57 protein-coding genes (1 of these 57 cut by a window edge) are annotated in these 56,491 nt (G+C 60.3%); 21 read left to right on the top strand and 36 right to left on the bottom strand.

The window, feature by feature from the left end; genetic code table 11:
- A protein-coding gene (locus B7Y89_RS12295) for a hypothetical protein (RefSeq protein ID WP_292938800.1) crosses the window boundary here: on the bottom strand, positions 1–113 show its 5' portion. Its footprint begins 82 nt before the window's first position; only the first 113 of its 195 coding nucleotides appear in the window; the start codon lies at positions 111–113; its stop codon lies beyond the left edge, outside the window.
- Between B7Y89_RS12295 and B7Y89_RS12290 the strand changes: the two genes are divergently transcribed.
- A complete protein-coding gene (locus B7Y89_RS12290) occupies positions 40–1,488 on the top strand; it encodes a lipopolysaccharide biosynthesis protein (RefSeq protein WP_292938799.1) in 1,449 nt (482 codons plus the stop codon). The genes B7Y89_RS12295 and B7Y89_RS12290 overlap by 74 nt on opposite strands.
- Here the strand turns inward: B7Y89_RS12290 and B7Y89_RS12285 are convergent.
- Positions 1,485–2,372 carry a glycosyltransferase family 2 protein gene (locus tag B7Y89_RS12285; RefSeq protein WP_292938794.1) on the bottom strand — a complete coding sequence of 296 codons (888 nt, stop codon included), beginning with the start codon at positions 2,370–2,372 and terminating at the stop codon, positions 1,485–1,487. The two genes, B7Y89_RS12290 and B7Y89_RS12285, sit on opposite strands and share 4 nt — an antisense overlap.
- The gene (locus B7Y89_RS12280) at positions 2,369–2,986 is read right to left on the bottom strand and encodes a class I SAM-dependent methyltransferase (protein WP_292938793.1); all 618 of its coding nucleotides are present in this window, start codon (positions 2,984–2,986) and stop codon (positions 2,369–2,371) included. The genes B7Y89_RS12285 and B7Y89_RS12280 overlap by 4 nt, the downstream gene beginning before the upstream one ends.
- A 114-nt stretch (positions 2,987–3,100) precedes the next feature.
- On the opposite strand from B7Y89_RS12280, the gene B7Y89_RS12275 reads away from it, so the two are divergent.
- Together B7Y89_RS12275 and B7Y89_RS12270 are read left to right on the top strand one after the other, a co-directional pair.
- Positions 3,101–4,021, top strand: a complete 921-nt coding sequence (locus B7Y89_RS12275) for a retropepsin-like aspartic protease (RefSeq protein WP_292938792.1) — start codon at positions 3,101–3,103, stop codon at positions 4,019–4,021.
- Positions 4,022–4,075: 54 nt separating this feature from the next.
- Positions 4,076–5,905 (top strand): ABC transporter ATP-binding protein/permease, encoded by a 1,830-nt coding sequence (locus tag B7Y89_RS12270; protein WP_292938791.1) that lies wholly within the window; start codon positions 4,076–4,078, stop codon positions 5,903–5,905.
- Positions 5,906–6,256: 351 nt separating this feature from the next.
- Here the strand turns inward: B7Y89_RS12270 and B7Y89_RS12265 are convergent, their stop codons facing one another.
- The 6 genes from B7Y89_RS12265 to B7Y89_RS12240 all read right to left on the bottom strand — a co-directional run bounded on the left by B7Y89_RS12265 (position 6,257) and on the right by B7Y89_RS12240 (position 9,710).
- Positions 6,257–6,556, bottom strand: a complete 300-nt coding sequence (locus B7Y89_RS12265; RefSeq protein WP_292938790.1) for a GIY-YIG nuclease family protein — start codon at positions 6,554–6,556, stop codon at positions 6,257–6,259.
- A 64-nt stretch (positions 6,557–6,620) separates the two neighbouring features.
- Entirely contained in the window at positions 6,621–6,824 is a 204-nt protein-coding gene (locus tag B7Y89_RS12260; RefSeq protein WP_054109338.1) for a DUF1737 domain-containing protein, read from the bottom strand.
- A gap of 9 nt (positions 6,825–6,833) precedes the next feature.
- The gene (locus B7Y89_RS12255) at positions 6,834–7,238 is read right to left on the bottom strand and encodes a GFA family protein (RefSeq protein WP_292938789.1); all 405 of its coding nucleotides are present in this window, start codon (positions 7,236–7,238) and stop codon (positions 6,834–6,836) included.
- A gap of 55 nt (positions 7,239–7,293) precedes the next feature.
- Positions 7,294–8,595, bottom strand: coding sequence for an ATP-dependent protease ATPase subunit HslU (gene hslU / locus B7Y89_RS12250; protein ID WP_292938788.1), 1,302 nt, complete (start codon positions 8,593–8,595; stop codon positions 7,294–7,296).
- On the bottom strand, positions 8,595–9,170 hold the full coding sequence (gene hslV / locus B7Y89_RS12245; protein ID WP_292938787.1) for an ATP-dependent protease subunit HslV: 576 nt from the start codon (positions 9,168–9,170) through the stop codon (positions 8,595–8,597). Before hslV ends, hslU begins: the two co-directional genes overlap by 1 nt.
- A gap of 48 nt (positions 9,171–9,218) precedes the next feature.
- A complete protein-coding gene (locus B7Y89_RS12240) occupies positions 9,219–9,710 on the bottom strand; it encodes an outer membrane protein assembly factor BamE (RefSeq protein ID WP_292938786.1) in 492 nt (163 codons plus the stop codon).
- A 207-nt stretch (positions 9,711–9,917) separates the two neighbouring features.
- Here B7Y89_RS12240 and B7Y89_RS12235 point away from each other — a divergent pair, with 207 nt between their 5' ends.
- The 3 genes from B7Y89_RS12235 to B7Y89_RS12225 are packed head-to-tail and all read left to right on the top strand — an operon-like array spanning position 9,918 to position 12,392.
- Complete coding sequence (locus tag B7Y89_RS12235; RefSeq protein ID WP_292938785.1) at positions 9,918–10,436, top strand: ubiquinol-cytochrome C chaperone family protein; 519 nt, start codon at positions 9,918–9,920, stop codon at positions 10,434–10,436.
- A complete protein-coding gene (locus B7Y89_RS12230; protein ID WP_292938784.1) occupies positions 10,433–10,948 on the top strand; it encodes a DUF177 domain-containing protein in 516 nt (171 codons plus the stop codon). The genes B7Y89_RS12235 and B7Y89_RS12230 overlap by 4 nt, the downstream gene beginning before the upstream one ends.
- 4 nt (positions 10,949–10,952) lie before the next feature.
- Complete coding sequence (locus tag B7Y89_RS12225; RefSeq protein WP_292938783.1) at positions 10,953–12,392, top strand: MATE family efflux transporter; 1,440 nt, start codon at positions 10,953–10,955, stop codon at positions 12,390–12,392.
- Between the two features lie 8 nt (positions 12,393–12,400).
- On the opposite strand, the gene B7Y89_RS12220 is transcribed toward B7Y89_RS12225, so the two are convergent.
- The 5 genes from B7Y89_RS12220 to B7Y89_RS12200 form a co-directional block, all read right to left on the bottom strand.
- Entirely contained in the window at positions 12,401–14,029 is a 1,629-nt protein-coding gene (locus B7Y89_RS12220; RefSeq protein ID WP_292938798.1) for a DUF87 domain-containing protein, read from the bottom strand.
- A gap of 173 nt (positions 14,030–14,202) precedes the next feature.
- Positions 14,203–14,955 (bottom strand): TIGR02186 family protein, encoded by a 753-nt coding sequence (locus B7Y89_RS12215; protein ID WP_292938782.1) that lies wholly within the window; start codon positions 14,953–14,955, stop codon positions 14,203–14,205.
- Positions 14,952–15,866 carry a sulfite exporter TauE/SafE family protein gene (locus tag B7Y89_RS12210; protein ID WP_292938781.1) on the bottom strand — a complete coding sequence of 305 codons (915 nt, stop codon included), beginning with the start codon at positions 15,864–15,866 and terminating at the stop codon, positions 14,952–14,954. Before B7Y89_RS12210 ends, B7Y89_RS12215 begins: the two co-directional genes overlap by 4 nt.
- A gap of 76 nt (positions 15,867–15,942) precedes the next feature.
- On the bottom strand, positions 15,943–16,764 hold the full coding sequence (locus tag B7Y89_RS12205; protein WP_292938780.1) for a hypothetical protein: 822 nt from the start codon (positions 16,762–16,764) through the stop codon (positions 15,943–15,945).
- 242 nt (positions 16,765–17,006) lie between these two features.
- Complete coding sequence (locus tag B7Y89_RS12200; protein WP_292938779.1) at positions 17,007–18,464, bottom strand: glycosyl transferase family protein; 1,458 nt, start codon at positions 18,462–18,464, stop codon at positions 17,007–17,009.
- A gap of 45 nt (positions 18,465–18,509) precedes the next feature.
- Here B7Y89_RS12200 and nhaA point away from each other — a divergent pair, with 45 nt between their 5' ends.
- Together nhaA and B7Y89_RS12190 are read left to right on the top strand one after the other, a co-directional pair.
- Positions 18,510–19,682 carry a Na+/H+ antiporter NhaA gene (gene nhaA, locus B7Y89_RS12195; protein WP_292938778.1) on the top strand — a complete coding sequence of 391 codons (1,173 nt, stop codon included), beginning with the start codon at positions 18,510–18,512 and terminating at the stop codon, positions 19,680–19,682.
- A gap of 99 nt (positions 19,683–19,781) precedes the next feature.
- Positions 19,782–20,237, top strand: a complete 456-nt coding sequence (locus B7Y89_RS12190; RefSeq protein WP_292938777.1) for a DNA starvation/stationary phase protection protein — start codon at positions 19,782–19,784, stop codon at positions 20,235–20,237.
- Positions 20,238–20,240: 3 nt separating this feature from the next.
- Here the strand turns inward: B7Y89_RS12190 and gspN are convergent, their stop codons facing one another.
- The 8 genes from gspN to B7Y89_RS12150 are packed head-to-tail and all read right to left on the bottom strand — an operon-like array spanning position 20,241 to position 28,858.
- Positions 20,241–20,972, bottom strand: a complete 732-nt coding sequence (gene gspN, locus B7Y89_RS12185; RefSeq protein WP_292938776.1) for a type II secretion system protein N — start codon at positions 20,970–20,972, stop codon at positions 20,241–20,243.
- Positions 20,969–21,445, bottom strand: a complete 477-nt coding sequence (gspM, locus tag B7Y89_RS12180; protein WP_292938775.1) for a type II secretion system protein GspM — start codon at positions 21,443–21,445, stop codon at positions 20,969–20,971. Before gspM ends, gspN begins: the two co-directional genes overlap by 4 nt.
- On the bottom strand, positions 21,445–22,566 hold the full coding sequence (gspL, locus tag B7Y89_RS12175; protein ID WP_292938774.1) for a type II secretion system protein GspL: 1,122 nt from the start codon (positions 22,564–22,566) through the stop codon (positions 21,445–21,447). Before gspL ends, gspM begins: the two co-directional genes overlap by 1 nt.
- A 10-nt stretch (positions 22,567–22,576) precedes the next feature.
- The gene (gene gspG, locus B7Y89_RS12170) at positions 22,577–23,044 is read right to left on the bottom strand and encodes a type II secretion system major pseudopilin GspG (RefSeq protein ID WP_292938773.1); all 468 of its coding nucleotides are present in this window, start codon (positions 23,042–23,044) and stop codon (positions 22,577–22,579) included.
- Between the two features lies 1 nt (position 23,045).
- Positions 23,046–24,275 (bottom strand): type II secretion system inner membrane protein GspF, encoded by a 1,230-nt coding sequence (gene gspF, locus B7Y89_RS12165; RefSeq protein ID WP_292938772.1) that lies wholly within the window; start codon positions 24,273–24,275, stop codon positions 23,046–23,048.
- Positions 24,275–25,768, bottom strand: coding sequence for a type II secretion system ATPase GspE (gene gspE, locus B7Y89_RS12160; protein WP_292938797.1), 1,494 nt, complete (start codon positions 25,766–25,768; stop codon positions 24,275–24,277). The genes gspF and gspE overlap by 1 nt, the downstream gene beginning before the upstream one ends.
- A 58-nt stretch (positions 25,769–25,826) precedes the next feature.
- Positions 25,827–28,043: a type II secretion system secretin GspD gene (gspD, locus tag B7Y89_RS12155; RefSeq protein ID WP_292938771.1), complete on the bottom strand. Its 2,217-nt coding sequence runs from the start codon at positions 28,041–28,043 to the stop codon at positions 25,827–25,829.
- Between the two features lie 26 nt (positions 28,044–28,069).
- Positions 28,070–28,858 carry a type II secretion system protein N gene (locus B7Y89_RS12150; RefSeq protein ID WP_292938770.1) on the bottom strand — a complete coding sequence of 263 codons (789 nt, stop codon included), beginning with the start codon at positions 28,856–28,858 and terminating at the stop codon, positions 28,070–28,072.
- Positions 28,859–29,044: 186 nt separating this feature from the next.
- On the opposite strand from B7Y89_RS12150, the gene B7Y89_RS12145 reads away from it, so the two are divergent.
- The gene (locus B7Y89_RS12145) at positions 29,045–29,584 is read left to right on the top strand and encodes an NUDIX domain-containing protein (protein WP_292938769.1); all 540 of its coding nucleotides are present in this window, start codon (positions 29,045–29,047) and stop codon (positions 29,582–29,584) included.
- On the opposite strand, the gene dinB is transcribed toward B7Y89_RS12145, so the two are convergent.
- On the bottom strand, positions 29,563–30,711 hold the full coding sequence (gene dinB / locus B7Y89_RS12140; RefSeq protein ID WP_292938768.1) for a DNA polymerase IV: 1,149 nt from the start codon (positions 30,709–30,711) through the stop codon (positions 29,563–29,565). The genes B7Y89_RS12145 and dinB overlap by 22 nt on opposite strands.
- 74 nt (positions 30,712–30,785) lie before the next feature.
- Between dinB and B7Y89_RS12135 the strand changes: the two genes are divergently transcribed.
- A complete protein-coding gene (locus B7Y89_RS12135; protein ID WP_292938767.1) occupies positions 30,786–32,054 on the top strand; it encodes a multidrug effflux MFS transporter in 1,269 nt (422 codons plus the stop codon).
- 9 nt (positions 32,055–32,063) lie between these two features.
- On the opposite strand, the gene B7Y89_RS12130 is transcribed toward B7Y89_RS12135, so the two are convergent.
- The 3 genes from B7Y89_RS12130 to apaG all read right to left on the bottom strand — a co-directional run bounded on the left by B7Y89_RS12130 (position 32,064) and on the right by apaG (position 35,370).
- Positions 32,064–34,061, bottom strand: a complete 1,998-nt coding sequence (locus B7Y89_RS12130; protein ID WP_292938766.1) for an EAL domain-containing protein — start codon at positions 34,059–34,061, stop codon at positions 32,064–32,066.
- 86 nt (positions 34,062–34,147) lie between these two features.
- Positions 34,148–34,945, bottom strand: a complete 798-nt coding sequence (locus B7Y89_RS12125) for a LysR family transcriptional regulator (RefSeq protein ID WP_292938765.1) — start codon at positions 34,943–34,945, stop codon at positions 34,148–34,150.
- A 26-nt stretch (positions 34,946–34,971) separates the two neighbouring features.
- On the bottom strand, positions 34,972–35,370 hold the full coding sequence (apaG, locus tag B7Y89_RS12120; protein ID WP_292938764.1) for a Co2+/Mg2+ efflux protein ApaG: 399 nt from the start codon (positions 35,368–35,370) through the stop codon (positions 34,972–34,974).
- Positions 35,371–35,473: 103 nt separating this feature from the next.
- Here apaG and B7Y89_RS12115 point away from each other — a divergent pair, with 103 nt between their 5' ends.
- The 3 genes from B7Y89_RS12115 to B7Y89_RS12105 are packed head-to-tail and all read left to right on the top strand — an operon-like array spanning position 35,474 to position 38,291.
- A complete protein-coding gene (locus B7Y89_RS12115) occupies positions 35,474–36,085 on the top strand; it encodes a recombination protein O N-terminal domain-containing protein (protein ID WP_292938763.1) in 612 nt (203 codons plus the stop codon).
- A gap of 10 nt (positions 36,086–36,095) precedes the next feature.
- A complete protein-coding gene (gene leuB / locus B7Y89_RS12110) occupies positions 36,096–37,154 on the top strand; it encodes a 3-isopropylmalate dehydrogenase (protein ID WP_292938762.1) in 1,059 nt (352 codons plus the stop codon).
- A gap of 12 nt (positions 37,155–37,166) precedes the next feature.
- Positions 37,167–38,291, top strand: a complete 1,125-nt coding sequence (locus tag B7Y89_RS12105; RefSeq protein WP_292938761.1) for a glycosyltransferase family 2 protein — start codon at positions 37,167–37,169, stop codon at positions 38,289–38,291.
- A gap of 1 nt (position 38,292) precedes the next feature.
- Here B7Y89_RS12105 and B7Y89_RS12100 read toward each other — a convergent pair whose 3' ends face one another.
- Positions 38,293–39,627, bottom strand: coding sequence for a phospholipid carrier-dependent glycosyltransferase (locus tag B7Y89_RS12100; protein WP_292938760.1), 1,335 nt, complete (start codon positions 39,625–39,627; stop codon positions 38,293–38,295).
- A gap of 83 nt (positions 39,628–39,710) precedes the next feature.
- Between B7Y89_RS12100 and B7Y89_RS12095 the strand changes: the two genes are divergently transcribed.
- On the top strand, positions 39,711–40,919 hold the full coding sequence (locus B7Y89_RS12095; RefSeq protein ID WP_292938759.1) for an aminotransferase class I/II-fold pyridoxal phosphate-dependent enzyme: 1,209 nt from the start codon (positions 39,711–39,713) through the stop codon (positions 40,917–40,919).
- Here the strand turns inward: B7Y89_RS12095 and B7Y89_RS12090 are convergent.
- From B7Y89_RS12090 to B7Y89_RS12075, 4 genes are all read right to left on the bottom strand, one after another.
- Positions 40,892–41,182: a hypothetical protein gene (locus tag B7Y89_RS12090; RefSeq protein WP_292938758.1), complete on the bottom strand. Its 291-nt coding sequence runs from the start codon at positions 41,180–41,182 to the stop codon at positions 40,892–40,894. The genes B7Y89_RS12095 and B7Y89_RS12090 overlap by 28 nt on opposite strands.
- Positions 41,183–41,262: 80 nt before the next feature.
- The gene (locus B7Y89_RS12085) at positions 41,263–41,514 is read right to left on the bottom strand and encodes an accessory factor UbiK family protein (protein WP_292938757.1); all 252 of its coding nucleotides are present in this window, start codon (positions 41,512–41,514) and stop codon (positions 41,263–41,265) included.
- Between the two features lie 64 nt (positions 41,515–41,578).
- On the bottom strand, positions 41,579–42,133 hold the full coding sequence (locus B7Y89_RS12080; protein ID WP_292938756.1) for a TspO/MBR family protein: 555 nt from the start codon (positions 42,131–42,133) through the stop codon (positions 41,579–41,581).
- Between the two features lie 121 nt (positions 42,134–42,254).
- Positions 42,255–43,037, bottom strand: coding sequence for a TlyA family RNA methyltransferase (locus tag B7Y89_RS12075; RefSeq protein ID WP_292938796.1), 783 nt, complete (start codon positions 43,035–43,037; stop codon positions 42,255–42,257).
- On the opposite strand from B7Y89_RS12075, the gene B7Y89_RS12070 reads away from it, so the two are divergent.
- From B7Y89_RS12070 to B7Y89_RS12060, 3 genes are all read left to right on the top strand, one after another.
- Positions 43,036–43,593 (top strand): hypothetical protein, encoded by a 558-nt coding sequence (locus tag B7Y89_RS12070; protein WP_292938755.1) that lies wholly within the window; start codon positions 43,036–43,038, stop codon positions 43,591–43,593. The two genes, B7Y89_RS12075 and B7Y89_RS12070, sit on opposite strands and share 2 nt — an antisense overlap.
- A 409-nt stretch (positions 43,594–44,002) precedes the next feature.
- Positions 44,003–45,103 carry a branched-chain amino acid aminotransferase gene (locus B7Y89_RS12065; RefSeq protein WP_292938754.1) on the top strand — a complete coding sequence of 367 codons (1,101 nt, stop codon included), beginning with the start codon at positions 44,003–44,005 and terminating at the stop codon, positions 45,101–45,103.
- 84 nt (positions 45,104–45,187) lie between these two features.
- On the top strand, positions 45,188–46,096 hold the full coding sequence (locus tag B7Y89_RS12060; RefSeq protein WP_292938753.1) for an SDR family NAD(P)-dependent oxidoreductase: 909 nt from the start codon (positions 45,188–45,190) through the stop codon (positions 46,094–46,096).
- 22 nt (positions 46,097–46,118) lie between these two features.
- On the opposite strand, the gene B7Y89_RS12055 is transcribed toward B7Y89_RS12060, so the two are convergent.
- From B7Y89_RS12055 to argH, 5 genes are all read right to left on the bottom strand, one after another.
- The gene (locus B7Y89_RS12055) at positions 46,119–46,382 is read right to left on the bottom strand and encodes a GIY-YIG nuclease family protein (RefSeq protein ID WP_292938752.1); all 264 of its coding nucleotides are present in this window, start codon (positions 46,380–46,382) and stop codon (positions 46,119–46,121) included.
- A 306-nt stretch (positions 46,383–46,688) separates the two neighbouring features.
- Complete coding sequence (locus B7Y89_RS12050) at positions 46,689–47,462, bottom strand: NAD(P)-dependent oxidoreductase (RefSeq protein WP_292938751.1); 774 nt, start codon at positions 47,460–47,462, stop codon at positions 46,689–46,691.
- 1 nt (position 47,463) lies between these two features.
- Positions 47,464–48,723, bottom strand: coding sequence for a diaminopimelate decarboxylase (lysA, locus tag B7Y89_RS12045; protein ID WP_292938750.1), 1,260 nt, complete (start codon positions 48,721–48,723; stop codon positions 47,464–47,466).
- A 9-nt stretch (positions 48,724–48,732) separates the two neighbouring features.
- Entirely contained in the window at positions 48,733–48,984 is a 252-nt protein-coding gene (locus B7Y89_RS12040; RefSeq protein ID WP_292938749.1) for a hypothetical protein, read from the bottom strand.
- A complete protein-coding gene (gene argH, locus B7Y89_RS12035) occupies positions 48,981–50,363 on the bottom strand; it encodes an argininosuccinate lyase (protein WP_292938795.1) in 1,383 nt (460 codons plus the stop codon). The genes B7Y89_RS12040 and argH overlap by 4 nt, the downstream gene beginning before the upstream one ends.
- A 16-nt stretch (positions 50,364–50,379) precedes the next feature.
- On the opposite strand from argH, the gene B7Y89_RS12030 reads away from it, so the two are divergent.
- The 4 genes from B7Y89_RS12030 (at position 50,380) to B7Y89_RS12015 (ending at position 55,507) form a co-directional block, all read left to right on the top strand.
- Entirely contained in the window at positions 50,380–50,970 is a 591-nt protein-coding gene (locus B7Y89_RS12030) for a TlpA disulfide reductase family protein (protein ID WP_292938748.1), read from the top strand.
- Positions 50,971–51,095: 125 nt separating this feature from the next.
- Entirely contained in the window at positions 51,096–52,235 is a 1,140-nt protein-coding gene (locus B7Y89_RS12025) for a phosphoserine transaminase (RefSeq protein WP_292938747.1), read from the top strand.
- A gap of 144 nt (positions 52,236–52,379) precedes the next feature.
- A complete protein-coding gene (gene serA / locus B7Y89_RS12020; protein WP_292938746.1) occupies positions 52,380–53,966 on the top strand; it encodes a phosphoglycerate dehydrogenase in 1,587 nt (528 codons plus the stop codon).
- Positions 53,967–54,373: 407 nt separating this feature from the next.
- Positions 54,374–55,507, top strand: a complete 1,134-nt coding sequence (locus B7Y89_RS12015) for an ATP phosphoribosyltransferase regulatory subunit (protein ID WP_292938745.1) — start codon at positions 54,374–54,376, stop codon at positions 55,505–55,507.
- The last annotated feature ends 984 nt before the right edge of the window (positions 55,508–56,491 follow it).

Below are 56,491 nucleotides of genomic sequence, written 5' to 3'. Positions count from 1 at the left end.
AGTAGCGTGGCACCCGCGCCATCATCGCTCGCAAGCGATGTGCGCCGTGCGATCATCTGGCGATCCGGAAGCCAGATTGCCGCGCAAGTCATCACTTGGTCCTCAACGCTCATTGTGATGCGGCTGTTGCTGCCAGCGGACTACGGCCTGTTTGCGATGTCGCTTGTGATGCTGAGCTTCCTCAACTTCCTCAATGGCTATGGCTTTGCCAGCGCACTGGTGCAGGAGCGCGACCTTAACCCTCACCGGATCAGGCAGGCATTCGGGTTGCTGCTGGTGGCCAATGTCGTGATCGCTGCCACCCAGTGGATCGCGGCGCCTTATGTCGCTGCATATTATGGGCAGCCCGTCGTTGCCGATATGCTGCGGGTGCAGACCCTCATTTACCTTTCAACACCGTTCATTGCGATTCCCGAAGTGCTGATGGGGCGCAGCCTTGATTTCCGAAGCCAAGCGGTGGTCAATCTGGTTTCGGCGCTCACCGGGTCTGTGCTATCCCTTGTGCTGGCTTTGGCGGACTTCGGCGTGTGGACGCTTGTCTATGCACCTATCGTGATGTTCTGGGTCCGCGCTATCGGCCTGAGCTGGATGGCACGTGTGCTCGTCTGGCCCAGCTTCGATTTTCGTGGCTGCGGCGGGATCTTCCGCTTCGGCTTGGCTATATTGCTCACCCAGCTGTTTTGGCTGGTGCAAACCCAGACCGATATTTTCGTGATCGGCCGCCAGTTCAGCCCTCACGAGGTTGGCGTTTATTCGCAGGCCGTTTTTCTGGCGACGATCTTCTACGCGCGCTTTGTACCGCCGCTTAATGAAGTCGCGTTTCCGGCCTATGCACGCATGCAGGATGACTTGCCCGGACTGCGCCGCGCGTTCCTGCGCTCAGCCCGGTTGATCCTGCTGATCGCGGCTCCGCTCTATGTCGGAATGGCAGTTTCGGCAAAACCTCTGGTCGCAACGCTGTTCGGCCCGACATGGGCAGAATTGCCGCCCTTGGTTGAAGTCATGGCACTGGCCATGCCGTTCATGACGATTCAAATCCTGTTTGCTCCGGCGCTGAACGCGATGGGCAAGCCAAGCATTCCTGTGCGGGTGGGCATTGCCGGTGCGATCATCTTCGGGATCGCCTTCTTCCTTGCCCCGCGCTTTGGTCTGATAGGAATCGCAGCGGCTTGGTGTGTCGCCTCGCCGCTCTTGCTGTTCGTCACCTTGCAGCTTTCAAAACCCTATCTGGGGATTGGCCTGACCGAGATGCTCCTGGCACTTCGGTTTCCGGTGGAGTGCAGCTTGCTCATGGGTCTGGTTGTCTGGGCGACGAACCACTGGCTTGCCGCACCCCTGCTGCATGCGTGGGCGGCGCTTCAGTTGGTGGTGCTCGTCATTGCTGGTGTGGCAAGTTACGGCGGGATCATTCACCTGCGGGATCGCAATGCCTTGATCGAAGTGTGGCACCTGATCCGCCGCCAGCCCGTTCCGGCAGCCGCAGCCTAGCCCGCCGCCATAGCATTCATCTGGTGCCCCATTCGGGCAAGGGCGCACCTGTCAAACCAGGCCCAGACGCCGCGGCGCGGACGGAACTGCGTTATATATTCCGGGTAAAGCGTCGCCAGTTGCGTTGGCAGACCTGCAGGACCATCGCGCCGCAAAATGTCGGTAATGATCAGGTCCTGAAAATGGCGGACCGCATAATTGATCATCCGCCGGTACTGCATGCGCCAGCTGCGCCAATCCGCAAGGGCCAGCGGTTCACACAAGAAGCCTGCATCCACCGTCGGATAAATGCCGTTTTCGGTCCAATCTGCCAGCGGGCCAAGATTGGTCTTGGCCAATGCCCCCACCAGCCCGTCATCACCGATCAGGTCCATCGGCAACTGGATGCCGCAATCGCGCATCCGGTCAACAAACGTGCCACGCAGCGCATAAAGGTCGCCGAATATGCCATGCGTATCGAGCATCAACTGGCGATAATGGGCCACATGGCGGCCATTGAGCGGCATTGCAGACGCTGCTCGCGCTTCGGGGTGTGCTGCAAGTGCCGCGCGCAGTGCATCAAACGAGCCGTCCGCGACTATGGCATCGCCATCGACCAGGATCACGGTCTCGAAGCCCGCCGCAAGCGTGCCAAGAACGATCCTGTTCCAACTGCGTGATTTGCCGGGTTCGGCCCAGTCATAGAGCGTCAGGTTACTATGACGCGCGGCTGCCTGCGCAACGATGGCGGCAGTGCCATCGCTTGAACCGTTGACCACCACATGGATAGCGTATTCGGGATCATCGCACCGCAACGACGCAAGACACAGGCCAATGCGGCGCTGCTCGTTATGGGCAAGCACGACAATCGCGACCGAGGCATGTGGCTGCCCCGATGCGGTCATGTTTGGGCGATGGCCCAGATCGTTACGGGGAAGCGCTCGTCATTGGCCAGCTTGCGCTGCCATCCTGCGCGCGCCCAGCGGAACAGATTGGCGCGAACGGCCCCTGCATTGCCCCAGCCACCCGTTGTGATCTGTGCAGGATCGAACCCGCACTCTTCCAGAAAGTGCACCATCCCCAATTGGGTCCAGCGCGAACAATCCGAAGGGATCGGATGATAGCGGATCAGGAACGGCGTGATGTTGATGAATACCCCGCCGGGTTTAAGCATCGCCCGCACATTGCGCGCGGCGCGATAGGGATAGAGCAAATGCTCCCACACATTGTCGGCAATGATCACATCGAATTTCTGGTCGAGCACATCTTTGCAGATATCATGCTCGGGCCAGTTCATCTCGGTATAGCTGCCCCACGCCCGCTGCCGCCACTTCCAGCCTGCTGAAATTTCCAGCGCATCCAGTTTGTCCGTCCCGCGCCGGTCCAGCCACGCGTCAATTTCACGATAGGCGACAACCCGTGTGATGTGTGTCTTGTCATAGCCCACGGCCGAAGCCGTAGCCTCTGCCCAGCTTTGCGCCCGCGCGCGCCAGTTTGGCGATGCCGATTCATGATCCATAGGCATCGCATAACGTCACAGGATTGCGACCAGGTTAATCCGGCGCGATGTACTTCTGTGCAAGCTGGTGCAGGCAAGGCCGCAGGCGTATAAGCCACAGTCAGGAGAGCACCGATGTCAAGACGCCTGGCACTGACCATTTCAGCTACGCTTGCGGTCGTCGTGCCCGGATGCCCCTTGGGTGCCATGGCACAGCCTGTTTCTGCCGATGAAGTCCTGAAACTCGAACGTGACCTCTATGATCGAATGACGGTGCCAGTGCGGATTGGCACCAATGGCCCGTTTGATTTTCTGATCGATACAGGTTCGGAACGCACCGTCTTGTCACGGGAAGTCGCCAAGAAACTTGGCCTTGCGATTTCCGGCAACGCCACGGTCGTTGGCGTTGCCGGATCCGTGCCTGTCGAAGTTGTCGATGTCGATGAAATCAGCCTCGGCAAGCGCACCTATTATACGCTCACCGCACCACTGCTGGATGCCCAGTTTATCGGGGCTGATGGCATTGTCGGCATCGACAGCTTGCAAGATCAGCGCGTGCTGATCGATTTTGGCACCAATCATATCGTGATTGGCGATGCCGTAACGCTGGGTGGTTCGCGCGGGTTTGAAATTGTGGTCAAGGCCAAGCGCCGGTCCGGTCAGCTGATCATGGCCAATGCCGTGATTGACGGGATAAAAACTGACATCGTCATTGATACCGGTTCCGATACGTCGATCGGCAATATCGCGCTGCGCAATGCCTTATCACGGCGTCGCAAAATGCAGGCGACCACGCTAATGTCGGTAACCGGGCAATCCATCGACGCCGAAATGGGCATGGTCTCGACGATCGATCTGGAAGGGGTCAAGCTTCACAACGTAACCATGTCTTTTGCCAATTCTCCAGCGTTCCACCGCCTTGATCTGGTGAAGCGCCCAGCCTTGCTGATGGGCATGAGCCAATTGCGGATGTTCAAACGGGTTGCGATAGATTTCTCCATGCGCCGCATCCTGTTTGATTTGCCAACAGGTGTGGTGGGCCTCAATCCTTTCTAGGGTCAGCAAGCTTTGGGGACTGGCGCGGCGCGATGAGCGCCCTATGTGAGAGCGATGCCACCAGATACAGCCACAAACTCCGCAAACGCCCGCCACGACGGATGGCAAACGCTCAAGCGATTCCTGCCGTATTTGTGGCCGGCCGATAATGCTGCCCTGCGCCGGCGGGTTATTGGCGCACTGATAATGGTGCTTCTGGGCAAAGCGACGACGCTGGCCCTGCCCTTTGCCTACAAGAAAGCTGTCGATGCGATGACGCTCGACAGCGGCAAATCGCAGGCTGCCCTGACTGTCGCCATGGCATTCGTCCTTGCTTATGCGCTGGGCCGCTTTGCTGGCGTTGCTTTTGATAACATGCGCAACATCGTGTTCGAACGCGTAGGCCAGGACGCCACGCGGCATCTGGCCGAAAACGTGTTCGCCCGCCTGCACCGCTTGTCATTGCGCTTCCACCTTGCCCGCCGCACGGGCGAGGTCACCAAGGTGATCGAACGCGGCACCAAAAGCATCGACACGATGCTTTATTTCCTGCTGTTCAACATCGCGCCAACCGTGATCGAACTGACCGCCGTCATCGTGATCTTCTGGCTCAACTTCGGGCTGGGCCTTGTTGGCGCAACGGTCATCGCCGTCATCGCTTATGTCTATGTCACGCGCACGATCACCGAATGGCGCTCGGCCTTGCGCGAAAAGATGAACCGGCTCGATGGTCAGGCTCTCTCACGCGCCGTCGATTCGCTGCTGAATTACGAAACGGTCAAATACTTCGGCGCAGAATCGCGCGAAGAAGCGCGCTATGCCTCTGCCGCCCGCGCCTATGCCGATGCTGCCGTCAAAAGCGAAAACAGCCTCGGCCTGCTCAACATTGCCCAAGCGATCATCGTCAACCTGCTGATGGCAGGCGCAATGGCGTGGACGGTATGGGGCTGGTCGCAAGGCCGGTTGACCGTGGGCGACCTTGTCTTCGTCAACACCTACCTCACCCAGCTTTTCCGCCCGCTCGATATGCTCGGCATGGTCTATCGCACGATCCGCCAAGGCCTGATCGATATGGCCGAAATGTTCCGCCTGATCGATACCCCTGTTGAAGTGGCTGATGCGCCAGGCGCGCCAGCCCTCATCATCAAACGCCCCGGCGTCACCTTCGATAATGTCGTGTTCGGCTATGACCGTGACCGCGAAATCCTCCACGGCCTTTCGTTCGAAGTCCCTGCAGGCAGCCGCGTCGCCATTGTCGGCCCTTCAGGCGCAGGCAAATCCACCATCGCGCGGCTTTTGTTCCGCTTTTACGATCCGTGGACTGGCCGCATTCTGATTGATGGGCAGGATATCGCCCACGTCACCCAAGCCTCCTTGCGCGCCGCACTCGGCATCGTCCCGCAAGATTCGGTGCTGTTCAACGACACCATCGGCTACAATATCGCCTATGGCCGCGATGGTGCCGGACAAGCCGAGGTGGACGCCGCCGCACGCGGTGCCTCCATCGCCGAATTCATCGCGCGCCTGCCCAAAGGCTATGACACCGAAGTGGGCGAACGCGGCCTGAAACTATCAGGCGGCGAAAAGCAGCGCGTCGCCATTGCGCGCACCCTCGTCAAAAACCCGCCGATCCTGCTGTTCGATGAAGCCACCAGCGCATTGGACACCCGCACGGAACAGGACATTCTGTCTACCATGCGCGCCGTAGCGACAGACCGCACCACGCTGTCCATCGCCCACCGCCTCTCGACTATCGCGGACTCAGACACGATCCTCGTACTGGACCAAGGCCGCCTTGCAGAACAAGGCAGCCACACCGACCTGCTCCGCCGCGACGGGCTCTACGCTGAAATGTGGGCAAGGCAGGCGCAAGAAAGCGCCGAGGTCAGCGAGGCGGCGGAGTAGGTTTGCGCACGCTCTGGATTGCTTCGCTTCGCTCGCAATGACGAAAAGACTGTCAATCCTGACTTCGTCATTGCGAGGAGGCGCAGCCGACGAAGCAATCCAGAGCGCCCGGCACCAGCACCGAACAAGGCGGCCACACCGACCCGCTCCGCTGCGACGGGCTCTACGCTGAAATGTGGGCACGCCAAGCGCAGGAAAGCGCCGAGGTCAGCGAGGCGGCGGAGTAAGTTCGCACCCGCTCTGGATTGCTTCGTCGCTGCGCTCCTCGCAATGACGAAGAGGCTATCGCGCTATTGTGTCCTTTTCCTTCGTCATTGCGAGCGCAGCGAAGCAATCCAGAGCGCACAAGCACTACCCACAAATCCCGGCAAACAGGTCGCGCCAAAGCGGATTGCCGCTTTCGATCAACGCCAGCTTGCGCTTTCTCGATCCACCTTTCAACTGTTTCTCACGCAAGATAGCGTATTCCATGGTCGCATGGATTTCATACCAGACGAGCAGCTTGCAACCATGCCGAGAAGTAAATCCCTCGACCGCTCCCTCCCGATGCTGCCATACCCGCTGCACAAGATTGCTCGTCACGCCGACATAAAGCGTCCCGTTCCGACCTGACGCCATCATATAAACCGCAGGCTGGAAATCTCGCGTCATCGCTTTGGATTGCGTCGTCGCTACACCGCTTGCAACGACGAATGCCGCCAGATCGGCGCAACGCTCACTTCACCACATCAGCCTCATGCCAGACCACGGCCTGCGCAACCTTGATGCAGTCCATCCCGCCATCATAGGTCATCGTGGGCGAGCCATAGAGCCGCCAGCCTTGTTCCAGCGCTTCGGACACGCGGTCGCAAAAGGCGCGGTCATCCTTGCCGGTGAGCAGGCGGTATACGGGGCGGTCTTCGGGGGTCTGGTAGGTCATCCCTGCCTCTTACTCCGGCCCGGGAAAACGCGCAAATTCGGGCAGTGTGTGGGCCTGCGCCATCCAGCCAATCCGCTCGGCCGTCTGGATATGCACCTGTGCCGGCAAGGCGTCGGGATCATCCAGCGTGGCAGCCTGCACATCTATGATTCCGGGCAGGTTATCCGCGTTAGTGAAGAACAGCCCCGTCCCGCATCTGGGACAGAAGTTGCGCATTGAAGCGCCTGACGAATTGAACGTCGTCACCTCACCCTGCGTCAGCGCGAACTGATCTGCTGTGAACATCGCCCAAGCCACCATCGGCGCGCCCGTGCTCTTACGGCAATCGATGCAGTGGCAGATCGCCACATGCATCGGATCACCGGAAACCGCGTACCGAACCGAACCGCACTGACAGCCGCCTGTATGTTCCATCACACCCTCCCGAATCGCCCCTGATTTTTGGAACAATGCGAGAACAATGTGGCGCTTACAAGATATACTTCGAAAGGTCGGCATTCCCGGCAAGATTGGCCAGCTTGGCGGCAACGTAATCTTCATCGACCGTCACCGTCTCGCCCGCGCGGTCTTCGGCCTCGAAGCTCACTTCCTCCAGCAGCTTTTCCATTACAGTCTGCAAACGCCGAGCACCGATGTTCTCAACGCTTTCATTCACCTGCGCAGCCGTCCGGGCAATGGCGCGGATGGCTTCGGGCGTGAAGTCCAGCGTCACGTTTTCAGTGGCAATCAACGCGCGATATTGCTCAACCAGGTTGGCGCGCGTTTCGGACAGGATGCGCACAAAGTCATCCTCGGTCAGCGCCTGCAATTCCACGCGGATCGGCAAGCGGCCCTGCAATTCGGGCAGCATATCCGATGGCTTGGCCACATGGAACGCGCCCGATGCGATGAACAGCACATGGTCGGTCTTCATCGGGCCGTATTTGGTGGCCACTGTCGTGCCCTCGATCAAGGGCAGCAAATCGCGCTGCACGCCCTCGCGCGAAACCGAACCGCCGCGCACATCGGAAACCGCAATCTTGTCGATCTCGTCCAGAAACACGATGCCGTTCGTCTCGGCATTGCGGATCGCCTCGCGCGCGACATCGTCCTGATCCATGCGCTTTTCGGCTTCTTCGTCGACCAGCTTGTCCCATGCATCGGCCACACGCATTTTCCGACGCTTGAGGTTGTGCTTGCCGAACGCCTTGCCCATCATGTCTGACAAGTTGATCATGCCCATGCCACCAGCCATGCCCGGAATCTCCATCGGCATCGAAGGCGCGTCTTCCACCTCGATCTCGACTTCAACCTCGTTCATCGAACCATCGGCCAGCCGCGCCTTGAAGCTTTCGCGCGTCGCTTCGCTGGCACCATCGCCGACAAGCGCCTTCAGCAGCCGGTCCATCGCCGCCTTGCTGGCAGCTTCGCGCACCGCATCCCGGCGGCGGTCCTTCTCCAGCCGGATCGCTTCTTCCACCAGATCGCGCGCAATCTGTTCCACATCGCGCCCGACATAGCCCACCTCGGTGAACTTGGTCGCTTCAACCTTCACAAACGGCGCATCGGCCAGCTTTGCCAACCGGCGGCTGATCTCTGTCTTGCCGCAGCCCGTGGGGCCGATCATCAGGATATTCTTGGGCGTCACCTCGTCGCGCAATTCAGCCGACAGGCGTTGCCGCCGCCACCGGTTACGCAGTGCCACCGCCACCGCCTTCTTGGCGTCCTGCTGCCCGACGATATGTTCATCCAGCGCGCGGACAATAGCCTTGGGGGTAAGGGAATCGAGCATCAAATTTCTTCCAGCGTCACGCGGTCATTGGTGAATACGCACACTTCTGCCGCCACTTGCATGGCGCGGCGGGCAATCTTTTCGGGGTCGTCTTCGTAATCGGACAATGCCTTGGCTGCGGCGAGCGCATAATTGCCGCCTGATCCGATTGCCGCGATGCCGCCTTCGGGCTCCAGAACATCGCCATTGCCTGTCAGGATCAACAGCGTTTCGGCATCTGCCACAATCATCAACGCTTCCAGATTGCGCAGATATTTGTCTGTCCGCCAATCCTTGGCCAGTTCCACCGCCGCGCGCATCAATTGCCCGCGATGCTGCTCCAGCTTGCGCTCCAGCCGCTCGAAAAGGGTGAACGCATCGGCGGTTGCGCCTGCAAATCCGGCGATGACTTTGCCTTTGCCGCTTTCATCCAGCGCACCGATCCGGCGCACTTTGCGGGCATTGGGCTTCATCACGGTGTTGCCCATGGAAACCTGGCCGTCACCGGCAATAACCGTGCGACCGCTTTTCTTCACCCCGATGATGGTGGTGCCGTGCCACTGGATCAGGCCGTGGCTCGCCCTGCTATCGTCCATGAACAGGGATATGGGTTGCCCCGCTCCCCGTTCAAGCGATGCGCACTTTTAACTGCCGTTCGGACCGCTGCCGCCCGGAGGCGCTCCCGGCCCCGCACCGCCAGCGCCAACCGCGCCGATGTTGCCAAACAGATCCTGGAAGAACGAGCGGTCGCGGCCCAGCGTATCGGTCTTGTCACTTTCAGGCGAAAGCCGTGCGACTTTTGCCATGCCTTCACGCGACATCGAGGCAACATTGCCGCGCGCATCAAAATCAATGATGAGAACGCTTTGGCTCGCCGTCTTGGGCCGCGTAAACGGCTTTTGCCCGGTGTTCATCGCCACATAATACCACGTCTGCTTGCCATATTGGCTGATGAACGTGGGACGGCCAAGCGTGCGCTCAACCGACAGCTTGTTGTCCACGCCCGGCTGAACCGTCGCAACCAGCGCTTCATCAATGATGTAGCCACGGTGGTCCTTGATGCTGGCACAGCCAGCTGCCAACACGCCCAGAGCGAGCACCGCTGCACCCTGCACCATCAGCCGACTGTTCCGCATTCGATAACTCCGCTTCAATCAATGATGCACTCATGCCCGTTTGCATCGGGAATGCACAGCCTATATCGGCGAACCCTTAGGGTCCAATCGGCATATTCGCAATGCCATCCGAAGACTCCTGCCCCGTACAGCCTGCTTCTGTCTGCTGCACGGTATTGATTTAATCGCCCGTGAACAAAGGGCACCATGTTCGTAAGGAAACGCGTGATGTCATTTTTGACCAAGCTGTTCGGTAAAAGCCAGGATGACCGTGTGGTCGCGCGTCCCCTGTGGCACCGCACCGTTGAAATCGCGCGCGAGAAGGAATGGTATCGCGATTGCGGCGTGGCCGATACGGTCGCCGGGCGCTTCGATATGATCACGCTGATCCTGTCGATCGTCATGATCCGGATGGAACGGGATGCAGAACTGGTTGAACCGTCCGTCAGACTGACTGAACTGTTTGTTGAGGACATGGACGGCCAATTGCGCGAAAGCGGTGTGGGCGATGTTGTGGTGGGCAAACGTATGGGCCAATTGATGAGCGTTCTGGGCGGGCGGCTTGGTGCCTATCGCGAAGGGCTGACAAGCGCTGATGAAGCCGTCATGGCCGATGCCGTCAGCCGCAATGTCAACTTGCACGAAGGCTCCGATCCATTGCTGGTCGCGCGGCGGGCCCGTGCTTTTGCGGCCGGGCTGGACCTTGTGCCCGCCTATCGCGTTCTCGATGCGGAGATTGGTAAATGAGCGCGCCGGAATACTCACTGATGATCGACCTGCGGCAAGTTAATGACACGCCTCTGGTTCTTGAACCCGATGAAGACGAACGTCGCCGGCTCGCAGGGCGCTTCAACATAAGCGCGATCAATGCCATGCGCGCGGAATTGCGGTTGACAATCGAAGGCACGAAAGTGGAGGCCAAGGGGAAGTTGACCGCCAAAATCGTCCAGATGTGCGCCATTTCGGGCGAGGACTTCCCGGTTTCGATAAGCGAACCCGTGGCGCTGCGTTTCGTGCCCCCCCTTCAGGGCTATCAACCCGATGAAGAGATTGAAATCACGGCTGACGATTGCGACGAGATTGAATACGAGGGTAATGCTTTTGATTTGGGAGAGGCCATCGCGCAAACCCTCGCGCTAGCCATTGATCCTTTTGCAGAAGGCCCCAATGCCGACAAAGCCCGCGCCGAACACAAACTTGGCGGCGATGTTGCAAGCGGTGCATTTGCAGCGCTTTCTGCGTTGAAAACCAAGGACTGATTGCTTGGCCGCCCCCCGCAACCGCGATCTGATCAGCGGCCCCATCCTCAAGACGCTGGTGCTGTTTTCTGCGCCGACGCTGGCTTCAAACATCCTACAATCGCTCAACGGATCGATCAATTCAATCTGGGTGGGGCGCTTGCTGGGCGAAGGTGCGCTGGCCGCAACGGCAAACGCCAATGTGGTCATGTTCCTCGTATTCTCGGCAGCATTCGGTTTCGGCATGGCCGCCACCGTCAAGATCGGCCAGGCGTTTGGCGCGCGCGATGTGCTGGCGGCGCGGCGGACATTCGGTTCGGCCATCGGGTTTTGCGTCATCATCTCGCTGGTGGTCGGCGTGCTTGGCTGGGTGTTCGCGCCTGAATTGCTGACAGCAATGGCAGCGCCGGGCGAGACGTACATTTATGCGCTTACCTATTTGCGCGTGATCTTCATCGCGATGCCCGCTTCGATGATTACCGTCATCCTCAGCATGGGGCTGCGCGGTGGGGGAGATGCAGCGACACCGTTGAAATTCATGGTGATGTCGTCCGTGCTTGATATCGGACTAAATCCGCTGCTCATCAATGGCCTCGGCCCGATTCCGGCGATGGGGATTGCCGGATCAGCACTGGCGACCGCCATCGCCTCGATTGCCTCGATGGCTGGCATCGTCGCTTATGTTTACATCAAGGATCTGCCGCTCCGCCTTAAAGGGGCAGAGCTGAAATGGCTGTGGCCACGGCGTGATGAACTTGGTTACATCATGGCCAAAGGCTTGCCGATGGGCGCGCAAATGCTCGTCATTTCCGCCGCCGGGATCATCGTCATCGGCTTGGTAAACCGCGAAGGCATCCTTGTCAGCGCAGCTTACGGCGCAGCGCTCCAATTGTGGACTTACCTGCAAATGCCCGCAATGGCGATTTCCGCCGCCGTCAGTGCCATGGCCGCACAGGCCATTGGTGCCAATATGGGGGACCGTCTCAGCAAGATTTCACGCTGGGGGATTGTGCTCAATCTTGGCGTTACCGGCACACTTTGCGCGCTGATCGTGCTGTTTGACCGTCCAGCTCTGGAATTGTTCCTTGGCGCAACCAGCCCCGCCGTTGATGAAGCCCGCCACATCCAGTTTCTGGCAAGCTGGAGCTACGTCATATTTGGCGTAACCATGGTGCTGTTCGGTACGATGCGGGCAGGCGGTGTGGTCTGGACGCCGCTGATCATCCTGGCCCTTGCGCTTTATCCGGTGCGCTTGGGCTTTTACTATGCCTTCTATCCAGCTTTGGGTGCCGATGCTTTGTGGCTGGCCTTCCCCATCAGTTCAGCCTTCGCTGTCGCCTTGTCCATCTATGCTTATCGCAAACCGGGTTGGCGCGCACAGGCCCGCGCCGTGCCGGATGAGGAGTGCGAGGAAGAAACACACGTCGATGCTGAAACCGCCGGGCGCATGGCACCAACGATGTGATCAAAGGATCAGCGGCTTTGCGCGCGCCATCGCTGGACAGTGCGCTCGACCACCCGTTCATCCCCGCCACCTTGGCCCCACAATTCGTAAAACGATGGATCGGTTGAAGCCGGACGCTTGATCAATTCAAGGGCATCGAACGAAACCCGCATCGGGATAGACACACCCTCGCCCGAAATGATGCATTCGCGGTTGCGCAGGGCGGGAATCGTATCGATAAACCCGCGCGCGCCTTCGGGCATGGCTGCCTTCACAAAGGCCTGATCGCGTTCGTTGTTCAGGCGCATGGCGATTATCGTGCCGCATTGCGACAGGACGCTTTCGGCAAGATCGGACGGGCGCTGGGTAATCAACCCAAGGCTCACGCCATATTTGCGGCCTTCCTTGGCGATCCGCGAAAGAATGCGTCCGACCGATGACCCATCCGAATTCTTCTCGTTCGGCACATACCGGTGGGCTTCTTCACACACGAGCAAAACTGGCCGCGTTTCTTCATCGCGCGACCATATTGCATAGTCGAACACGAGACGGCTCAGGACAGCAACGACAGTTGCGGTGATTTCCGATGGTACGCCAGACACATCGATGATCGAAATCGGCTTGCCATTGGATGGCATGCGGAACACCTTGGAGATGAACTCCGCCATCGTATCGCCAACCAACATGCCGGAAAACATGAATTGGTAGCGTGGATCGCTGCGGATTTCCTCGATCTTGGTCTTGATCCGCATATAGGGAATGGAATTGGTCCCCTTGTCCAGCCGTCCCATTTCGTTCTGCAGGATCACCAGAATGTCCGACAGCAAATAGGGTATCGGTGAATCGACCGTAATCTTGCCAATCTGTTCAACCAGCCGGTTTCTCTGCCGCGCTGCCAACAGACACTTGGCCAGGATATCCATGTCCAACTGGCGGTCATGGCCTTGCGAGGTGATGAACACCTCGCAATGCTCTTCAAAATTCATCAGCCAGTACGGCATGTTGAGGTTCGAAACGTCGAGCAACTGGCCGATAGATCTAAAAGCGCTGGCATATTCGCCATGCGGATCGATCATAACGATATGGCCCATTGGTGCCATTTCGCAAATCCGGTGCAGGATCAGCGCCGCAGCGGTTGATTTGCCGGTGCCGGTCGATCCTAGCAAAGCAAAGTGCTTGCCCAAAAACGCATCGACATAAATCCCCGCGCAGATATCCCGCGTCGGGTATACTGTGCCAACTGCGATATGTGTGCGGCCGTCGCTCGCGTAAATCTGGCGCAAATCAGCGTTCGTTGTGGGATAGACCAGCGCTCCCGGCACGGGATAGCGGGTAACACCACGGCGGAAGCCGATCATCTTGCCGGTTGCGCGATCTTCCTCGCCTTCACCCACAAAATCGATGTGGGCAACAACCCCGCCTTCAATCTTGGAATCGTGGCGCTGTGTACGCACGCTGGCCACAAGCCATGAATTGCCAACGCGGATCTTGATCTGGCCGCCGACTTTGCCGGAAAGCGCGATAGAAGGATCGCGATCTACCGCGCATTCTTCCATCCGGCCCAGATCGAACGCAATGGCTGAACTGGAACCTGCAATTTCAAGCACGAAGCCGATGGGCTTTCGGGCATTTTCAAGGACCGGGACAACGTCAGGCATCGCAAACGGCGCGCGTTTGGCAAGATCGTCAGTTGAAGCTGGTGTACCTGCCTCGACGCCCTGCATATCCATATGTGACATCAAACAAACCCCAAGCCTTCAACACGGATTAGAGTTGGTTAGGGCGACTAAGTTAATATTGGCTAAACACAGAGTACTGCGGCCCGTCCCGCTTAGACGAGCGCAAACAACCGCCCGGCAACCCAACCCATCCCGACTGATACCAGCACGGCAAACAGTCCATAGATCAGGCCGCGCTCTTCGGCGGCCACGGCCACGAAGCGCTCAAAGCCCTCTTTGGTCACTTCCACCCGCGTGATGGCCGATGCCACGACCTTGCCGTTACGGATCGCAAAAGTCTCGGCCGTATAAGTGCCGATCTGCACGCTCGAAGGCAGGCTCATCCGCGCAGAATACAGGACCTGCCCGCTGATCTTCACCGCCCCTTCATCCTCACGGTAGAACCCTTCACGCCGCATCAGATCAACCAGACCGCCGGAAAAGCGGCGCTGCTCCTTCGGGTCAATCACGCCGATGGGCGATAGTTGCAACCATTTGAGGCCAAGTTCGTAAATCGCAGCAGTCTTGTCATCGACGATCTTCTCGATCGGTCTTGATGATGCCACGGCAAAGTAGCTGGGTGCTGATCGAAACTCCATCGAATCCGCGTTAATCCACATGCCGGCAATCTTCTGCTTTTCTCGCAGAACGATGGATCGCACCGGCCCTTCAAGCACCACCACGATGTCATAATCTTGCGCCGCACGGCTGCCTTCCGGGCTTAAAATCGCGCCGAACAGCAACAAGTCGGCACCGGTAAAACCTTGACGCACCTGCACTTCATGTTGCGAAATTTCCGGCACAAGGATCGGATCACGCGCGCCCAACAGCAGCAGGCACGCAGCAAGCGCCAAAAACCGCGTCATAGCGGCACCACCGTGTAAATCTCGTCAGGCCGATAGCCCAGCCCCAGCGCCATGCGCATTGCCACCAGCAAGACAATAGCGGCCAGGATCAGGCGCAAGGTTTCGGGCTTGGCCTTTTGCGCAAACTGCGCCCCGATTTGCGCGCCGGAAACCGATCCGATCAACAGCAGGATCGCCAGGACAATGTCCACCGCGCGCGTGGTCAACGAATGCATCATCGTGGTGGTCATGGTCACAAACAGGATCTGGAACAGCGATGTTCCCACCACCACGTTCACGCCCATGCCCAGAATATACAGCATGGCCGGAACCAGCACGAACCCGCCACCAATGCCCATCAGCATTGTCATGATACCGGTGATGACGCCCAGCAGCAGCGGCGCAAGCGGCGAGATATACAAGCCGGAGCGATAAAAGCGCCAACGCAGCGGCAGGCTTGCCACCAGCGGATGATGGCGGCGCTTGCGTGCTGGCAGCGGCACCCCTGCACGTTTGGCGCGAATGGTGGTCAGGCTCTCATGCGCCATCAACCCGCCAATGCCGCCCAGCATCAGCACATAGAGGATGTTGATGACCGTATCGATCTGCCCCAGCGCTTGCAGCAGCCGGAACAGCAAGGCGCCAATCCCGGTGCCCAACATGCCCCCCGCCACCAGCACGGCACCCATGTGGTAATCAATCCCGCCGCGCCGTGCATGGTGAAAAGCGCCCGAAACGCTTGCGCCAGTAACCTGGCTGGCAGCCGAAGCCGCCGCGACAGTGGGGGGGATGCCGTAGAAAATCAGCAAAGGCGTGGTCAGGAACCCGCCGCCTACGCCGAACATGCCCGAGAGCAAGCCGGTCAACGCACCAAGGCTAACGATCAAAAGACCGTTTACCGATAAGTTCGCGATGGGAAGATAGACGTCCATTGCCGTGCCGACGCTAGGCTCCCCACCCGCTGCCAGCAACCCCACATGGACGCAATTCGGCCAAAAAACTGTGTGATTAAAACGATGATGCGACGGTCAGGGCAGGACCCGAAGCAGGATTGGCGTTTCCGGCAACCCGCAATCGCCAGTCCAGCGCGATTCTGCTGGCCACACCGTCACCCAGATCGAGCGGCAACGTCACGCGTGGCCCAACGTCCAGCCGCACCGCTCCCTTCTGGCCGCCAGCCCATACCCCCGCGCCCAGACGCACTTCGCGCTTCACGCCGACAACGTCGGTCACTGACCGGTCGACCACTGCCTGCGCATCGAAGAACGCGGTCGGGCCGACACCGCCGGCATAGCCAGCTTGTCCATAAACCTCGGCGAGGAACCCTGCGGGCAAGTTCTGCCAAGGCAATTCTGTCACCACCGTCACCACAGGACGCAGCCGCATCTGGCTATTGCTCGAATCATAAACCCGCACCTCTGCCATAACCCGCAGGGGCACGCGCCGCATGGGGCGCAACCCCAGACCTACCGCCAGTTCCCTGTCGTTGTCCGGTGCATCAATCGCCAGCGATGTGCGGACATAACCAAAGCTGTCATGCGGCTTGCCACTGCCCAGCCGAAACCGTGCGATCGCTCCTGCTTGGCTGGCGCCATAAGACGCAGCGCCCGGAGCTGTCGCCGCAACACCGCTACCGGCCCGCATCAGCAACCACTGGTCAAACGTCCAGCGCTGCCCCTTCGAGTAGGCTGCCCGCCCCCCAAGCGAGGTGGCTGTTGGCACAAAGCGTGGCACATCTGCGACCAAGTCAGCGCTTTGGCGATGTGGTGGCCCCACTTCTCGCGTGGCTGGGGGTGCAGCGTCGATCAACGGCGCAGTAGGCACTTTCATTTTGGGCCAAGCTATTGTTTTTATTTCCTCTCTTCCCGCCAACCTCGTACTTGGCTCTACAGTCGCGCGTGATAAGGCAACCACCTCCCCCCGCATGACAACAGGCGCATGGGATTGCGCCGGTTCGTTTCCGGCTGCAAATATCGGGTTCCACATCGCTGCTCTGGCCACGGTCCAGATCACCAGGATCACCGCCAGCGCTAGAATCGGCTGTCCGCGCCGCGCAGACGCGGGCCGCCTCATCATTGTCGCGCCAATCTCGCCGTGCCTCGCCCGATCAAATGCACCGGATGCACCAGATGTACCGTATGGTCCCACTGCACTTTGCCGCCGGACAGCACCCGCAAATAGGCCATCAGCGCGCGGCGCCCGGCCATGATGGAAATGATATTGCCAACAGGAAAACGAAGGATCGCCCGAAATCCTTCGGCAACGCCATATTCATGGGCGGTAAAACCGAAACGCAGCGTCAAGCGCCAGATGAAGCTGAACAGATTGAACAGCAGCAACGCTTTGATCACAGGATCTGCCACCAACGGCGTGATCTGTCCCAACGCATCGCCAAGACGCACCAATGGTGAAATCACGATGAGCGCATAAGCAGCCGCCAGCACCACTGCGACCAAGGCCCCACGCCTGTCGCGCACACGCATCCACAGATCAAAGCCGTGGCCACTCCACCCCAATCGCTCCCAGCCCTGAAACGCGATCCCGTGCAGCCACCGGGTTTTCTGCCTGACAGCGGCGGTCAAAGTGCTCGGAAAAAACTCACGCGTGGCAACAATGTGGCCATCCCGGTCCCGCACCCGCAAAAAGCAGGAATTTCCGCCGGTTTCGCTGACCAACAGCCCTGCCTCGTAATCTTCGGTCAGGCATTCGGCAGCAAATGGATCGCCCCCGCCGCGCCGCTCCAGAATGCGGTCAATCGCCTCGCGTGAAAATGCACACCCCACGCCTGACGACGGCAAGCCCGCCCGCAGCCAATTGCGCACGACCATGTCTCGGCTGTGAGCCTCGGCAAATTCGTCGCAATAGTGGCCCGCAATCCAGCGAGAGCCTTGCTGTGGCTCGGGCCTAACCGGCAGTTGTACAAAATCGGCGTGGTCCAGCGCGCTATCCATCAGGCCCAGTGCCGCAGGGTGCACCATATCCTCGGCATCGTGCAGGATCAGGGACCGGGCACGCCTGCCGGTGCGGTGCTCATCGTCACAGAGCGCGCGGTACAGCCGGTTCAGGCAATCGGCCTTGGTGGTCGGCCCATCACGGTCATGTAAGACTACCCGCAGTCGCGGATCTTTCGTCAACACGGTCAAGGCGGCCAGCGTTGCTTGATCGTTGCGATAAACGCCCACGTAAATGCGCAAATTCTTCTGCGGCCAGCTCTCCAGACAATGGCTGACCATTGCGCCGATAACCGCCGCTTCATGCCAGGCCGGAACAATTACAGCAGCAATGCCTTTCAGTTCCTGATGATGATCATCAACCAGCCTCGGGAGTTGCGCAGCGCTCTTTATCCGTATCCATATCCAGACACCGTCAATCAGAAATTCGTCTATCGCGCCGATTGCAAACCAGAATGCGGCAAACAAAAGAAGTTCATGCTCGACAATTGCGAGCCACTGGAATGCCGAATAAGACGGCGAAGTTGGCAAATTCTGCCCCCGTTTGACGTGTCCGAATGATGCGACCACATGAAACATCTATGCCTGCTTGCGCGGGTTCGTGAACTAGGGACTGATTCGAAAATGGCGGTATCGCGAGGACTTAAAAAGGCTTGGCGCGCATTATCGCGCAACGAAGCCGCACCCGGCCTCGTGCTTATGGCATGCGCTGCTGTGGCCCTTATCCTTGCCAATTCGCCCTGGGCCAGCGCTTGGCATGGCCTGTTCAATGATCCGCTTGGCTGGACGCCGGTGCCCAAGCTTTACAGCGCACACCTGTGGATCAACGATGGCCTGATGGCGGTGTTCTTTTTCGTGGTTGGCCTTGAAATCAAACGCGAAATTCTTGACGGAGAGCTGTCAAACGCGCGCCGCCGCCGCTTGCCCGTCATTGCAGCGGTGGCCGGGATGGCCGTGCCGGCGTTGATCTATCTGGCCATAACCAATGGCGAACCCGCGCTCCACGCCGGTTGGGCCATTCCTTCGGCAACCGACATCGCTTTTGCCATTGGCGTACTGGCATTGGCCGGAAAAGGTCTGCCACCGTCACTGCGCCTGTTCCTCCTAACGGTGGCCATCGTTGATGATCTGGGCGCGGTTATGGTCATCGCGTTCTTCTACACCACAGGATTGAAACTCGCGTGGCTGGGGATCAGCGCAGTGATTCTCGTCGCACTGGTCATCGTCAATCGCATGGGCGTGCGTGCGCTCACGCCTTATATCCTTGGCGCAATTGCCTTGTGGTACGCTGTGCTGCATTCCGGCATTCACGCAACGATTGCCGGTGTCCTGGCCGCGCTCACCGTCCCGCTTGCATTGAATCGACAGCATGACAGCCCGTTGCTTCGCCTCGAACACGCGCTTGTTGCGCCCAACGGATTCCTGATCGTGCCGCTGTTCGGTCTTGCCAACGCGGGCGTTCATCTTGGCTTGCCTGAGGGTGGTTCGCTTGCTCTGCCGCTCGGCATCGGGCTTGGCCTGTTGCTGGGCAAGCAGATCGGCATTCTGGGGAGCGTGATTCTGGCTGAACGTCTCGGCATTGCACAGCGCCCGGAAGGCGCAACACTGCGGCAATTGTGGGGCATATCGCTGCTCTGCGGCATCGGCTTTACGATGAGCCTGTTCATCGCAGGCCTTGCTTTCCCGACCAGCCCGGTTCTTGTCGAAGAGGCCAAGCTCGGCATTCTGGGCGGTTCAGTAATCGCCGCGATTGCGGGCATGATTCTGCTGAAAGGCAGCAAAGTCAATCAAAACTAATCGGCTTAATCGATCACAAAGCCGATCTAATTGCGTGAAACCTTTCAAGCGGATGCGCGTATAACGATTGCAGCAATTGGAATCACAAAGGAAACACCCATGCCCGGCGACAACGCAAAGAAGGCTTTGATCGACAGCTTGAACGGCCTTCTGGCCGACTTTTTCACGCTCTATCTCAAGACCAAGAGCTTCCATTGGCATGTGGCAGGACCAAATTTCCGCGAACTGCATTTGCTGTTCGACGAACACGCCACCGAACTGTTCACACTGACCGACATCATTGCCGAACGTGTGCGCAAGAATGGCGGCAACACGCTGACATCGATTGCCAGCATCGCAGGCAAAGCATCAATCAAGGACGATGACCGCACGAAGATTGATGCGATGGAGATGGTCAAGTCGCTGCGTGATGACAATGCAAAGCTGGTAAAGGCCATCCGCGCCGTAAAGGACGCCGCAACCGCGGCAGGTGACAATGCGACAGAAGGTCTGGCCGACGATTGGACCGATCAGGCTGAACAGCGCGTCTGGTTCCTTACCCAGACGATAGCATAATCCTCAGAACTGCCCGCTCGTCCCGATGCCAATTCCGCCGGGACGGGCGGTAAAGCCGCCCTGCATCAACGGTCCACTCACCTCTGGCGGCAGGCCCGCCAGTACCAGATCCGCTTGCCAGCGACCATCGCCCGCTATGCGCATGGTCAATCGTTCCATTCCGCCCGGTCCCTGCATCGGCACAACCAGCGAACCGCCCTCGCACCGCGCCTTGCCCGAAAGGCTGACCGCTTGTGGCAGCAATGCGCCCGGTGAAGCCAGCGTCATTCCCAGCGAGCCTTGGGCGTCTGCACATTTGCCATTGGCCATGCGAACAGACAGGTCGCTGAACGCCAGCGACGTGACGGGCAATCCGCCAAGGCCGTCCGGCAAAGCGACCGCGCCGTTCACGCCCGAAAGCCGCACATCACCGCCACTTGCAGATGCAATCGCCGCAAACGGGGCGGCCCCTTCGCGGCGCAGGTCAAACTCCGCACGGCCAAGCAGCAAAGGCAAAGGCCGCAGCCCTGCGTCAATCGTGCCGAGAGGCAATGACCCGACCCGCAAATCGCCGATCCGCCCGCTCCACACCGAACCTTCAATGCTTCGCGCCGTCACATTTTCAGGCGCGGCCATGCCTACAGCCACGCGCAAGGGCAGCAGCGCGATCAGGCCGACCGTGGTCAACACGGCTAGCGCCAACCACCCGCGCCGTGTCAGCGCGCGTTCGCGCACGAATATCCAGCGCCCGATCACGATCCGCTCCGCCGCACGGTCACATTGACCGAAACTGTCCCGTCCGGGGCGGGCGTCATCGTCAATTGTTCAACCGCCAACCCTTGCGCTGAAAGACCATCGATCCAGGCAAGCGCCGCAGATGGCCGCGCAGTGGGAATCACGATAACCACCGCGTCTGACCCGCGCCGTTGACTGGATTGCACAACAAATCCAGCCGCTTGCGCGCTGGCTCCGGCCACTTGCTCAACCGGTCCGGCCAAAGCCGCCGGCTTTACACGCGGAGCAGCTTTAAGTGCGTCAATCTGCGCCGCAATACGTCCGGCGCGTTCGGTGGCCAGACGGTGGCGAACAGCCGCATCATCCACCGCCTGTCCCACAGGCAGGATGATTGCATAAATCAGCACAATCAGCGCCATCAACCCACCGGCCACGCTCACGAGCATTCGCTCGCGTTCGGTTAAACCGATATACCAAGCACTTACCCGGCCCATCACGGTGCCCTCAGCGTTATTGCCGCGACCGTCGCGCCGGTCGGGTCGGGGGCCAGAGCGGGCGGAACGGTCACCTTCCAGCCTTGATTTTGCAAAGCAATCAGCACGGTGTTCACATCTTCGGCGCGCGGTGCCGCCACGGTGAAGCGCAGCGTCCCATCCGCGCTATAGCCCAGATCGCGCAGGCGAACCGCAGGGATTGGCCGGATTGTTTCAAACAGCGCGGCGGCAGGGGCTACAAAACTCGCCCCGCCTTGTCCACGTTTGGCAAGTTCGGCACCGAGCACGCGTTCGGCGCTTTCCAGATCGGTGGCTGCGGGGAAGCGCGCTTGTACCAGTTCCAGCGCGTGGTCTTCCTGCGCGGTGCTATCAAGGTTCCACTTCACCACCCACACCAGCATCAGCAAAAGCGCCATCAATGCCGCTACTGCCGCCATCCGCAGCAGTCCCATCCAGTTGCCAACGCGAAACACCGAAACACGGCGTGGACCATAGACGCCCTGTCGCAAATTGAGCGGCGGATTGGCATGAACCGCTGCCAAACGCCGCGCCACATCGTCATCGCTCAATGCGGTTTGGTCAAGACCGCCCGCCAGCGCCTCAACCAGCGCAGCCTCGCCCGCGAATGCCGCCTCACCAGTACGCGCCAGCAATTGCCCGCCAAGGTCAGCCAGTATCAACGCATCATCCGCGCGCGGCAGCACAAGGCTGGCAGGCACCAGCGCCACAGGATCAAGCGCATGTTCCGCCAGCGCTGCCATCCAGCGGTCCATATGCGCCGCCGATACGCTGCACGACAGCAACCGGCCCGCGTCCGCCGCAACCGCCACATGCCGCGCGCCTGCCTGCAAGCCACCTTGCGCCAAGCCCATGCGTTCAGCCGCCAAGGCTTGTGGCTCGGGCATATCGGGCATTGGTCCATCGCGAACCGGCGCATCGCTGGGCGGCACCAGCACAGTCACTTCGCCAACACCGCCCCAAGGCGCGGTCTCACTATCGGCATCGAACGCCTGCATCGCGCCCGCACCGCTGTCGCTTACCCGCCACCAATGCCACGCATGCCCGGCTTCAGCAGGCAGCAAGACGATCAGTCCGTCCGGGGAAGGCGTGGGGTTCACCATCGGCGTGGTGTCAATTCTGTCCGGCGTAGATATCGGCGTTCAATTCATCGCCACCGGGTTGACCATCGGCCCCCAGCGAGAAAATCTCGAACTGGCGGCCATCGCGGCCGGGCACTTGATACTGATAAGGACGGCCCCAAGGATCGCTCGGCAAATCCTTGATATAACCACCCGAACGGTAATTCTGCGGCATCGACAGGTTGGCAGGCGGGGTACGCAGCGCGCCAAGTCCTTCGCCCTGGCCGGGGTAGCTTGCCATATCGAGGCGGTACATTTCCATGCCCTGTTCCAGCGTGGCGATATCGGACCGCGCCTTGACCACCATCGCCTTGTCCTGGCTTGGCAACACATTGATCAAGACCACTGTGGCGAGCAGGCCGATGATGAAAATCACCACCATCAGTTCAACAAGGCTGAAGCCGTTGCGGCGACGCTTGGCCGCAGGCTTCGGGGTTCGGGTTGGTTCAGATTCAGTCATGTCACAGGCCCGTCAGGTTCTGAAGCTGCAAGATCGGCAGCAGGATCGCAAGGATGATCAGCGCCACTGCCGTGCCCATGACCACGATAATCGCAGGTTCAAGCAGCGCCATGGCAGCAGCGGTAAAGGCTTCGAATTCACGTTCAAGATAATCGGCGGCGCGTTCCAGCATGACGCCCAATTGCCCCGCCGCCTCGCCACTTGCCGCAAGATAGACCAGCAGCGGCGGAAAAGTCCCTGCCTCACGCAATGCCGTGGATAGCGATCCGCCGGCGCGCACTTTCTCGCTGATCCCTGCCAGGGACTGCGCCTGGACAGCGTTGGAAACGGTCCGTGTGGCCAGACGCAAGCCGTCAACCAGCGGCAGCCGCGCCTCGATCATGGTCGCCAACGTGCGTGCCAGCGATGCTGCATGTACATCGCGGATCAGCTTGCCGATGAACGGTATGCGCAACAGCGCTGAATCAAAGCGCAACTTGAACGCCGGATTGCGCAAGCCCCGGATGAACCCGGCCACCGCCAAAGCAATCAACGCCAGCAGCGCCCACCACCACGTGCTAAGGAACTGGGATATCCCGATCACCACCCGCGTCAGCATGGGCAACTGGCGGCTGGCATTGTCGAACTGCTCAACCACGCGCGGCACCACCGAAATCATCAGCCCTGTCACTACGCCAATCGCCACCAGCGAAAGCACGATCGGGTAGGCCAAGGCAGCAATGATCTTGCCGCGCACTTGCGCCTGCTTTTCCAGCATATCGGCCAGCCGGTCTGCGATTGCGGGAAGACTGCCGGAGTTTTCGCCCGCAGCCACCATGGCCCGGTAAATCGGCGGAAAACTGGGTTCCTCGCGGCGCATCGCCTCGGCCAATGGCAAACCCTCAACCACGCCTGCATGGACATTGGTCAAGATCGCCTGCGCCTTGGGTTTTTCGGTCTGGCGCGAGATTGTGCGCAGCGTTTCTTCGAGCGGGCTGACCACCATCAGCGACGAAAGCTGGCGGGTGAACAACGCCAGTTGCTTGGCCGAAAGCTTGTTCGCAAACAGCGCGATGCCGCTGGTCGATACTGCCGCGCGCCGTGCCGATGCCGCCGCATCGGGAGCGATGCTGACGACGAACCACTGGCGCGCGGCCAGCTTCTCGCGCGCCTCGGCCTCACCCGGCGCTTCAATCGCGCCGCGCCGCTGGATGCCCTTGGGATCAATCGCGTGATAGGCAAAACGCGCCATCAGGCCCCGTCCCGCCGCATGATCCGCGCCGCTTCCTCGGGGCTGGTAATGCCATCCTTGACCATCCGCCGCACCGCTTTGGTCAATGTCGGTGAATCTGCAAAAGCATGGCGCGCAATCGCGGCTTCATCGGCATTATCGTGGATCATCTGGCGGATCACATCATCCACCCGCACCGCTTCAAACACGCCCACGCGGCCAGAATAGCCGGTTTGTCCGCATTCGTCGCAGCCCTTGGCGGTGTGTACGGTGCGCCCGGCCTTCATGCCCAAAACCACCGCCATCCCCGCATCCAGCACCCGCTCTTCACGGCAATGCGGGCAAAGACGCCGCACCAGCCGCTGTGCGATGACCGCGCGCAAGGTTGATGCCAGCAGGAACGGCTCCACGCCCATATCGCGCATCCGCGTAATCGCGCCCGCTGCATCGTTGGTGTGGACCGTCGACAGCACGAGGTGGCCAGTCAGCGATGCCTGCACCGCGATGTCCGCCGTTTCACGGTCACGGATTTCGCCGATCATCACCACGTCCGGATCCTGACGCAAGATCGCGCGGAGGCCTGCTGCAAATGTCAGCCCGACCTTGGAATTGACCTGCGTTTGGCCCACGCCATCCACAGCATATTCCACAGGGTCTTCCACCGTCAGAATGTTGCGCGCACCATCATTCAACCCGCGCAATGCGGCATAAAGCGTGGTCGTCTTGCCCGAACCGGTCGGCCCTGTCACCAGCACGATCCCGTTGGGTTCGGCCAATGCGCGGCGCAACGTGTCTTCGGCTTTTGGATCAAGGCCAAGCTGGACCAGTCCGATCCCTGCATTTTCCTTGTCGAGCAAACGCATCACCACACGCTCGCCTGCGCGATTTGGCAGGGTGGAAACGCGCACGTCGACCAGCTTTCCGCCAAGACTGAGCGATATGCGCCCGTCTTGCGGCATCCGGCGTTCGGCAATATCCAGCCGCGCCATAACCTTGATACGGCTGACCAGCACCGGCGCGACATGCGGCGGCATTCGCAGCTTTTCGGTCAGCACACCATCCACGCGCATCCGCACGACCAGCGCGGTTTCATATGGCTCGATATGAATATCCGAAACACCTTGGCGCAAACTTTCCGCAATCAACCCGTTGATCAGCCGGATTGCGGGGGCATCGTCGGCGCTATCCAGCAAATCCTCGGCGGTGGGCAGCCCCATCGCGAGCGGATCAAGCCCGTCACCTGAAATGCCCATATCGCCGACAACCTGGGCCGCGCCGTCTTGTGCGTAAATCTCTGCCAGCAGCTTTTCAAATTCGCCCGCCGTCACTTTGCGCGTAACCAAAGGCTTGCCAAGCACCCTGCGCACTTCCAGCAAGCCCAGCGCATTTGCGCCCTCGCGCATCACCAAGGCAACTGCGCCGTCCGCCTCGCCCTCAACCATAAAGCCGTGATCGCGCGCATAGACATAAGGCACCGCAGCCACAGGCCCGGCATCAGGCAACGCAACCGTCATAGCCCCGGCCAGTTGCGTTGCGTCGGTTCCATCGATGTCTTGCGCGGCGTCCATAGGATCAGTTCTGCGCGCTGCTCGGCGGAAGCTCGACTTGCTCCAGAGGCTTGATGACAGGGCGTGGCCGGATCAGCGTATCGCCTGCATTCAGTGCGGCCACTTCGGGTTGAGGCGCGGCAGGCAATGTTGCCCCCATATAATCGACGATCAGTTCATCAATCCCGGGCTCGCGCTTGGGATCAAAGTTGATCTGGGCGTTCCGCACAATGCCATAGCGCCGTGATGCAAGAACCGCGCGGTCGTTGGCATTGCGCAAGATTGTTGGGCGGATAAACACCATCAGGTTGGTCTTGACCCGGCTACGCCCGCGTGATTTGAACAATTCACCAAGCACTGGGATATCGCCCAGGAACGGCACTTTTTGCAGAGTGCGGCTTTCATTGTCGTCAAGCAAACCGCCGAGCGCCACGATCTCGCGGTCACCAACGGTAACTGTCGTTTTGATCTCGCGCTTATTGACGATCAGATCGCTCGACCCCCGCGCAACAGGTCCTGCTACCGAGGACACTTCCTGCCGTAAATCCAGCCGCACCATGTTGCCAGCGTTGATTTGCGGGGTAACATCCAGTTCGATGCCGACGTTCTGGCGTGTAACCGTGCGGAATGTATCGTTGAAATTGCCACCCGAAAGCGCCTCGCCCGTTGAAACGGGGATTTCCTGGCCAAACAGGATCGAAGCGGGGACGTTGTTGTTGGTCGTGATATGCGGGGTCGACAGGATATTGGAATTCCGGTCGGTCTGCACCGCATTGATGATCGCGCCGAGATACGTATCCTTGCTCAACTCGGTCAGGAAGCCCGAAAAGGCCCCCCGCGCCGCCAGGACTTTGCTCGCCGCGTTCTGAGTCAACAGATCGCCTGCTCCGCTGTTAGTGGTGGTCGTGACCGTGGCCCCGTTCACCACCGTGGTCGTCTGGTTTAGATTGTCGGCCAGAAGCCCGCCTACGATGTCGATGATATTGGGCGAACTGTTGGAATAATTGGTCACCGCAAACGGCTTGTCCTTGCCGCCGAACAGCATCTGCACACCCAATTCGCGCGCCACGTCGTTTGAAATCTCAACGATGATCGCTTCAACCAGAACTTGCTCTTGTGGCACGTCAAGCTGGCGGATCACCTCGCCCAAACGGCGCAGTTCATCGGCAGGCGCTGCGATGATGATCGCGTTGGCGCCCGGATACCGGGTAATCGTGGCATTACCGCGCCCGTTGGCAAGCTTGATCGGCCCATTGCCAAGGCCGCCAGACGTTGCGCCAATCGGGCTGGTTGATGTTCCACCGGTTCCGGCAGATGGTCCCGTGCTGCCCTGTGTTCCGGCATTGGACGTAGCGTTGCCGCCCACACCCCCCAGCGAAACGGGCGCTGCACTGGCCGAAGCGACCTCGCCCCCGCCTTGTCCGCCAATCAACCGCTCAAGCACCGGCACCAGCGCGGCAGAATCAGCATAGTCGAGCCAGATGACCTTGATTTCACCGCCGAGCGCCGCCTTGGCATCCAGTTGCCGCGCCATCGCCGCCATTTTGGACAGCGTGCTTGCGTCACCGCGCATCAGGATGGCGTTTGCGCTGTCTACCGCAACAACCGTCGCCGGAGAGCGTCCACCCTCCCCCGAAGCTGGCACAAGCTGGGTAAGTGCAGTCGCAATCTCGCGTGCGCCGGCGTGATCAAGCATGATCGTCTGGCTGGTCGTATTGTCGCTATCGATCGTTGCCACCAACGACCGGATGCGGCGCATGTTGTCGGCGTAATCCACCACCACCAGCGAATTGCCTGATTTGTTCGCCGTCAGCGATCCTTCGCGGCTGATCAACGGGCGCAGCGTCTCTACGGCTTGGGCAGCGTCGATGGTTTTGAGGCGAATGACCTCGGTCACCATCTGGCTTTGTGCAGCCCCCCGGCTGCCCATCCGCGTCGGATTGGTGGCCGCGCCATCAGATGGCTGGATGCGGAACGCACCGTTGCCGGTTGGCACCGCCACCAAGCCATTGGCGCGCAGGGTAGAGAGGAACACCTCGAAGTATTCTGACCGGCTCAGCGGACGGTCAGAGACTACGCTGATCTTTGCCTGCACCCGCCCGTCGACGATGAACGTGCGGCCGGTCACCTCTGCGGCATCGGCGACAAACGCCCGCACATCGGCATCGCGCACGTTAAGCGTGTATTGCGCCCACGCCACTTGCGGGGTCGCAAGGGCCAGAACGGCGGCTCCGAGGAGCATCTTTGAACAAGAGAACATGCGCAGTTTCATGGAACCAATGTTATCGCGAGAGGAAGCTGGCGGTCACCCCGTTTAACGGTGACCGTTATCGAAGCCCCCGGACGCAGCGCGCCCGAAAGCATGGCGGCATCACCCGGGCCGCTGATCGGTTTTCCATCGACCGCAGTGATCACATCACCCGATTGAAATCCGGCAGCGCTGAACACCGCGCCGTCGCCTGATGAAAGAACTTCAAGACCGACAATCTTGCCGCCCTCTGCCTTTGGACCAAAATTCACGCCACTGCGCAAACCGGCAACGCTTACGCCACCAGAGCTTGAAACACCACCGGGCGGCACCGCGACGGGATTGGCGGCCACCACGCCTTGCGCGTCGGGCGCTGGCGCAGATTGATCAAGATAAAGCAATTCGCGCGCGCCATTGCGTGACAATTCAACGTGATCAAACGCAACACCTGCCAATGTCACGCCCGGCTGCACTTCCGCGCCGGTGCGATAGACATTCTGCACACCATCGGCACCTGCAATAATCGCACTACCGCCACCGCCCGGGGTTGAACGGGTGGCAAACAGCGTCAGCGCAAGCGCAGTCACAGCGCCTTGCTGTGCCGTTTCGGCAACAGGCGGGGTCCGGTTGAATGGATCCATGCTGGCGAAAAGGGCGGCGCGGGCAGAGGGCGTCATTTCACGGATTCCCGCCGGTCGCCATGCGCCCAGCGGTGAAACAGGCGTGATAACAGCCCAGAAAAGCGCAGCCGCAAGCAGGGCAATCAGCGAGGCCAATGCCCACCACAGCACATCGTGCAGTGGTGGCAATGCCGGGCGAATCCCCGGTAACGCCAGCCTCTTCCCCCCGAATCCCACGTGCGATTTCCCTTCAAGGCCGCAGGCATACCCTGCCCAAGCCGATTCACAAATGCCGAGCACGCGCCCTGTGCATTATCTTGCTCAAGCAGCGATTTACTACCGCAGTGTGACAGCAGGTTTGCGACTTGCCATGTGATGACCGACAACGCGGTGGATGACAATACGTCTGCCTACGCCCATCATGCACTTATGCTGAATTCCCTTCCCGGCCCACTTCATCGACAAGTCTTGCGCATTGCCCATGGTGCCCGGCTGCGGTGGTGGCGGCTTACCGGCAAGCTCGTTCGTGGATGCAATGTGATTGCATCCAATGATTGCGGGCAAATCCTTTTGGTTCGGCACAGTTACCACCTGCAGGAACTTTGGATGCTGCCGGGCGGCGGCTTGGACAAAGGCGAAAGCCTGCTTGAGGCCGCCTGCCGCGAATTGGCCGAGGAGGTAGGCTGCACACTCGATTTCGCCCGTCATATCGAAACGCTGACGCTTGACTGGGGAACCTGGACCAATGTCATCGAACTGGTGTCAGGCACAACCACCGATACCCCGAAACCGGATGGGCGAGAGATTGCCGCAGCCCGGTTCTTTGATCCCCGCGCACTGCCCCATCCTACCAGCAAACCAGCGCAGGACATGATTGCCATATGGCTTGACCATCAGAACGGCAGTTCGGTCTGACCGGCCGAAAGCGCTATGGTTTCGACTGGATGCTCAGGCTCTTCTCCCTCCAGCGCGGACAGGGTTAATCCCATCAAACGGACCGGTTTGGGCAAGGGCAATTGCGCGTCGAGCAGGGCGCGGGCGATGTCGGCAAACTCTGCTTTGTTGGCCACTGCGCGCGAAAGTGACCGGGCGCGGGTAAGCGGGGTGAAATCGTTGAACTTCAGCTTCAGCGTCACCGTGCGTCCGCTTGAACCGCTGCGTTCAATGCGCTCCCACACGATTTCGATGATGTTTTCCAGCGTATCACGCAACGCGCTGCCCGAAGAGATATCGCGTTCAAAGGTGCGTTCCCCGCCCACCGATTTGCGCGGACGATCCGCCTTGACCTGCCGCAAATCGATGCCACGGGCCGCCCGATACAAGTAATCTGCTTGGGAACCGAAGTTTTCACGCAGGAAAGCAAGGCTTTTATCGCGCAAATCGCCGCCGGTTGCGATGCCCAGAGCTGCCATCTTGTCCGCACCGCGCGGGCCGATACCGTGGAAGCGACGGATGGGCAAAGTGGCGACAAAGTGCGCCCCATCACCCGGACGGATCACGCACAGGCCATCGGGCTTGTTCTGGTCACTGGCGATCTTGGCAAGGAATTTGTTGTAGGAAACACCGGCACTGGCCGTAAGGCCGGTATCGGCGCGGATGCGCTTGCGGATCAATTCGGCAATACGCGTGGCCGAACCGATCCCGCGCACATCGTCGGTCACATCAAGATAGGCCTCATCAAGCGACAGCGGCTCAACGTGCGGTGTGTAATCAAGGAAAATGGCGCGGATCTGTTGCGAAACGGCTTTATACACCTCGAACCTTGGCCTGCAAAATATCAGGTCCGGGCACAGCTTTGCGGCCCGCACAGAAGGCATGGCAGAACGAACGCCAAATACGCGTGCCTCGTAACTTGCCGCTGCCACAACCCCGCGGTCGGATGATCCCCCAACGGCCACGGGCTTGCCACGCAAGGAAGGATCATCGCGCTGCTCAACACTGGCGAAGAACGCGTCCATATCAACGTGGATCACTTTGCGCAGGCCAATTGCGGTACGGTCCGGTTCGCTATCGCGGGGAAATGTATCGGCAACGGTGACCATTGTCGCATCCTAGCGCTTATCGCAGCGCAACATAAAGGGTGGGATTCCCTATCATTCTGGTCCAAATGGCAAAAATGGCTTTAAGCGACCCTGACGTTCCGACCCGCGTGCGCACAATGGGAGCGCGCGAAACCATTGCGATGATGGCATTGACAATGGCGCTACAGGCGCTTGCCGTTGACGCGATGCTTCCGGCGCTGGGCGACATCGCCACAGACTTGTCGGTACCCGACCCTAATGAACGACAATTGGTTGTGGGTGCATTTCTTCTGGCCTCAGGCTTTGCCTCGCTTTTGCCCGGATCTCTGGCCGACCGATATGGGCGGCGGCCAATTCTTCTTGGCTGCATCGGCCTTTATGTGCTGTTTTCGCTTGGCTGTGGATTGGTCACCGACTTTGACATGCTGTTGGGGATGCGAATTTTGCAAGCCGTCGGATGCGGTGGCCTTGCCGTGTTGCCTGCTGCGATAATCCGTGATCGCTTTTCGGGCGATCAGATGGCCAAACAGATGTCGATCATATCGGTCGTGTTTCTGGTCGTGCCCATGCTGGCTCCCAGTATCGGACAATTCGTGCTGCTCTTTGCCGGGTGGCGCTGGATCTTCGTGTTTTTGGCGGCAATGGGTTGCATCATGGCCGCTTGGGTGGCCATCCGCCTGCCCGAAACGCTCCGACCTGAATTCCGGCAGCCCATCCGGTTGGGTTCAATCGCCGCAAACATGATCGGCGCGGCCACCAACCGCGCCTCGATCGGCTATGTCATGGGTGGCGCGCTGACGTTCGGGGCGCTGATCGGTTACGTCAATTGTTCGCAACAACTGGTGGGCGAACGCTTTGGCGCCGGTACAATGTTTCCGCTGTTGTTCGGCCTTTCCGCTCTGATGATGGCAATCGCCAACTTCTCAAATTCGCGCATCGTTGAACGGTTTGGCGCGCGCCGCGTTTCTCACACCGCAGTGTTTGTGTTCATCTTGATCAGCGCCATTCAAACTTGGGTCTCAAGCTGGCCGGATCAAACTTTGTGGCAATTCATGCCATTGATGATTGCCAATATGATCCTGATCGGCTTCATCGGTGCCAACTTCAATTCCATCGCACTGCAACCGTTTGAACGCACCGCAGGATCTGCCAGTTCGGTACAGGCATTCTTGCGGACGGTCATCGGATCAGTGATCGGGATCGTCATCGGACAAGCCTATAACGGCACTGCCCATCCGCTTGCCATCGGGCTATTGGCAGCAGGCATCATCAGTTTGCTGTTTGTGCTGTTCAGTGAAAGGGGCAAGCTGTTCCGGCGTATCCATCCCCCCGGCACACCCCGTCCCGTGGTGTTTGAGCACTAAGGTCAGGGTCTAAGCAGCGTTGGTGTTTGCGCTGACAAGGCTGGCCATGGCTTGTGCCGCAGGTGCAGGATGGCCAAAGTGGTAGCCTTGCATCAGCCGCACACCCAAGGATCGCGCTGTTTCTGCCTGCGCTTCGTCCTCAACACCCTCAATCGTGCAATCGATGCCCAATTGCCAGGTAAGCGAGACGATGCTGCTGACCAGGGCACGCGCGCCGGGATCATTGGCAAGCGCGCGCGACAAGGCCTGATCGATCTTGATGATATCAAGCGGCAGGCTGTGAACCTGGCTGAGGCTTGACCAGCCGGCACCGAAATCATCGAGCGCGATGCGGAAGCCACGGGCGCGGAACGCCTTCAATTGCGCCTCGGCGCGCTTGGGATCATCAATCAACGCGCGCTCTGTAACTTCAAGAATGATCGAATGCGGCGGTGCCCCTGCTTCTTCGACCAACTGCGCCAGCACATCAGGCGTACCAGCGCGCATCACATCACGCGGTGCAAGGTTGATCGACAGAGTGCGGCCCTGCTCCCACGTCCGGCATTCAGACAAGGCCCGTGCCAGGACCATGCGGGTCATTTCACCCGTGCGTCCGGTGGCCACCGCAAGCGACATGAATTGTCCCGGTGAAAGCCAGCGTTCACCATCCGGGCTCCACCGCGCGAACGCTTCGAACCCGGTGACGTGATTGCTGCCAATGTCGATGATCGGCTGATAAAGCAGCTTAATCCGCTGTTCCAGATCGGAATCATTGAATTGCCGCGTAATCGCGGCGCGTTGCAGCAACTCCGTCTCATCATCCGGGCTGAACACAACAACAGTGCCGTCTGATTGCTCTTTGGCTTTGTAAAGCGCGGCGTCCGCCCGTTCCAGACAATCGCTGGCGCTGCGCCCGGCCACGCGATGCACCCCGATGGACCCTGAAAGCCGCAACACCGCGTTGCCATGAATCACCGGTGCCCGCAGCGCATCGGACAAATCATTGGCAAGGGTGCGAACCGACTCTTCATCAAGATCCGCATCAAGGATGATCGCAAATTCATCGCCGCCAAGCCTGCCAAAACTTCTGACGCGCTCTACAACGGCAAGACGCGAGGCAATGGCGGCAAGCACCGTATCACCTGCGGCATGCCCATACGTGTCGTTGATATGTTTGAAGCCATCAAGGTCAATCAAGGCTAGCCAGGCTGCCGCAGGACCGGTGTGTTTTCCGGCAAGCTCGGTTTCCAGCCGCGCCAGAATCGCACGGCGGTTCAACGCGCCTGTCAACGGATCAACCGTCGCTTGCAGCATGTTGTCTTTAGCAAGCAGTGCCGCTTGCCGTTCACGCCGCACCAGACGTTGGCGCGACAATTCAAGCTTTACGAAATCGCGGTGATGCCCATTGGTGATCAACAGCAAGAGCGCGGTCACTACGGTCTGGACAAGCACCACTTCCAAAGCATTGGGATGACCGCTGAGCAAGGTTTGCACCGATGTCGGAAACGTAATCGCAAATGCAATCCGCAGCGCGGTAAGCGGCGCATGCCCCAGCCCCAGCACTCCGGAGAACAGCGTGACGGCAATAATGTAATGAATGAACGACTGGGCGGAATCATCGCCATAATTGCTCAAAGTCATCGCCCAAAGCGCGAACAGGAAGGCCGAAGCCGCGCCAAGCCAGCTCATTCCGCCCAAATCATGGCGTAAAGTTGCCAGTGATCGCGCTGCCACGCGCTGCGGTAGCCAGTAATATGCCCGCCAAATTGCAAAGCCGCCAATTGCGACAGGGCCGAATAACCAAATCCAGACCGGTGTCAGGCTTTGGAAGCGCAGCGCCATGAGCACACAATTGAACACCACAACAAGATAGAGAAGCGGCAAACGGTGCGATAGATTGACAGCATAAGCTTTTGTAAAGCTGTCACCTTTGCGCTGAGCCCAACGCCCGCCAAGGCCACGGCGCACGTTTACAGCCAGTCGCTTCGGCCCGGCAAGTGCATCGGCATATAGGTGGCTCGTCCCCATCGGAGGAGCAGTAAAAGGTCGAAGTTAATATGGAGTAATGCAGCGACCCGAAAACAAGTTAAATTTGTGCAGTCGCGAAACCAGCGTCAGGCCGAGAGTGCTGCCACCAACGCCTTTACCTTTTTTTGCCGCCATTGCGGGAGCGGCGCGATCAGCCAGTAGCCGCGCCGTGACCGCTCAGGCTCTCCTATGGCAACGATCCGTCCCGCAGCAAGCGGGGCCTCGGCCAACTGATAAGGCACATGGGCGCGTCCCAGTCCGGCCCTTGCCGCGCTGATCGCGGTGCCAGCATCACCGACCGAGAAACCGACATCGCCGCCGCCCGGAGCCGGGTCACCCGGCCAGCCGATCCAAGCGCAATCATCGGCTGCGTCAGGTGCCGCGATCGTGACCATCAGGGGCGCGCCCAATTCTATGCCTTCAAGGTCGCCCGGCCCTTCGGCCCAGCGTACGGCAAGATCAAGGTTCGCCTCGGTAAAGTCGATATCGGCATCGCCGCCCACCAGCGAAAAGCGCATTTGCGGGTTGCCCGCCCGGAACGCGGCCAACCGGGGGGAGAGCCATGCCGCAAAGAAATCGCGCGGGCAGGCGATGGTGTAGACGTGGCTGGATTGGCCAGCCTGCATCGCCTGAACGCCTTCTTCGAACCGCAAAAAGCCTTCGCGGATCGCATCAAGGCCCGACAGCGCCTCATCCGTCAGTTCGAGCCCCTTCGACGTGCGGCGGAACAGCACTACGCCCAGCAAGTCTTCCAGCGCGCGGATTTGCTGGCCGACGGCCGCAGGCGTTACCGCCAGTTCATCCGCAGCGCGGGTGAACGACAGATGACGCGCGGCTGCATCCAACACGCGCAGGCCGTTCAAAGGAAGGTGTGTACGTTTCATGTCCGGCTTTTCATATCCTGCTGGCGTTAGTTCGCAGGAGCCGGTGCCGCCAGAGGAAAGAAGGGTATCGCCACATCAAACAGGCCGCCATCGGCGCGCTGCATGGTGTAATGCCCTTCCATACTGCCATGGTGCGTGCCCAGCGGACAGCCCGAGACGTAATCATGCGATTGGCCGGGATTGAGTACGGGCTGTTCGCCCACCACCCCGTCACCATCAACAAAGTTGATTACCCCCCGTCCGTCGGTGATGCGCCAATGGCGCGAAATCAACTGGATAGGCTGGTCCGATTCGTTCTCGATCCGGATGTGATAGACCCAGAACCATTTGCCCGCCTCGACACGCGATTGTTCGGGCAGGAAATTCACGGCGACGCGAACTGTCACCCCGTCCGTGATTGCGGCATGCTGGAAGAGCTGCTTCATGCCCTCCAAACTAACGCACATCGCCGCGCGTTCCAATAATCTTATGCAACTTTATGCCTGCTTGCCCGAGGGGACATAATCGCGCAGAGCCTTAGCCACTCAAATGCTGATCCGCGCGCCCGCCATCCTTTGTGCTTCACGCCCCCACGGTGAAACCGGGGCTATCGTGCGTTTGCTCACCGCTGACCATGGTCTCGCCGCTGCCTACGTGGCCGGTGCGCGCGGGCGCGAATTACGGCCTCTGCTGATCCCGGGCAACCTTTTGGAGGTCGAAGTGCGCGCGCGGACGGCCTCGCAATTGCCCTCGGCGCGGTTGGAACTGGTATCAAGCCGTGGCCCCTGGCTTTCGGAACCCCTGCCCAGTGCAGGCATCAGTTGGGCCTGCGCCTTAACCGCCGCAAGCCTTCCCGAAGGCCATTCCTATCCCCCGCTGTATCAAGGGCTTGGCGCTTTGCTTGATGCCATTTGCCATGCGCCCTCGGCGCGGGGCTGGGCGCGTGCGCTCGCCGGATACGAAGTCCTGCTGCTGCGCGAGGTTGGCTATGGCGCAACGCCCGCCCCCCCGCCCGAAGAAGCGTGGCCCGATTTGCTGTTGCGCCTTGAACGGCAGGGCAAGGCAATCGGCAACCGCCTGCTTGCCGAACGGGCGGGCGATGTTATGGGGGCCCGCGCGATTCTGCTGGATCGGCTGCGGCGCATAAGCGAGACGGGCTAAGGGGTTTTTCATGAAGATTGCAGTTCTGCCGGGCGATGGCATCGGTCCTGAAGTAACGGCTCAAGCTGTGCGCGTGATCGAGGCTCTGGGCATCGAAGGCATCGAAATGACCTCGGCTCTGGTCGGCGGCGTTGCCTACAAGGCGCACGGCCACCCGCTTCCGCCCGAAACGCTGGAAATTGCACGCGCTTCCGATGGCATCCTGTTTGGCGCGGTAGGTGATCCTGACTGCGATTCGCTGGAACGCCATCTGCGGCCGGAGCAGGCCATCCTTGGCCTGCGCAAAGCATTGACCTTGTTTGCAAACTTGCGCCCCGCCAAAGTCTTTGCGGGCCTCGAAGGCCACTCCGCCTTGCGCCCTGAAGTGGCTGGCGCAATCGATATGGTTATCGTACGCGAGTTGAACGGAGATGTGTACTTCGGCGAAAAGGGCTTCCGCACCGCCGCCAACGGCGACCGCGAAGGTTATGACGTTATGTCTTATAACGAAAGTGAAGTGCGCCGCATCGCCCACGTCGCTTTCCGCACCGCCATGGGCCGCGCAAAACGCCTGTGCTCGGTTGATAAAGCGAACGTGCTGGAAACAAGCCAGCTATGGCGCGATGTCGTCATCGAGGTGGCAAAAGAATACCCCGAAGTGGCGCTTGAACACATGTATGTGGACAATGCTGCCATGCAACTGGTGCGAGCGCCCGGCAAGTTCGACGTCGTACTGACGGGTAATCTGTTCGGCGATATCCTGTCAGACCAAGCCTCGATGTGCGTCGGCTCTATCGGCCTGCTCGCCTCTGCGTCGCTGGGTGAACGCCAGACCGAACATGGCACCTTCGGCCTGTACGAACCCATCCACGGATCAGCACCCGACATCGCCGGACAAGGCCTTGCCAACCCGATGGCGACAATCCTTTCGGCGTCCATGCTGCTGCGCCATTCGCTGGGCCTTGGCGCTGAGGCTGACCGGATTGAAGCCGCCGTTGCCAAGACTTTGGCCGATGGCGTGTTGGGCCGTGACCTTGGCGGAACGGCGGGAACCAACGAAGTTGGTGACGCGGTGCTTGCAAGGCTCTAAGGGCCAGCGCACATGCTACAACTTGCCGTAATCCTTCCGACCTATCGCGAACGGGCCAATATCGCGCCCATGGTCGCGCGTCTTGACGCAGCGTTGCAAGGCGTTGCCTGGGAAGCGATCTTCGTTGACGACAACAGCCCCGATGGCACGGCCGATGAAGCGCGTCGCATCTCGCTCGACGATCCGCGCATCCGCGTGATTGAACGCATCGGACGGCGCGGGCTGGCCTCTGCCGCGATCGAAGGCATGTGCGCCACCGCCGCCCCCATCGTGGCGGTAATGGACGCGGACCAGCAGCATGATCCCGCTCTATTGCCGCAAATGCTCGCAGCGGTTGAAGGCGGCGAATATGACCTCGCCTATGCCTCGCGCTTTGCCGAAGGGGCCAGCACCGAAGCATGGGGCCGCCCTGACCGCGTCAAGGCGTCGGGCCTTGCCAACCGCATCGCCAACAAAGTCACCGGGGTCGAATTGTCCGACCCGATGAGCGGCTACTTCATGATCCGCGCCGATACTTTGCGCGCCGATGCGCACCGCCTTTCGGGCGTGGGCTTCAAGATCCTGCTGGATATTCTGGCAACGGTTGACCGTCCGCTAAAGGTCAAGGAATTCCCCCTCCACTTCGCCGCCCGCGCCGAAGGCGAAAGCAAACTGGACCAGACCGTCGTGTTCGAATTTCTTGTGGGCCTTTACGACAAGTGGCTGGGCCGCATCATTCCCACGCGTTTTGCCCTGTTCGGCACGGTCGGCGCCATGGGCGTTGTGGTCCAGTTGGGCGCACTGTGGGTGCTGCTCAAACTGATCGCAGGTGAACGCTTCGTCTATGGCAACTGGTCGGAAAGTGCGACGTTCAATACCGCAAACACCCTTGCTGCCATCATCGCAATGACGTTCAACTTCATCCTGAACAACGAACTGACCTATTCGGACAAGCGCCTGCGCGGCGCTGGGCCGATCATGCGCGGCTGGGCGCAATTCGCCCTCACCTGCTCGCTCGGCCTGCTCACCAACATCGGCTCGGCCGCCGTGCTCAAAACCATCGGCTTCCCAGCAGTGATCGCGGTGATCGTCGGGATCGTGCTCGGCTCGGTCTGGAACTTCGCGCTGTCATCACGCTTCGTCTGGGGCAAATACTGACCTACTTCCAGCTATCCAGCCATGTGTAATCCAGAAACGAATTGCTTCTCGGCAGTTCGGCGGCTGAAATGATCGGGTAGAACCCGATGGCAATGCCGAATGCCAAAACCAGCGTGACTTTGGCGGGCCAACGCAGCCCCAGGTCCCACCATTCAGCCAGAACCAGCGCCAGCGCGGCAATCAGGAAGCAACTCGCAAGCATATAGTGGTAGTAAAACTGCACCGGCTTGCCATTGATCGCCCAGAAGCCGACAAGCAGGATATAGGCCGCCACAACCAGCAAGCGTAAGCTGTCCCCATGCCCTTCGCGGCGTTTCAGGCCATCCCACAGGCAGAAACCCAGCGCCGGCAATCCCGCCAGCATCGTAAACGGATTGCCCAGCATCAGCACCCCGCGCTGCGCGCCATCAATGTTTTCATACAGAAACCATATCGGGCGAATGTTCAGCACCCACTGCCACCACTGGCTCATGTAATTGTGCGGCTTTTTGACGCTGTCCTGAAGCTGGAGCATATACTCCTGCCACGAAATCAGCCTGTCCACCGTCAGTGGATCAACCTTGTAAAAGAACGCGGGCAGGAACGTGACGAAATAGGCCAGCACCGGCACCACACCCAGCCATAACGCTGCCTCGATCAACGAAACGCCGGGCACGGGCCCCGCCCCTGACGAGGCCCACAGCAGGCCCATGCGGCGGTCCTTCAACGCCTGCCAACGGTTCAACGCAAACAGCAGCCCCGGCAGCGGCACCAGCAGCGCGCCGTTCCACTTGCCCCCAAGCGAAATGCCAAGGAACAGGCCCGTCAACATCAGATGAAGTCGTGCCGCCCAGACCTTGCCCGAAGGGTTGCGCCATGCCAGCGCCCATTGCCACACCGCCAGCGCCATGAAACCGGCCATCGCCATATCCAGCAAGGCGATGCGCGACATCATGAACCAGATGAAATCGGTCGCCAGCAGCAGCCCGAAAAGAACCGTGGCGGTACGCGAGAGGCTCGCCCACCAGATCGCCCGCATCATGGCCCACAGGCCGATGCTGCCAAGCAGCGCAGACGGAAAGCGCCAACCCATGGGATTATCACCGAACACTTGCATCGACCACGCAATCAACTGCTTGCCGACCAGGGGATGTTCGGGATTGAGCCGCGCGGAAAGATCAATCAACCGGCGCGCAGCGGGCAGATAGTGGATTTCATCAAACATCGGCTCGGACGGAATGCCAAGCCGGTGCATGACCAGCAGGAAGAATGCGCCCGCAATAATCGCGCACCACCTTGCAGGGTCGCGCTGGTCATGGCGGGGATGGTCGATGCGGGGGAGCGTGAAGGCGGTCATGCGCCGCCACGAATAGGCGGAGGGCACAATCTGCGCAATCCCGCCGCTTGCGTGTCAACTCATGCGAAACTAAGGCAGTATCCATGAAACGCACCACTGGCCAAGACCGCTCGATCACCCGTAACTGGCGCCCCGCAACGCAAGCCATCCGTGGCGGCACGTGGCGGTCAGAAATGGGTGAAACATCCGAAGCGCTGTTTCTGACATCGGGCTTTGCTTACGACAATGCCGCTACGGTCGCCGCGCGCTTTGCCGGCGAGGCAGAGGGCATGACCTATTCGCGCCTGCAAAACCCCACGGTGCAGATGCTGGAAGAGCGCATCGCCCTGATGGAAGGGGCAGAAGCCTGCCGCACGCAGGCCACCGGCATGGCCGCGATGACCACCGCCCTGTTGTGCCAGCTTTCCGCAGGTGACCACATCGTTGCGGCAAAGGCCGCGTTCGGTTCGTGCCGCTGGCTGGTGGACAACCTGCTGCCGCGTTTCGGCATCGAAGGCACCACCATCGATGCTTCGGACAATGCGGCATGGGAGGCGGCAATCCGCCCCAATACCAAAGTGTTCTTCTTTGAAAGCCCTGCCAACCCGACGATGGACATTGTCGATCTGGAATTCGTCTGCGCGCTGGCCAAGCGCCACGGCATCACCACCGTTGTCGACAATGCCTTTGCCACTGCAGCGCTGCAACGCCCGATGGATTTTGGCGCAGACGTTGTCGCCTATTCCGCCACCAAGATGATGGACGGGCAAGGCCGCGTGATGGCAGGCGCGGTGTGCGGATCGGCAGAGTTCATCAACAATGTGCTGCTGCCGTTCCAGCGCAACACCGGACCGAACATCGCCGCGTTCAACGCATGGGTTGTGCTCAAGGGGCTGGAAACGCTCGACTTGCGCATTCACCGGCAAAGCGAAAATGCGATGAAGGTGGCAAGCTTCATCGAACCGCGTGTGCCGCGCCTGCTTTATCCGTGGCTGCCCAGCCACCCGCAGTTTGATCTGGCCAAAAAGCAGATGAAGGCGGGCGGAACGATCCTGTCATTCCACCTGGATGGCGGACTGGAACAGGCCCACGCCTTGCTCGACGCGCTGGAACTGATTGATATTTCAAACAACATCGGTGATTCGCGCAGCCTGATGTGCCATCCGGCATCCACCACCCATTATGGCGTTGGTCCAGAAACCCGCGCCGATATGGGCGTGGGCGAAGGCATGTTGCGCCTGAACGTGGGGCTGGAAGATCCCGATGACCTGATCGAAGACCTCGATCAGGCGCTGCGCAAGGCTGGGCTCTGAACTGAAGTGTGCGTGTCCGCTGCGGCATTTTCACTGGCGGCACGCTTGTCTTCGGTAATCAGGCTGCTTTCCGCACGCCCCATCGTCCAGTTCTTGCCCAGACGGACCTTGTGATTGGGCGCGCACCAGATTTCGCCTGATTCATCAAGCGCGGTAACCCAGATCAGGTTATGTTCCTGCCCGTAATCAATCATGCCGATGGCGTAACCATCGCCCTTGCCCAGCACGTGCAGCGGTATGGTCGGGTTAAGTTGTGTGAACACCGGTCGTTCCCTGACGGCGCCGGATGACGCCCTTCGTCAGGTTCAATCCGCCAAAGGCCGGAGGAGTTCCCGCCCGGAAATTATTCCGGTTTTGCAGCAGCTTCCAGCGCCGCAATGCGCGCTTTCAGAGTTTCCACTTCTTCGCGCGCGGATGAGGCGAGATCCTTGACTGCGTCAAATTCTTCGCGGCTGACAAAATCCATGCCGCCGAAAACTTCCTTCGCCTTTTCACGGGCGGTTTCACTGGCTTCGCGGCCCATGCCCGCAATCGTGCCAGCGGCGCTGTTCAACAGCTTGACGAAGTCGGCGATGACGGGATTTTCGCTTTGCATGGCACGTTCCTGCGTGAAGTGGTTTCAACCGCTATGTGGGCAGCCGATGGCTTGCCCGCAAGGGTCAAATCTCTACCCGCACAGTGCTGGACGATCCGAACGCACCATCAGCATCGGGATTAAGCCGCCCGATCTCATAGTTGAGCGTACACGCCACGCAGATCCACGCCAGATAGGGCAGGAGCAGCATCCCTGCGACGGGGCGGATGCGCCAGAACAGCACGATGGTGATCAGCGTGGTGATCCCCATGGCCACAGCAATCCAGAACGCCACAGTGATCTGGTGCATCGCAAAGAACACCGGCGACCATGAGAAGTTCAGCGCCAGTTGTACAACGAAGGCGACGACCGCCAAGCCGCGTCCATTGGCGCCGCGCGCCGACAGGATCATGGCCAACGATATGCCCATCAATACATACAGGATGGACCAGACGATCGGAAAGGCGAGTGGCGGCGGGTAAAATGCCGGTTTAACCAGATTATCGAACCACGGATTGCCGGGGCCACTGCCGCCTGCCCGCGCCGAAAAGGACCCAAGCACAATCAGGAGCGGCACGGTAAACAGTGACCAGCGCAAAAGGCTGGCCCGAAGTTGGCCGGAAGAAGCAAGGTAGTTCATGTCACCCGTACGCTAAGCGCCCCAGCGCGATTCGCAACGGATATTGACGGGGTGCACCGCCCTGCGCAATGCGCACTGGACCGATATGCAATCTTGTCTGGAGGCAGTATCTGGGGAAAACTCAACTTCGCGACGCTGAAATGAGGAATTCCACGTTCCCTTCAGGACCGGTGATCGGGCTTGGGACCACGCCTTGCACCACCCAGCCTTCGCTTTCCAGCCAGTCGCGAACGTCATTGCAAACGCGTTCATGCAAGGCTGGATCACGCACTACGCCGCCCTTGCCCACTTCGCCGCGGCCCACTTCAAACTGCGGCTTAATCAGCGCAACCAGCCGTGTCGGGCGGGTTGCAAGCGCCAATGGCACTTCCAGAACCTTGCGCAAAGCAATGAAGCTGGCGTCACACACCACCCATGTTGCGGGCCGGTCAATGTGCGCCGCCGTCAACACGCGGGCGCTGGTTTTTTCATAGACCGTAACGCGCTCATCCTGCCGCAATTTCCACGCCAACTGGTTCGTGCCTGAATCCACCGCGAAGACGTGGGATGTACCATTTTGGAGCAAGACGTCGGTAAATCCGCCGGTGGAACTGCCGATATCCATCGCGGTGACGCCCGCAGGATCGAGTTCGAACACCGCGATGGCGTGCGCCAGCTTGATCCCGCCGCGCGAAACCCACGGGTGGTCGCGCCCGCGCACCTCCAATTCAGCATCAAACAGAAGCGTTTGGCCCGCTTTGGAAATCTTGGTCTCGCCCGAAAACACCAACCCCGCCAGGATCAGCGCCTGCGCGCGGGCGCGACTTTCGGCAAGGCCACGCTCGACCAGCAATTGATCGACGCGCAATTTCGATTTGGGGCTATGGGTTGAGGTCACGCGATGTTCCTTCCATAGTTGCCCCATGAAAATCAATTGCGCATCTGTGATCATCAAGGCTTTTTCCTGTGCAGCGCTTGCACTGGTCGCCGCCTGTTCGCCCCCCCAAGTGGTGCCGACAAGCCCGCCTCCGCCACCGCCGCGCCCGACGTTGCCCCCTCCTCCACCACCGCCGGTCAATGCTTTCAAAGATTGGCGTGATGCGCCGCAAACGCCGGGAGACTGGCGCTATGAACCGCGCGATCAAAGTGGCGTCGCACGATTTGGTTCGGCTGCGAACACGCTGTTCATGATCGCCTGCAATCGCTCAGCCGGTACGGTGTCCTTGATCCGCAGCGGCACATCCACCGTTTCGCTGCCGATGTCGGTTGCAACAACAAGCGAGATTCGCGCGCTTTCAGCCGAGCCGGCAAGCGCAGGTCAGCCGCAATTGATCGCAACGCTGCCAGCGCACGACGCAGTTCTGGATGCCATGGCATTCAGCCGGGGGCGATTTGCGTTGGAAGTGAACGGGTTACCGACGCTGCACTTGCCCGCATGGGCGGAAGTTGGCCGTGTCATCGAAGACTGTCGTGGCCGTTGAGTAACGCCTGCGGTTCCAGTGCGAAGGCAGCATACTGACGCGAAAAAAAATCAATTCAAGTCTTGTTGTTCGCGCCTGAATGAATCACATTGGCGTCAAGACCAAAGGGGTTTCAACCTTGGGTCCAGTCATCCGGAAGGGTGGCGCATTATGGCTCAACAGCGCGAAAGGAGGTGATCCGATGTCTCATGGTTCAGCACAGAGGTCGGTACAGTCCCGCGCGAGGCATTATCGCTGAGTTTCGATTAAGCGATAGAGGCTTCGTGGGCGGCACTTCCGGCCGCTGACCATGCGAAGGGCCGCCCGGATCGACCGGTGCGGCCCTTCACATTTATTACATATCACTTGCCTTCTGCGCAACAATAGTACAACGGCGCTTTTCTGATTCTTGCGCAAGGACCGTTTCCCCATGGCGACAACCGCCGATTCCAGCCTGACATTCGCCCGCACGCCCCATCCGGCCCCAACGGCCGTTGATGTGCGGGACGCAGTGCTGGCCGATCCGGGTTTCGGCCGCGCCTTCACCGATCACATGGTGGAAATCGACTATACAGAGGGGAAAGGCTGGCACAGCGCCCGCGTCGTCCCCTATGGCCCGATCCCGCTCGATCCTGCCGCTGCGGTTCTGCACTACGCACAGGAAATCTTCGAGGGTCTGAAGGCCTATCGCAATGCCGATGGCGGCATCTCGCTGTTTCGGCCTGAAGCCAACGCCGAACGCTTCAACGCCTCGGCCCGCCGCCTCGCCATGCCCGAACTCCCCGCAGAGCTGTTCATCGAAGCCGTACGCCAGCAGGTCATGGCCGACAAGGACTGGTTCCCCACGGTTGAGGGCGGGTCGATGTATCTGCGCCCCTTCATGTTCGCCAGCGAGGCCTTCCTCGGCGTGCGTCCGGCCAAGGAATACAAGTTCCTCGTCATCGCCAGCCCTGCCGGAAACTATTTCAAATCGGGTGCACCTGCCGTTTCGATCTGGGTCAGCGATTATACCCGCGCGGCTCCGGGCGGCACGGGCGCTGCCAAGTGCGGCGGCAATTATGCCGCCAGCCTTGTCCCCACCGCCGAAGCCTTTGCGCGCGGCCACGATCAGGTCCTGTTCCTTGATGCGGCTGAACACAAGTGGGTCGAAGAGCTCGGCGGCATGAACCTGTTCTTCGTGTTCGATGATGGTTCGATCCTCACGCCCGAACTCACCGGCACGATCCTGCCCGGCATCACCCGTTCCAGCCTGCTGCAGCTCGCCCGCGAAGAAGGCCTGACCGTGCGCGAAGGCCGCTACAGCCTTGACCAGTGGCAGGCCGATGCCGCGTCGGGCAAGCTGCTCGAAACTTTCGCCTGCGGCACCGCAGCGGTCGTCACGCCGGTGGGTAAAGTCGCCAGCCAGACCGGCGAATTTGCGATCGGCTCGGGCGGCCCCGGCCAGTTGACGCAGAAGCTGCGCCAGAAGCTCGTCGGCATCCAGCGCGGCGAAATCGCCGATACGCACGGCTGGGTAAAGCGTATCGCCTAAGCCCGGTTGCCTTGCGCTGCGGCGCATGGCATCGCACCCATCATCTTAAGCGTCCGGTTAGGCCGCTTTGTGGAGTTGTGTGGCATGAGCATTTCCTTCGAAGGCCGCGTGGCCATTGTCACCGGCGCTGGCGGCGGAATTGGCCGCGCCTATGCGCTGGAATTGGCAAAGCGCGGGGCCAAAGTCGTGGTCAACGATCTTGGCGGAGCGCGCGATGGCAGCGGCCATTCCGATGCCGCGCTCAAAGTGGTTGAGGAAATCGAGGCTGCGGGCGGCGAGGCGATGTCCAACGGCGGCTCGGTCACCGAATACGAACAGATGGCCGAAATGGTCGCCCGCGCCAAGGAGCGCTGGGGCGGCGTCCACGTCCTCATCAACAACGCGGGCATCCTGCGCGACAAAAGCTTTACCAAAATGGACCCGGCCGACTTTGAAATGGTCGTGAAAGTCCACCTGATCGGCTCGGCCTTTGCCACCAAGGCCTGCTGGGACACGATGCGCGAACAGAACTATGGCCGCATCCTGATGACCGCGTCCTCCTCCGGCCTGTTCGGCAACTTCGGCCAGGCCAACTATGGCGCGGCCAAACTCGGCGTCGCAGGCCTCGCCAAAACGCTCTACCTTGAAGGCGCAAAGAACAACATCAAGGTCAACTCGCTCGCTCCCGTCGCGGCCACGCGGATGACCGAAGACATCTTCCCCGAAGAAGCCTTCAAATTGTTCAACCCCGAATCCGTCGTCCCCGCCGCCCTGTTCCTCGTTTCGGAAGACGCCCCCACCAACGCCATCGTCGGCGCAGGGGCAGGCGCCTATCACTCTGCGTGGGTCACGATGAACAAGGGCGTCCTTCTGCCCCCCGAAGCCCAGACCGTCGAAAACTTCGCCGCCAACTGGGACAAGATCAGTGACCGCACCGGCGACTTCGTGCCGCGTTCAGGCCCGGAACAGGCGCAGGTGATTATCGGGCAACTGCAAGCGGCGATGAAGGGGTGATGGTTGCGCTGCCATCGCCTCCTCAAACCAGATTGTCATAAAGGTCCAACCACTCCGGGTTTCCCTTCTCGATCAGCGCAAACTTCCATTCCCGCCGCCAGCGTTTCAGCCGCTTTTCATGCGTAATGCAGTCGTCAATAGTATCACCGCGCTCAGCCCAAACTAGGCGATGCAACCCATATTTGGCGCAGAACTCTGATCCTCCACCTTCGCGGTGCTGGTAAATTCGACTGGAGAGATCGGCTGTTACCCCAACATACAGTGTGCCACGATAGCGGTTGGCCATTATTTAGACCCAGCCACCTCTGGTTTCCTTGTCCATGAATTGAGGTTGAAGCAGGAGCGCGTGCGGTCAAGCCAGCAGTGAAGCCGAAATGACGAGATTTGACGAACGGCAGAGATCAAAACCCGTCAACCACCAAAAATCAACGTCGCCCCGGACTTGATCCGGGGTACCGCTGCCTTCTGCGGCCTCTGCGCCAAACGCAACGCTGGATAGGAAAAGCAGGACCCCGGATCAAGTCCGGGGCGACGGTTAGGGTGATGTCCGAGGCGACGATGGGTGGGGAAAGTGCGCAGTGTAAAGGGCTACTCACCCCAACCGCAACAGCACCACAATCCCGCCCTCAGGCACCTCACCCCCCGCCAGCACCCGCACCGCATCGGCCCGTGCGCGCGACAGGATTTCCGGCGCGACGCCAGCGTCATGCACCACAACATCTGCCTGCCCCAGCAGACGCGCGGTGCGTAAGGTGAGGTCTTCGGGATCATTCGAGGCCAGCACGATCTCGAACCGGCCTGATTGCCCTTCCGCGCCCGAGGCCAGCCACGCGCCGACCTTGGCATCGCTGCCCGCACGGAACAGGTCGAGCTCTCCACCCTCGTCCAGCGCGGCATCCAGCGCGCGTCTGCGGTCCGCCACTTTGTCCCACCGCGCCCGCATCCCCTCACGCGCCTCTTCCAGCGCGCGGGCCAAGGCACCCAGCCCTTGCGGCAGAAGACGTTCCAGCCGCAACCGCAGGATTTTGGCCAACCCCGCCGATGCGCCGCCTGTGCCAACCGCGATCAGCACCGGATCACGGTCGAGGATCGAGGGCGTGGTGAAATCGCACAGTTCGGGCCGGTCGACCACGTTGACCAGCAGCCCCGCACAGCGCAGCCGGATCGCATCGCCTTGCACCATGTCGGGGTTGTCATGCGCGATGAAGGCCAGCCGCGCGCCCGCATCGATGCCCTCGTTGATGTCGCGCACGATCTTGCCACCCGCGCGCTCGATCAGGCGCTGCTTGGCCTCTGCCGCATCCCCCTCGCCCAGCAGAATGACCGGCTGGCCCGCGATGCGGTGAAAGAGGGGGAGCGACTGCATTTTACTTCAGGAAATCTGGCAGGCGTTCCGCCGCAAGGATCGTGTCGGGATTGATACGGTCTGCCACCACAGCCCACTTGCCCCCATCCACCATCACTTCGGGCACCAAGGGCCGCGAGTTGTAGGTATTTGCCATCGTCGCGCCATAAGCCCCTGCGGTGCGGAAGACGGCCAGATCGCCGCGCTCGACCGTATCGATTGTCCGCGCCATCGCGAAAGTGTCCGAACTTTCGCAGATCGGGCCGACGATGTTGGCGACAAATGTCTCACCCTTCGGCTCAACCGCTGCAAAATCATGCCAGGCATCGTACATCGCAGGCCGTGCCAGATCGTTCATCGCGGCATCGACCACGACCCAAGGCGAACTCGCGCCTTCCTTCACGCGGATAACCTGCGTCAGCAGTACACCGGTATTGCCGGTGATCACGCGGCCCGGTTCGAACATGAGTGTCACGCCCCAATCGGCGGTGACTTTGGCGATCATCGCGGCATATTCGGCAGGCTGCGGGAACACTTCGCCCGCCTTGTAAGGCACGCCAACGCCGCCACCGAGGTCCATATGCGTCACTGCATGGCCACTTGCGCGGATGCTCTGCATCAGCCCGCCGACTTTGGTGAAAGCGGCTTCCAAGGGATCAAGCGAGGACAACTGGCTGCCGATGTGCAGCGCCAGCCCGCGCATGTTCAGCCCCGGCGTCTGTGCCAGCCGCGCATAGATCGCGGCGGCGCGATCAAACGGAACGCCGAACTTGTTTTCCGCCTTGCCGGTGGAAATCTTGCCATGCGTTCCGGCATCGACATCGGGATTGACGCGCAGCGCCGCCGAGGCGACCTTGCCCATCGAAACGGCGATGGCGGCCAATTCCAACCCTTCTTCCTCGCTCTCAAGGTTGAACTGGCCGATACCCGCTTCAATCCCGCGGCGCATTTCGGCCTCGGTCTTGCCCACGCCTGAAAAGACGATGCCATCGGGCAGCATACCCGCCGCCAGCGCACGCTCCATCTCGCCACCCGAAACAACATCCGCACCATAGCCTTCTGCTGCCAGCACTTTGAGCACTGACAAGTTGGGGTTGGACTTCACGGCGAAGGCGATCTTCACAGACGGCAGGATGCCCAGCGCATCGCGGAACACGCGGGCATGGCGCGTCAAAGTCGCGCGCGAATAGACATATACGGGCGTGCCGACTTCCGCCGCAATTGCTGGCAAGGGCACGTCTTCAGCGTGGAGCACGCCGTTGTTCAATTCAAAATGGTCCATCGGAAATTCTCAGTTTTCGGGTGGCAGGTCGAAAGGATCGTCTTCACGATCTTGCGAGCGGCGGCGCGGCTCGACATTGCGCGCAGGGGCTGCCTGCGCGGGAGGTTTGAGCAAGTCATCCGCCCCGGGCTGAACCTCCCGGCCATAGGGGATCGGTGGCGAAGTCTGATCGGGCGCAAGCTTCAACTCGGCACGATTGCCGCATCCCGCCAGCGCGAGCGCGGCAAGGGCAGTCAGCAGTAAAGAGCGCCGGACGTTCAAGCCGATTCCTCCAGCCCCAGCGCCACACGCGCTTGCGCAACGCGCTTCCTTACCTCGTTTGGCGCAGTTCCGCCATGGCTGGCGCGCGAGGCCACGCTGGCATCGACCGAAAGCGCGGCATAGACGCGATCATCGATCCGCGCGTCGATGGCTTTCAGATCATCCAGCGGCAATTGATCGAGCGCCACGCCCCGGCTTTCCGCCAGTTTCACCGCGCTGCCGGTAATGTGGTGCGCCTCGCGGAACGGGATGTTCGCTTGCCGTACCAGCCAGTCGGCAAGGTCGGTGGCTGTCGCATAGCCCAGCTCTGCCGCCGCGCGCATACGCTCGGTGCGGAACTTGGCCTCGGCCACCATGCCGGTCATCGCTGCGATGGAAAGCGCCAGCAGCGATGCCGCTTCAAACACCGGCGGCTTGTCGTCCTGCATGTCCTTTGAATAGGCGAGCGGCAGGCCCTTCATCGTAATCATCAGCGCGGTCAAGCAACCCACGATCCGCCCCGAATGGCCGCGCACCAGTTCGGCCGCATCGGGGTTCTTCTTTTGCGGCATGATCGAACTGCCGGTCGAAAGGCTATCAGGCAGTGTCACAAACCCGAAGGGCTGGCTCGCCCAGATGATAAACTCCTCGGCCAGACGCGACAGGTGCAAAGAGCATTGCGCGGCGGCCATCAGGTAATCGAGCGCGAAATCGCGGTCAGACACCGAATCGAGGCTGTTGTCGGTGGGGCCATCAAAGCCCAGCGCCTTGGCCGTGCGCTCGCGGTCAATCGGAAAGCCGGTGCCAGCAAGCGCGGCTGCGCCCAAGGGGCTGCGGTTCATCCGCACCCGCGCATCGGCAAAACGCGAACGATCACGCCCCGCCATCTCGTAATAGGCCATCAGGTGATGCCCCAGCGTCACCGGCTGCGCGGTTTGCAGGTGGGTGAAGCCCGGCATGATCGAATCGGCATGTTCGCCCGCACGGGTGACCAGCGCGATTTGCAACTGTTGCAGGCCCAATTCGGCCTGATCCATCGCATCGCGCACCCACAGACGGAAATCGGTCGCCACCTGATCGTTGCGGCTGCGGGCGGTGTGCAGCCGCCCTGCCACCGGGCCGATCAGTTCGGCCAACCGGCTTTCGGTGGTCATGTGAATGTCTTCAAGGTCCCAGTTTTCGGGGACTCCGTGCGCTTCGTATTCCGAAGCGACGCTATCCAGCCCCCTTGAAATCTGCGCTGCATCTTCGTGCGAAACGATGCCTTGGGTGGCAAGCATGTCCACATGGGCCTTTGACGCGGCGATATCTTGCCGCCACAGCGCCTTGTCGAAGGGAATCGAGGCGTTAATCTCGCGCATGATGGCCGAAGGGCCGCTTGCGAAACGCCCGCCCCACATCTGGTTGGAGCCTGAATTGCCGCTCATCTCGTTCCGTTCGCCCATATTGCTGCTGGTCCCGGCGCTCGCCGCTGCGGGGTGCGATAGGCAAGCTGCGCCCGACTCGCAACCGCAGAGCAGCGCCACCGCGTCGGAAAGTTCGGCTCAGGGCGAATTCAACGGCACGCTGGATATCGCATCGCGCGGCAAGGACATGCCCGATTTCACTGTGACCGATCCCTCGGGCAAGGTTTTGAAGCTGCGCGATCTCAAAGGGACGCCCGTCCTCGTCAACCTCTGGGCGACATGGTGCGGGCCTTGCGTGCTGGAAATGCCAATGCTGGATAAGCTGGGCGTGGATAACGTGGGCAAGCTGCGCGTCCTGACCGTTTCACAGGACATGGGCGGGAATGACAAGGTCGCGCAGTTTTTTGGCGACAAGAAGTTTGCCAAGCTGGAACCGTGGCTCGATCCCGATAACAACCTCGGCTTCTTCTACGAGACGGGCATGCTACCCACGACCGTCCTCTATGATGCACAAGGCAAGGAAGTATGGCGCATGATCGGCGCACATGACTGGTCCAGCGCCCGCACGGCGGCAATGCTGGCGGAGACCGTGGGGAAGTAAACGAACGCCCACCCTCACCAAAGCACACTACCTATCACGATTGACAAACCACGCCACGTCTCTAGAGGAGCCAGCGGGCCACGCGGTCCCAACGCCGCGCGTGCTCTCTGTAAGGAGAGACTACAATGACTGTTGGTTACCCGGCACGCAAACCTGCGCGCCCGTTCTTCTCGTCCGGACCTTGCGCAAAGCCGCCGGGTTACTCCCCCGAAAAACTCGCCACCGAATCGCTGGGCCGGTCACACCGCGCCAAGATCGGCAAGACGCGTTTGCAATACAGCATCGATCTGATGCGCGAAGTGCTGGAACTGCCCGATACGCACCGCATCGGCATCGTTCCCGGCTCTGATACCGGCGCGTTTGAAATGGCGATGTGGACGATGCTGGGCGCACGCCCCGTCACCACGCTGGCATGGGAATCGTTTGGCGAAGGTTGGGTGACTGACGCGGTCAAGCAACTCAAGATCGACCCCACTGTTATGCGCGCCGATTACGGCCAGATCCCTGATCTGAACGCGATTGACTGGTCGAATGACGTGCTGTTCACTTGGAACGGCACCACCTCGGGCGTCCGCGTCCCCAACGCCGATTTCATCCCTGCGGATCGTGAAGGCCTGTCCTTTGCCGATGCCACTTCAGCGGTGTTCGCTTATGACATCGACTGGTCGAAAATCGACGTTGCCACCTTCTCATGGCAGAAGGTTCTGGGCGGCGAAGGCGGCCACGGCGTCATCATCCTTGGCCCTCGCGCGGTCGAACGGCTGGAAAGCTACACGCCTGCATGGCCGCTGCCCAAGGTGTTCCGCCTTGTTTCCAAAGGCAAGCTGACAGAAGGCGTGTTCAAGGGCGAAACCATCAACACCCCGTCGATGCTGGCTGTCGAAGACGCCATATTCGCGCTCGAATGGGCCAAGGGCCTTGGCGGGTTGAAGGGCTTGCAGGCGCGCAGCGATGCCAACGCCGCAGCGCTTGGCAAGATCGTTGATGAGCGCCCATGGCTCTCGCACTTGTGCGCCGATGAAGCGACCCGATCGAAAACGTCGGTTTGCCTGTCGGTCGAAGGCGCGGATGCAGACTTCATCAAGAAGTTTGCCGCACTGCTGGAAAAGGCTGACGCAGCCTATGACATCGCCGGTTACCGCGATGCCCCTGCTGGTCTGCGCATCTGGTGCGGCGCTACGGTAAACGCCGAGGACATCGTTGATCTCGGCCCATGGCTTGATTGGGCTTATGCCACGGTCAAAGCCGAACTGGCTGCTGCCTGATTTCTTGAGCCCTCTCCCCTTGAGGGGAGAGGGTTGGGAGAGGGGACTTCCCCCTTTTCCTCACACTTTCCAACACATTCAGGGCCGGCAAAGGGACTTCCCCTCTCCCCGGCCCTCTCCCCTGAAGGGGAGAGGGAGACAATCATGACCAAGCCAAAAGTACTCATTTCCGACAAGATGGACCCCAACGCCGCCCGCATTTTCACCGAAATGGGCTGCGATGTTGATGTCATCACCGGGGAAACGCCCGAACAGCTGATCGCGCGCATTGGCGAATATGATGGCCTCGCCATCCGTTCGTCCACCAAAGTGACCAAGGAAATCCTTGCTGCCGCCACCAACCTCAAAGTCATTGGCCGCGCCGGGATCGGCGTGGATAACGTCGATATTCCGGCGGCTTCCGCACAGGGCGTGGTCGTGATGAACACCCCGTTCGGCAATTCGATCACCACCGCCGAACACGCCATCGCACTGATGTTTGCCCTTGCCCGCCAGATCCCCGAGGCCAATGCGCAGACGCAGGCAGGCACATGGCCGAAGAACGGCTTCATGGGCATCGAAGTCACCGGCAAGACGCTCGGCCTGATCGGCGCGGGCAACATCGGCTCCATCGTCGCCAGCCGCGCATTGGGCCTGCGCATGAAAGTCGTCGCGTTCGATCCGTTCCTGACGCCAGAACGCGCCATCGAAATGGGCGTCGAAAAGGCCGATCTCGATACACTGCTCGCCAAGGCTGATTTCATCACGCTGCACACGCCGCTCACCGATCAGACCCGCAATATCCTTTCGGCTGAAAACCTTGCCAAGACCAAAAAGGGCGTCCGCATCATCAACTGCGCGCGTGGCGGGTTGATCGATGAAGTGGCCCTCAAGGCCGCGCTCGATTCTGGCCAGGTTGCAGGCGCCGCGCTTGACGTGTTCGAAGTGGAACCTGCCAAGGAATCGCCGCTGTTCGGCACGCCAAACTTCATCTGCACCCCGCATCTGGGAGCGTCCACCAACGAAGCGCAAGTCAACGTGGCGCTGCAAGTTGCTGAACAGATGGCCGATTTCCTCGTCACCGGCGGCGTCACCAACGCACTCAACATGCCATCGCTTTCGGCGGAAGAAGCGCCCAAGCTGAAGCCTTACATGGCGCTGGCAGAAAGCCTCGGCAGCCTTGTCGGCCAATTGGCGCATGACAACCTGACCAAGATTTCAATCGAAGTCGAAGGTGCGGCTGCCCAGTTGAACCAGAAGCCCATCACTGCCGCCGTTCTCGCCGGCCTGATGAAGCAGTATTCGCAGACCGTGAACATGGTCAACGCACCGTTCCTGGCCAAGGAGCGCGGGCTGGACGTGCGCGAAGTGCGCCATGATCGTGAAGGCGAATACCGCACGCTAGTGCGCGTAACTGTCAGCACCAGCCAGGGCGAACGCTCGGTTGCAGGCACCCTGTTCGGCAACGGCCAGCCGCGTCTGGTGGAAATCTTCGGCATCGGCATCGAAGCCGACCTTGATGGCGACATGCTCTATATCGTCAACTCCGACGCGCCGGGCTTCATTGGCCGCATCGGTACGCTGCTGGGTGAAAACAGCATCAACATCGGCACCTTCCACCTTGGCCGCCGCGATGCCGGTGGCGAAGCCGTGCTGCTGCTCTCGCTCGACAGCCCCGTCCCGCAAGCCGTGCTCAAGCAAGCCTGCGAAATTCAGGGCGTCCGCGTGGTAAAGGCGCTGAAGTTCGGTTGATTTTGATACGTTGAATGCCCACCCCCCCCCGCGCAAGCGGGAGGGGGGCGAGACGTAGGTCACGAAGTGGCCTTAGTCGCAGCGGGGTGGGCATCCCTACGATGTGACCGCAAACTACACGGCGCTTCAAAGTTTCACACAGAGACGCAGAGAAGAAGTCGGGACGCAGAGATGTAGTCCCTGACCGCAAGGTCTTCCAAAAATCCGGCCTTGCACCAACCGCAACGACCCGAACCGCAAACGGCTTCGCCGCCCCCCCTCTGCGTCTCCACTTCTTCTCCGCGCCTCTGCGTGAAACCCTTCGACAAGCTCAGGATGAGCGGAAGAGGTCAGGCGTGGGCATCCCAACCCAACACCCCCACACCAATGTTCGACACACCGCAAATTCCCCGCTAAGGGCGCGCGTCATGGATACCAGCGACCCCGATCTGCTGCCGGAAGGCCTCGAAGACCGTTTGCCGCGCGATGCGGCCACTGCCACGCACGTGATGCGCGCCATTCATGGCACGATGCACGGCCACGGCTATGATCGCGTCATGCCCCCCTCGATTGAATTCGAACGCAGCTTTGCCGCGCGCATGGCCGGCATCCAGAGCCGCCGCATGTTCCGCTTTGTCGATCCGCTGTCCTTGCGGATGATGGCGCTGCGCAGCGATTATACCCCGCAGATCGGCCGCCTTGCCGAAACCCGCCTTGCCGAAGCGCCGCGCCCCTTGCGCCTGTGCTATGCGGGCCAGGTCGTCACGATCAAACCCGACGGATTGAACCCCGCGCGTGAAAAGCTGCAATGCGGGGCCGAACTCGTCGGCGCAGACAATGTCGCCGCCGCCGCTGAAATCGTCGCCCTCGCCATCGAAGCCCTGCAAGCCGCAGGCGCCAGCGGCGTCAGCGTCGATTTCACCCTGCCCGATCTGGTTGATACCTTGGCCGAAAAGGCCTTGCCGCTCGATCCTTCACAAATCGAAGCCGTCCGCCGCGAACTCGATACCAAGGACGCAGGGGGCCTGCGCGATGTCGGCGGCGAGGCTTACGTGCCGCTGCTCTATGCAACCGGCGAATTCGACAGCGCCATCGAGAAACTGGCCGCCATCGATGCCAAAAATGAGAATGGGGGCGGTGCCCTCGCCAGCCGTATCAAGGCCCTGCGCGAAATCGCCGCCAGCCTGAACGGCATGGCCCGCCTGACGCTCGACCCCAGCGAGCGCCACGGCTTTGAATACCAGACATGGTTCGGCTTCACGCTCTATGCCGAAGGCGTGCGCGGCCCCGTAGGACGCGGCGGCACCTATCGCATCGCAGGCACCGGAGCAGGCGAACCCGCCACCGGCTTCTCCCTCTACCCCGACGCCCTGATCGACCTCCTCGCCGCCAACGAACCCGCCGAAGACCGCGTGTTCCTCCCACTTGGGCACAATCGCGATGAAGCCGCACGACTGCGCTCGATAGGCTGGCGGACGGTCGCGGCGTTGTCGGACGCGGATAGCGCCGAAGCGCTGGGCTGCACGCATGTGCTGGGGGCTAGCGGGCCAGAGAGGGTTTGATTGCTGACTGAAGTCCATCCAGCTCAATGCTTTACTAGAGTTCGAGGAATGAGGTGCGCTGTCACAGTAATTTGTCTCCGGCTTCAATAATGAAGGTGCCAGCGTGGCAAGACGAATTCCTTATCCTAGTGTTTGTTGTGTATTTGCTAGCTATTCAAAATTGAGATATGGAAGTGTTGTAATGTAAAGAGTCTGGTGACCGGGTGAAGCCATATGAAATTTCAAAAAGTAATAGTCGCCTTGGGAGCATTTTGCGTATCAACTCAGGCATCGGCAGCATGCCGTTGGACGTTCGTTGACGGCAGGCAGCAACAGCTCTGCGATAGCGCGATAGACTTGCCAGCCATACGCCCTCCAGCGATTGCCCCAATCGTGCCACCTTCAGTTCGACCTATCCAGCAACCAGTCATCCCTCCCGTTGGCACCACATCCTGCCGCCAAGCTCAAGTCTGGAATGGCAACGCCTATGTCTGGCGCACGGTCTGCAACTAAATTCCGAGGGAATTCCGGGGACAGTATACTTAATTCCGTGATTGCTAAGCGATGCCATAAAGAAGTTGGTTCGCGCAGAGACCGCAAAGGGTGCAGAGATGTTTCGCGCGAAGACGCGACGACGCCAAGAACTTGTGCAACCTCTTCGTGCCTTCCCGCCTTTGCGCGCTCAATCCTTCTCTGCGGTCTCTGCGCGAAATAAAAAGAAAGCCTCACCCCGGATCAAGTCCGGGGCGACGTTGGGGTGAGGTGGGCGTTTTTGAAACGACGTGGCCGTAAGGGGATCGTTGCAAGCTGGAATTACAGTGTGGAATAACAGTGACAGGTGCGGAAACCCCTAAATAGCCATTCAACCAATTCCACAACAGCCCCACAAACCACCGCCCCCTCTACCGTCGCCCCGTGCTTGACACGGGGCTTGGCTACCTTTCGGCCTCGCCAGCCCGCGCTTCCACCGCCGGATACCACTGGTCCCACAGGTCCAGCCAATCG

Origin of the sequence: Novosphingobium sp. 32-60-15, assembly GCF_002280675.1 — a bacterium.
Lineage (GTDB): Bacteria > Pseudomonadota > Alphaproteobacteria > Sphingomonadales > Sphingomonadaceae > Novosphingobium.
The sequence above is the reverse complement of the archived record's forward strand: the minus strand, read 5'-3'. Positions and strand labels throughout refer to the sequence as shown.

Coding starts and splice junctions, on each gene's coding strand:
- B7Y89_RS12130 (WP_292938766.1), bottom strand. CDS start 34,061: ATGGGGACGAGCCACCTATATGCCGATGCACTTGCCGGGCCGAAGCGA.
- dinB (WP_292938768.1), bottom strand. CDS start 30,711: ATGGTCACCGTTGCCGATACATTTCCCCGCGATAGCGAACCGGACCGT.
- B7Y89_RS12240 (WP_292938786.1), bottom strand. CDS start 9,710: ATGCGGAACAGTCGGCTGATGGTGCAGGGTGCAGCGGTGCTCGCTCTG.
- argH (WP_292938795.1), bottom strand. CDS start 50,363: ATGTGGGGCGGGCGTTTCGCAAGCGGCCCTTCGGCCATCATGCGCGAG.
- B7Y89_RS12280 (WP_292938793.1), bottom strand. CDS start 2,986: ATGGATCATGAATCGGCATCGCCAAACTGGCGCGCGCGGGCGCAAAGC.
- B7Y89_RS12210 (WP_292938781.1), bottom strand. CDS start 15,866: ATGGACGTCTATCTTCCCATCGCGAACTTATCGGTAAACGGTCTTTTG.
- gspG (WP_292938773.1), bottom strand. CDS start 23,044: ATGACTGAATCTGAACCAACCCGAACCCCGAAGCCTGCGGCCAAGCGT.
- B7Y89_RS12015 (WP_292938745.1), top strand. CDS start 54,374: ATGGATACCAGCGACCCCGATCTGCTGCCGGAAGGCCTCGAAGACCGT.
- B7Y89_RS12200 (WP_292938779.1), bottom strand. CDS start 18,464: ATGTTTCATGTGGTCGCATCATTCGGACACGTCAAACGGGGGCAGAAT.
- gspM (WP_292938775.1), bottom strand. CDS start 21,445: ATGGGCCGGGTAAGTGCTTGGTATATCGGTTTAACCGAACGCGAGCGA.
- B7Y89_RS12100 (WP_292938760.1), bottom strand. CDS start 39,627: ATGACCGCCTTCACGCTCCCCCGCATCGACCATCCCCGCCATGACCAG.
- B7Y89_RS12135 (WP_292938767.1), top strand. CDS start 30,786: ATGGCTTTAAGCGACCCTGACGTTCCGACCCGCGTGCGCACAATGGGA.
- B7Y89_RS12055 (WP_292938752.1), bottom strand. CDS start 46,382: ATGGCCAACCGCTATCGTGGCACACTGTATGTTGGGGTAACAGCCGAT.
- gspL (WP_292938774.1), bottom strand. CDS start 22,566: ATGGTGAACCCCACGCCTTCCCCGGACGGACTGATCGTCTTGCTGCCT.
- B7Y89_RS12235 (WP_292938785.1), top strand. CDS start 9,918: ATGTCATTTTTGACCAAGCTGTTCGGTAAAAGCCAGGATGACCGTGTG.
- B7Y89_RS12025 (WP_292938747.1), top strand. CDS start 51,096: ATGACTGTTGGTTACCCGGCACGCAAACCTGCGCGCCCGTTCTTCTCG.
- B7Y89_RS12095 (WP_292938759.1), top strand. CDS start 39,711: ATGAAACGCACCACTGGCCAAGACCGCTCGATCACCCGTAACTGGCGC.
- B7Y89_RS12265 (WP_292938790.1), bottom strand. CDS start 6,556: ATGACGCGAGATTTCCAGCCTGCGGTTTATATGATGGCGTCAGGTCGG.
- leuB (WP_292938762.1), top strand. CDS start 36,096: ATGAAGATTGCAGTTCTGCCGGGCGATGGCATCGGTCCTGAAGTAACG.
- B7Y89_RS12205 (WP_292938780.1), bottom strand. CDS start 16,764: ATGAAAGTGCCTACTGCGCCGTTGATCGACGCTGCACCCCCAGCCACG.
- B7Y89_RS12080 (WP_292938756.1), bottom strand. CDS start 42,133: ATGAACTACCTTGCTTCTTCCGGCCAACTTCGGGCCAGCCTTTTGCGC.
- B7Y89_RS12125 (WP_292938765.1), bottom strand. CDS start 34,945: ATGAAACGTACACACCTTCCTTTGAACGGCCTGCGCGTGTTGGATGCA.
- B7Y89_RS12050 (WP_292938751.1), bottom strand. CDS start 47,462: ATGCAGTCGCTCCCCCTCTTTCACCGCATCGCGGGCCAGCCGGTCATT.
- serA (WP_292938746.1), top strand. CDS start 52,380: ATGACCAAGCCAAAAGTACTCATTTCCGACAAGATGGACCCCAACGCC.
- B7Y89_RS12285 (WP_292938794.1), bottom strand. CDS start 2,372: ATGACCGCATCGGGGCAGCCACATGCCTCGGTCGCGATTGTCGTGCTT.
- hslV (WP_292938787.1), bottom strand. CDS start 9,170: ATGGACGATAGCAGGGCGAGCCACGGCCTGATCCAGTGGCACGGCACC.
- B7Y89_RS12115 (WP_292938763.1), top strand. CDS start 35,474: ATGCTGATCCGCGCGCCCGCCATCCTTTGTGCTTCACGCCCCCACGGT.
- B7Y89_RS12215 (WP_292938782.1), bottom strand. CDS start 14,955: ATGACGCGGTTTTTGGCGCTTGCTGCGTGCCTGCTGCTGTTGGGCGCG.
- B7Y89_RS12260 (WP_054109338.1), bottom strand. CDS start 6,824: ATGACCTACCAGACCCCCGAAGACCGCCCCGTATACCGCCTGCTCACC.
- gspF (WP_292938772.1), bottom strand. CDS start 24,275: ATGGCGCGTTTTGCCTATCACGCGATTGATCCCAAGGGCATCCAGCGG.
- gspE (WP_292938797.1), bottom strand. CDS start 25,768: ATGACGGTTGCGTTGCCTGATGCCGGGCCTGTGGCTGCGGTGCCTTAT.
- B7Y89_RS12105 (WP_292938761.1), top strand. CDS start 37,167: ATGCTACAACTTGCCGTAATCCTTCCGACCTATCGCGAACGGGCCAAT.
- B7Y89_RS12085 (WP_292938757.1), bottom strand. CDS start 41,514: ATGCAAAGCGAAAATCCCGTCATCGCCGACTTCGTCAAGCTGTTGAAC.
- nhaA (WP_292938778.1), top strand. CDS start 18,510: ATGGCGGTATCGCGAGGACTTAAAAAGGCTTGGCGCGCATTATCGCGC.
- B7Y89_RS12275 (WP_292938792.1), top strand. CDS start 3,101: ATGTCAAGACGCCTGGCACTGACCATTTCAGCTACGCTTGCGGTCGTC.
- B7Y89_RS12075 (WP_292938796.1), bottom strand. CDS start 43,037: ATGGGGCAACTATGGAAGGAACATCGCGTGACCTCAACCCATAGCCCC.
- apaG (WP_292938764.1), bottom strand. CDS start 35,370: ATGAAGCAGCTCTTCCAGCATGCCGCAATCACGGACGGGGTGACAGTT.
- B7Y89_RS12065 (WP_292938754.1), top strand. CDS start 44,003: ATGGCGACAACCGCCGATTCCAGCCTGACATTCGCCCGCACGCCCCAT.
- B7Y89_RS12255 (WP_292938789.1), bottom strand. CDS start 7,238: ATGGAACATACAGGCGGCTGTCAGTGCGGTTCGGTTCGGTACGCGGTT.
- B7Y89_RS12070 (WP_292938755.1), top strand. CDS start 43,036: ATGAAAATCAATTGCGCATCTGTGATCATCAAGGCTTTTTCCTGTGCA.
- B7Y89_RS12270 (WP_292938791.1), top strand. CDS start 4,076: ATGCCACCAGATACAGCCACAAACTCCGCAAACGCCCGCCACGACGGA.
- hslU (WP_292938788.1), bottom strand. CDS start 8,595: ATGCTCGATTCCCTTACCCCCAAGGCTATTGTCCGCGCGCTGGATGAA.
- B7Y89_RS12145 (WP_292938769.1), top strand. CDS start 29,045: ATGACCGACAACGCGGTGGATGACAATACGTCTGCCTACGCCCATCAT.
- B7Y89_RS12230 (WP_292938784.1), top strand. CDS start 10,433: ATGAGCGCGCCGGAATACTCACTGATGATCGACCTGCGGCAAGTTAAT.
- lysA (WP_292938750.1), bottom strand. CDS start 48,723: ATGGACCATTTTGAATTGAACAACGGCGTGCTCCACGCTGAAGACGTG.
- B7Y89_RS12190 (WP_292938777.1), top strand. CDS start 19,782: ATGCCCGGCGACAACGCAAAGAAGGCTTTGATCGACAGCTTGAACGGC.
- B7Y89_RS12060 (WP_292938753.1), top strand. CDS start 45,188: ATGAGCATTTCCTTCGAAGGCCGCGTGGCCATTGTCACCGGCGCTGGC.
- gspD (WP_292938771.1), bottom strand. CDS start 28,043: ATGCTCCTCGGAGCCGCCGTTCTGGCCCTTGCGACCCCGCAAGTGGCG.
- B7Y89_RS12220 (WP_292938798.1), bottom strand. CDS start 14,029: ATGCCTGACGTTGTCCCGGTCCTTGAAAATGCCCGAAAGCCCATCGGC.